This is a genomic window from Bradyrhizobium sp. Pha-3 (assembly GCF_042258325.1).
Taxonomy (GTDB): Bacteria; Pseudomonadota; Alphaproteobacteria; order Rhizobiales; family Xanthobacteraceae; genus Bradyrhizobium; species Bradyrhizobium elkanii.
Map to the genome: position 1 here is coordinate 7,917,600 of NZ_CP170151.1, position 55,818 is coordinate 7,973,417.

The window sequence follows — 55,818 nt, forward strand, 5'->3', positions numbered from 1 at the left end:
ATCGTGCCGCCGGCGGTGGCGACGCAGGACTTCCTGATCCAGGGGCCGGCCGATCACGGCGTCGCGGGCCTGATCAACCTGTTCGGGATCGAATCGCCCGGACTGACGTCATCGCTCGCGGTCGCCGACCATGTCGGCGAGTTGGCGGAACTCTGAGCAAATACAGTATGGCCGTCCGGGGGATGCGCGCGCACTTGTGCGTTCATCCCTCGGTGAAAGGCCAGGCTATTTGCTAATTTGCAGGGGGGCGGTCTAGTGGACCGTGTCGTCGGCGGACAGTCTCAACCGCTCGATTTGATCCTTGACCATCAACTTGCGGCGCTTCAGCTCGCAAATATGCAGGTCGTCTACGGAGGGGTGAACGAGCGCTTCGTGCAGTTCGTTCTCGAGTATTTTGTGTTTACGCTCCAGCTCAATGAGATGGGCCTGTATTGCCATTGCGAACTCTCCTCGGTGCGTTAAACCTCAGGTTCGATCCGGACCGCAGAGTGTACACAAGTGGACGGCGCTGTCGATGGGGAACGCGAAATGCCGCACGCACTCATTTCGGTTTATCTGTAACCAATCGTGACTATGGAACCGGTCCGGCTTGCGCGGCGCGCGCGCAAGGAGGATATTCCGGCGAGCGGCGACTTCCGCCGCAACAATCTCATCGTGCTTATCAGTTAATATACAACCATGAACGATCAGGATGAGCGCGAACTAATCGCCGAGCTCGCGCGTCTGCAACAAGAGCACCGCGACCTCGATGCCGCGATCGACGCGCTGCACCAGTCGCCGGCGCCGGATCTGTTGATGCTGCAACGCTTGAAGAAGCGGAAGCTGCAACTGCGCGATCGCATCGCCTTCATCGAAGACCAGATCACGCCCGACATCATCGCCTGACGCGCGTCGCGGCGCAGGCCTTCTCGGTTCGGCGCTTCCGGTTCAGGCCGGGCGGCGGTTTTCCCCGTCATCCACAGCGCCGCACCGGCTTCACGTTCGCGGCAACGGACGCAAGGCGGTTTCCAGGCGCTTGACTCGATAGGAACAAAAAGAGAACATGTCGATCCAGCCGCCAGCCATCAGAGGGAGTTTCGCCATGTCCGCACCGCCTTCCCTGCCCGACAACAGCCGCTACGAGAAGGCCTGCGATCAGGCGATCGCGATGTGCGACGGCAACCTGCGCAGCACCATCAAGGCGCTGATCATGGCCAACGAATATCTGGAAGCCGAGCTTGAGGAATTGCAGGCCGCGATCACCGCCGGTTGCGTGCCGGCGCAGACCCGGGCGGCGAGCGATGCCGCCTGATCCTTGGCCTGATCCTTGGCCTAATCTTCAGGGTGCACAGCGATGGCCGATGTAACCTATTACGTGGCACTGCCCTTCATGCAGGATGATGACGGCACGCCGGTCGCGGGCAATGCCGAGGAATGCCAGAGCTCGGCGGTCGCGCTACGCCGCGCGGAGACCATGTCGCGGATGCCCGGCAGCATCGGCGCCGTCGCGTTCAGCCGCACCGGCGATCCCGCGATCGGCGAATTCGGCGATGCCAAGCTGTTGCGGGCCTACGGCAATGTGCCGGAGGATCTGAGCGCGCTCTGACCCGCCCGGATCCTCTAGGATTCGTGGCGCCGCTGCGCCTTGCGCACATACATCGCACGGTCGGCCTCATCGAGAACGCGATCGATGTCCGAATGCGCGGTGAGGATCGCAACGCCCGCGGAGGCACCTGCGGTGACCTGGCTGTCACGGAACATGAAGGTCAACCGATCGATCGCCTCTTCCAGCGCAGCCGCCTTGGCGCGGGCATCGATCTCGCTGAGATTCCACAGCAGCACGGCGAACTCGTCACCGCCGAGACGGCCGATCACATCGGAAGCGCGCACCTGATCCGATATCGCGGCAACGATCGCCTTCAGCACCTCGTCGCCCGCCGCGTGGCCGAAGGCATCGTTGATCGGCTTGAGGCGATCGACGTCGAGCACGATCAGCGCGCCGGAGGCCTGATAGCGCTTGATGAAGGAGAGCGAACGGGCGAGCTCGCGCTCGAATCCGCGCCGGTTCAGGATGTCGAGCAGGAAGTCGGTCTCGGCGGAGGCCTGTAGCTCCTCGATCCGGGCTTGCGCCCGCGCCAGCTGCGCCCGCAAGCTGCGGATCGTCGATTTGTCGCCGGATGCGAGCGCGCCTCGCGTGGAAGCTTCGGTTCCAGCCCGCTTGGTTCCAGTCCGCTTGGCTCCAGTCTTGCCCGGCCCGGATTTGCGCGCGGCGGGCGCGCCTTTGCGTCGTTTCGCGGCCCCGGAGGCGGCCGCCGTCGTCTTCTTCTTCATGCGCATCCTTGTTGGGGCCTGCTTATGAAGGCTTGCCGGGATTCACCAAGACAGGATAGTCCATTCTAACTCCCTTGCCACGCCTTGGATGACGCCCGGGCCGTCCCTATAATCGGCCTATGCTTTTGGATTCCTGCACAGAATTGAAGAGATGACCGCTCCGATCGCCATCATCATGGGAAGTCAGTCCGACTGGGAAACCATGCGCCATGCCGCCGAGACGCTGGCTGCGCTCGGTGTGGCCTGCGAAACGCGCATCGTTTCGGCCCACCGCACCCCGGATCGGCTCTACGCCTTTGCCAAGGGCGCCAAGGCGGCCGGCCACAAGGTGATCATTGCCGGCGCCGGCGGCGCCGCGCATTTGCCGGGCATGACGGCCGCGCTGACCGAGCTCCCGGTGTTCGGGGTTCCCGTCGAGTCGAAGGCGCTGTCGGGCGTCGATTCGCTCTATTCGATCGTGCAGATGCCGGCCGGCGTCCCGGTCGGGACGCTGGCAATCGGCAAGGCCGGCGCAATCAATGCCGCGTTGCTCGCGGCGAGCGTGCTCGCACTCAACGATCCGGCTCTGTCGGCCCGCCTTGCGGCCTGGCGCAAGCAGCAGACCGACGCGGTCAACGAGCATCCGGAGGGCGCGGCGTGACGGCTTCGAACGCAGTGAAGCTGAAGCCGGGCGACACCATTGGAATCCTCGGCGGCGGGCAATTGGGCCGGATGCTGGCGATGGCCGCGGCGCGCCTCGGGCTCCGCTGCCAGGTGTTTTCGCCGGATCCGGACTCCCCGGCGTTCGACGTGGTGCAGAACGCGACCTGCGCGGAATATGCCGACGTCGAGGCGCTCGAACTGTTCGCCAACGACGTCGACGTCGTCACCTATGAATTCGAGAATGTCCCGGCCGCGACCGCGATGGTGCTCGCCGCGCGCCGCCCGGTGCTGCCGGCCTACAAGATCCTCGAGACCACGCAGGACCGGCTGATCGAAAAGGATTTCATCAGCAAGCTCGGCATCGGCACCGCCGACTACGCCGACGTCTCCTCGGTCGGCACGCTGCGCACGGCGATCGAACGCATCGGCCTGCCCGCGGTGATCAAGACCCGCCGCTTCGGCTATGACGGCAAGGGCCAGGCCATCATCCGCGCCGGCGACGACCTCGAACAGGTCTGGCAGGACCTCGGCACCAAGTCGGCCATCCTCGAAGCCTTCGTGCCGTTCGAGCGCGAGATCTCGGTCATCGCCGCCCGCTCCGCTTCAGGCGAAGTCGAATGCTTCGACGTTACCGAGAACGAGCATCGCGACCACATTCTGAAAATTTCCCGCGCGCCGGCCGCAATCCCCGATGAGCTTGCCGCGCAGGCGCGTGAGATCGCCGAAAAGATCGCCTCGGCGCTCGATTATGTCGGCGTGCTCGCGGTGGAGATGTTTGCGGTGCCCGGCAACGGCAGCAAGGCGACGGTGCTGGTCAACGAGATCGCGCCGCGTGTGCACAATTCCGGCCACTGGACGCTCGACGGCGCCTCGATCTCACAGTTCGAGCAGCACATCCGCGCGATCGCCGGCTGGCCGCTGGGCAAGCCGGTGCGCCACGGCGATGTCGTCATGACCAACCTGATCGGCGACGATATCCTGAGCTACGAGCAGTGGCTCACCGTTCCCGGCGCCACGGTGCATCTGTACGGCAAGGGCACGCCGCGCCCCGGCCGCAAGATGGGGCACGTCACCGAAGTGACGCCCGCCCGTAAGCCTTAATTCCACTAAAGCGCGATGAGATATTCATCGCGCTTTAGCTCGTCGTTTGAGCATGATCTCTTCGGAAAACCGCTTCCCACTTTTCCGGATCATGCTCCGGCGGTCGCGGCCGCCTTCGACACATCGATGGAAATGGGATCGTGGCAGCCACGATCCATTAGAGCATCGGTTCTGATTCAATCAGAACCGATGCTCTGGATTTTTGTTTACGCGTTTTCTTCACGCGAACCGGCGTCCACTTCGCTCGAAAACGCTCTCGCCGATCACGCCGTCTTCGCGCCGGCGACGATGCCGGACGGCTCGTCGCTGAGCCAGCGATAGATCACGCCGCCGAGCGCACCGCCGATCAGGGGCGCGACCCAGAACAGCCAGAGCTGCCCCAACGCCCAGCCGCCGACGAACAGCGCCGGCCCGGTGCTGCGCGCCGGATTCACCGACGTATTGGTGACGGGAATGCTGACGAGATGGATCATCACCAGCGCGAGGCCGATGGCGAGCGGCGCGAAGCCGGCAGGCGCCTTGCCATGGGTCGATCCCATGATGATGAACAGGAACATCATGGTCATCACCACCTCGGTGATGAAGCACACCACCATGTTGTACTGGCCGGGCGAGTGCGCGTCATAGCCGTTGGAGGCAAAGCCCTTGCTGACATCGAAGCCGGGCGCGCCGCTCGCGATCACATAGAGCAGCCAGGCCGCGATGATGGCGCCCACGACCTGCGCGATGATGTAGGGCAGCACCTGGCCGCCCGGGAAGCGCCCGCCCGCGGCGAGCCCGACCGTCACCGCCGGGTTGAGGTGGCAACCCGAGATATGGCCGATCGCATAGGCCATGGTCACCACGCTCAGCCCGAAGGCCAGTGACACCCCGACCAGGCCGATCCCGACCTGCGGAAAGCCGGCCGCGATCACCGCGCTGCCGCAGCCAGCGAATGTGAGCCAGAACGTACCGATGGCCTCGGCAGCGTATTTCTTCATCTCCATCTCGCATCTCCCCTATTTCCAATGTCCGGGTTATCCAAAACGCCGGGAACGGCCCTCATCTGGGCGCCAAACCACCCAAATCAGGGCCGCACAATGGCATTTTCGCCCTATTTCGTGGCTTTACTAGGCCCGAAAGTCACTCGACCGGTGGACATCTGCGCGTTTGTCTGATACACGCGCGCGCCTAGGGTTAAGAGGCTGGCCTTTTGCCGCCCCTTCACCTCGCCAGAATTCCGAACCGATCAATTCAAAAGAGGATGCCGCGTGCAGGTTCTCGTCCGCGATAACAATGTCGACCAAGCCCTGAAGGCGCTGAAGAAGAAGATGCAGCGCGAGGGCATTTTCCGCGAGATGAAGCTCCGCGGTCACTACGAAAAGCCCTCCGAGAAGAAGGCCCGCGAAAAGGCCGAAGCCGTGCGCCGCGCACGCAAGCTGGCGCGCAAGAAGCTGCAGCGCGAAGGCCTGCTGCCGATGAAGCCGAAGCCGGTGTTCGGCGCTGGCCCCGGTGGCGACCGCGGCGGCCGTCCGGGCGGTGCAGGCGCAGGTCGCGGCCCTCGCTGAACCGTTTTGCCGATATGGAAGTCTAACAGCGCGGGCCACGGGCCCGCGTTGTCGTTTTGAAGCGCGCCGCGTTCCGGGGTACCCATGCAAAACGACCGGCAAGAGCATTTTGCATGACGGCTGATCCGGTAGCCCGCCCGCCCTTTCCAGGACCCGCGCACCGCCGTTGCGCGCCGCATCTCGTCATCATTGCAGTGCTTCTCGGCCTGCCCCTCGGGGGCTGCTCCTTCGACCTCGGTTCATGGGGCTCCTCGGACGACAAGCCGAAGCCGGCGGCCAGCACCGACAAGCCCGCCGCCGACACCATCACTCCGCAAGACGTCAACAGCGCCAAGGATCACACCACGCGTGCTCAGGTGCTGGCGCGCTCCGGCAAGCTCGACGAGGCGATGGCGGAGTTCGAACAGGCACTGGCGGCCGACCCTTACAACATCCAGGCGCTCTACGGCCGCGCCCTGATTTATCAGGGCCGCGGACAGCATGAGCAGGCGATCGACGATTTCACCGCGGCCAGCGGGCTGTCGCCGCAGAAGGCCGAGCCCCTGGTCGGCCGTGCGACCAGCTACCTCGCGCTCGACAAGGCCAAGCAGGCCGCCAGCGATCTCGACGAGGCCGTGCAGGCCGATCCAAGCAATGTTGCGGCGTGGAGCGCTCGCGGCCAGGCCTATGAGCGGCTCGGCGACAAGGCCAAGGCGGCGGCGTCCTACAATCGCGCGCTCGCGCTGCGGCCAAGCGACGGCAATGCGCGCAGCGGGCTGGCGCGCACCGGCGGCTAGCGCTTGGCGTGAAGCCAACCCGTCAGGAACGACAGAGCGGCGCTACGGCTACTTCGGCAAGACGGCGTGGAACATCGACTTCATGCCGGAGAACATGTCGTCGGTCACCGACGTGCGCTCGTTCTTCTGCGCCGGCATGATCGCCTCGGCGCGCAGGTCGAGCGGGGCCTGCACCACCGGGACCGGAATGTCGGCCGGCGGCGTCAGCCGGTTGGAGTCCTGGCCGCCGGCGGTGTAGGGCGGACGCGGCTGCGAGGATTGATCGACATTGTCGGTGGACGGACTCGACACCATGATCGGCGGCGGCAACGGCCGGATCGCCGAGGCGCCTGCTGGACGCTGCGCCTCCGGCAGGCGGGCAAGATCGGTGCGCGCAGCGTCCTGGGGACGCGTGGCGTCCTGGGAACGCGCCGCCTCCTGCGGACGCTCCTTGCGCAGCCGCTCGATGGCGGCGCGCGCGAGGTCGTTGGCGTCGCGGCTTTCCTCAGGCGTCACAGCAGTCTCAACTGGCGCTGCTGATGTTGCGGGCGCGGCCGGCTGCGGCGCGGCGGGCGTGACCTTCGCGACGGCCTTCGGTGCCGCCGGGTGATGGCGGGTGTCGGCGGGGATGCCGGCGGTATCGGCCGGCGCCTCAGGCTTCACATCGGCAGATTTGGGGTCGGCTGATTTCTCGGCGGGCTTCTCGGTGACGGTGGCCTTCTCGGACGCCGACCGCTCGATCAGCGTGCGCTCGGACATGCCCTTGGCCTTCACACCGGCTTCAGGGAGGCTGCCGACGACGGTGGCGGGCTTGGCGGCGGCTTTCGGATCAGCCTTGGGATCGACTGCGGCGGTCACGGCTGCGGCCGCCGGCGCCTCCGGCTTGGCCACGATATAGTGATTAACGATGTACGCCCCGATGATGGTCGCTGCCACCGAGGGTAAGATGTCCATCACGAATTTCTTCAGGTAACTCAGCATGACCTGCCACTCCCCACCCCGGTATTACATGCTGGAACTTTGAGGCACATTCAGGGATCAACTGCGTCGGATCGGTGGCAAACCCCCGTTCCGACGTCACCTTTGGTGTCGCTTTGGTTTCAGCCGGAGGCGCCCCCTGCGCAGGCCGCATCCGCCTGCTAGATCATCGCGCAGCCGTTAACGGGTTATGAATTTCCACAGCCGCGCCGGCTCGGACCTGCCATTCGGCGAGTGCAGGGTTCCTTGCGATTCTTGCACCGCGTCAGGGCTTGAGTTCGACCTCGAGGAACACGATCTCGCTGGCCGTCTCGTTGAGCACGTCGTGCTGGACCCCGGCCTTGCGGAAATAGGATTTGCCGGCTCCGAGCTGCGCCTTCGAGCGCTCGCCGTTCGGCGCCACGATCGTCATCTCGCCCGCCGTGATCGGAACGATGACATAGTCCATCTCATGGGTGTGGTGGCCGGTGGCGCTGCCCGGCGCAAGGCGCCATTCGGTCACGCGGACCTCCGCGGTATCCACCTGCACATCCGATTTGGCGCTGAGCATCGTCATTCTCTCCAATTTTTTTGAGCGGATCATGCTCTACGGCACGAAAACCATGAACACGAACACGGCGAACACCACCATGTGAACGAGCCCGAACAGGATGTTGGTGCGGCCGGTTCCGAAGGTGAGCATGCTGACCATGAAGGTGAGCAGCAGGATCAGCATATGCTGGTTGCTGAGCCCGAGCACCAATTGCTTGTCGAGCGCATAGGCGGCTACGGCCACCGCGGGAACCGTGAGCCCGATGGTGGCGATCGACGAGCCGAGCGCGAGGTTGATGCTCTTCTGCAGATCGTTCTTGCGCGCCGCCGACACTGCGGCAACGCTCTCCGGCAACAGGATCAGGGCCGCCACCACCAGGCCGGCAAAGGCCGGCGGCGCGCCGATCTTGACGGTGACCACATCGACCACCAGCGAGAATTTCTTGGCCAGCAGCACCACCGCCAGCAGCGAGATCAGCAGCAGCGCAACGCTGATCGCCGTCATGCGGTCCGACATCACCTCGCCATGCGCCGCCGCCTCATTGGCGCCGCTGACGAAATAATCGCGGTGACGGATGGTCTGGGTGTAGAGGAACACCGCATAGAGCAGCACGGTCACGACGCTGACCACGGCGAGCTGGGCCGTGGAAAACACTGGGCCCGGAGAGGTCAGCGTGAAATTGGGCATATCGAGCGTGATGGTCGCAAGCACGAACAGCACGCTGAGGTAAAGGTTGGCGCCGGTGATCTGGAAATCCTGCTCCTTGTAGCGCAAGCCGCCGATGAAGATGCAGAGCCCGACCAGGCCGTTGCAGACGATCATCACCACCGCAAACACCGTGTCGCGCGCCAGCGTCGGCGCCGGCGTTTCGCCCAGCATGATGGTCGAGATCAGCGCCACCTCGATGATCGTCACCGCGAGCGTCAGCAGCAATGTGCCGAACGGCTCGCCGATCCGCTCGGCGATCATTTCGGCATGGTGGACCGCCGCGAACACGGTGCCGAACAGAATGACCAGCAGCACCGCCGCAAACACCCAGCCCCCGGCCGACGGCGCGAAGCTGTAGCCGGTGGCCGTGACCGCGGCAAACAACAGCACCGCCAGAACGGGATACAGCCAGGCCGACCGCGGCATCGGTCCGTGTGCGCTCATCGTGGGGGTCCCTCACTTCGATGGCGCGATTATGCGACAGACAATCGCCACCGTCAGCCTCTTGCGGCGTCGATAAACCGCCGCGCCGTCGCCATCGCACCGAAATCGTCGAGATTGTCGTGCCCGCCACCGGGCAGTCGCACGAATTGCTTGGGCTCATGGGCGAGGCCGAACAGGCGCTCGCCGAAGCGAATCGGGATCACCGGATCGTCGGTGCCATGCATGATCAGGAGCGGCGCCTTGACCTGCGCGATGAGCCGGTCGGAGTGGAATTGATCGCGCATCAAGAGGCTGACCGGCACATACCAGAAGTGCGCGCCGGCGACGTCGGCCGTCGACGTATACGGCGCCTCAAGGATCAGCTTGCCGAGCGGATGTTCGGCAGCGAGCGCAACCGCAACGCCCGTGCCGAGGGAGAATCCCCAGGCCACGATCTGCTCGGCGCGGTAGCGCGCGGTGGCGAAGGCGTAAGCCGCCGCAGCGTCCTGCAGCAGTCCCTGCTCGCTCGGAGACCCGCTCGACCCCGCGTAACCCCGAAAGGACAGCGCCACCAGCCCGGTGCCGTCGGCCGTGATGGCCTTGAAGCGCGCCACGCGCCCGGCAAGGAAATCGCCGTTGCCATGGAAGAACAGCACGACGGGCCGGCCCGGCTTCGCCGGCACGTGCCAGACGATGACCTTCTCGCCGTCGTCAGTGGTCAGGACATGCTCTTCCGCTTCGGGAAGCCCCGCGGCGGCCGGCGCGGTTCGCCCGACCGGCGGGATCGGAAACAGCAGTTCGCGCTGCCTGACATACAGCGCCACGAGCCCGCCGAGATAGATGACGAACGCGGCGATCAGGAGCCATTTCAGGATTGCGAGTGCCAGTGCCATCAGCGGTGGGCCGCGGCTATGTTTTGCCGCGGAGCTTGCGCAGCTTCTCGACGTCCGCCTTGATGCTGTCGGGGACCGGCCGGCACGCGCACGCCGCCGCATGCGCGACGTGCCACTTGATGCGTTGCTCGCGCGTCGCCCGGGGCGGCATGCGATGCGCTCGATGCCACTCCCGGTTCAGCGTCATCGCTACCGCCTTACATCGCCTTGACGATGTTCTCGGTGACCTTCTTGGCGTCGCCAAGCAACATCATGGTGTTGTCGCGGTAGAACAGCGGGTTGTCGATGCCGGCATAGCCCGAGGCGAGCGAGCGCTTGATGAACATCACGGTGCCGGCCTTCCAGACCTGCAGCACCGGCATGCCGTAGATCGGCGAGGTCTTGTCCTCTTCCGCCGCCGGGTTGGTGACGTCGTTGGCGCCGATCACGAAGGCGATGTCGGCCTGGGCGAACTCCGAGTTGATGTCCTCGAGTTCGAACACCTCGTCATAGGGCACGTTGGCCTCGGCCAGCAACACGTTCATGTGCCCGGGCATTCGGCCCGCGACCGGGTGAATGGCGTATTTCACCTCGACGCCTTCCTTCTTCAGGATGTCGGCCATCTCGCGCAGCGCGTGCTGGGCCTGCGCCACCGCCATGCCGTAGCCGGGCACGATGATGACCTTGGAGGCGTTCTTCATGATGAAGGCGGCGTCATCCGCCGAGCCGAGCTTGGCGGGCTTCTGCTCGCCGCTGCCGCCGCCGGCCGCCGCGGTCTCGCCGCCGAAGCCGCCGAGGATCACCGAGATGAACGAGCGGTTCATCGCGTGGCACATGATGTAGGACAGGATCGCGCCGGAGGAGCCGACCAGCGCGCCGGTGATGATCAGTGCCGAATTGCCGAGCGTGAAGCCGATGCCGGCCGCGGCCCAGCCGGAGTACGAGTTCAGCATCGAAATCACGACCGGCATGTCGGCGCCGCCGATCGGGATGATCATCAGCACGCCGAGCGCCAGCGCGATGATGGTGATCAGCCAGAAGTCGAGCGCGCTGCCGCTCATCACGAGGCCGACGATGAAGAATATCAGCGCCAGCGCCAGCACGATGTTGATGACGTGACGGAACGGCAGGATGATCGGCGCGCCGCTCATCCGTGCCGACAGCTTCAGGAACGCGATCACCGAGCCGGTGAAGGTCAGCGCGCCGATCGCGACGCCGAGCGACATCTCGACCAGGCTCTGCGGATGGATGTTGCCGGGCGTGCCGATGTCGAACGCCTCGGGCGCATAGAACGCACCGGCGGCGACCAGCACCGCGGCCATGCCGACCAGCGAGTGGAATGCGGCGACGAGCTCGGGCATCGAGGTCATCGGCACCCGGCGCGCGATGACGGCGCCGATGCCGCCGCCGATCGCGACCGCGAGGATGACCAGCACCCAGGCCACGCCGTCGGCCGGCGGATGGCTCGCCAGCGTGGTGCCGACGGCGATCGCCATGCCGATCATGCCGAACATGTTGCCCTGGCGCGACGACGCCGGGCTCGACAGGCCGCGCAGCGACAGGATGAACAGCACCCCCGCCACGAGATACAACAGTGCAGAGAGATTGGCGCTCATCTCAGGTCCCCCTATATCCTCATCACCCCGAGGTGATTGCCGCTCACTTGGCTTTCTTCTTGTACATCGCGAGCATGCGCTGGGTGACCAGGAAGCCGCCGAAGATGTTGACGCAGGCGAAGATCAGCGCGACGAAGCCGAAGCCGCGGGCCCAGCCCGAACCGCTCGAGACCATGCCGACGCCGACCGCGAGCAGCGCGCCGACCACGATCACCGAGGAGATCGCGTTGGTCACGCTCATCAGCGGCGTATGCAGCGCCGGGGTCACCGACCACACCACGAAATAGCCGACAAACACGGCGAGGACGAAAATCGACAGCCGGAACACGAACGGATCGACGGCCTGCGCGAGATGCTCCATGGCTTCTCTCCTTACTTCGGCTGGAAGTTGGGATGGATGACGGCGCCGTCCTTGGTCAGCGCGGTGGCCTTCACCAGCTCGTCGTCCCAATTGACCGCGAGCGCCTTGTTGGCTTTGTCGATCATCGTCTCGATGAACGAGAACAAATTGCGCGCGTAGAGCCCCGAGGCCGACGCCGCGACGCGGCCGGCGACGTTGGTGTAGCCGACGATCTTGATGCCGTCGGTCTCGACCACTTCGCCGGGCCTGGCGCCCTCGACATTGCCGCCGCGCTCGACCGCGAGATCGACCAGCACCGAGCCGGGCTTCATCGATTTCACCATCTCGCCGGTGACGAGCTTCGGCGCCGGACGGCCGGGGATCAGCGCGGTCGTGATCACGATGTCCTGCTTCTTGATGTGCTCGGCGGTCAGCGCGGCCTGCTTGGCCTGATACTCCTTGGACATTTCCTTGGCGTAGCCGCCGGCGGTCTGCGCGTTCTTGAACTCCTCGTCCTCGACGGCGAGGAATTTCGCGCCGAGCGATTCGACCTGTTCCTTGGTGGCCGGGCGCACGTCGGTCGCGGTGACGACGGCCCCGAGCCGCCGCGCGGTCGCGATCGCCTGCAGGCCGGCGACGCCGACGCCCATCACGAACACCTTCGCGGCCGGAACGGTGCCGGCGGCGGTCATCATCATCGGGAAGGCGCGGCCAAAGGCCTCGGCGCCCTCGATCACGGCGCGGTAGCCGGCCAGATTGGCCTGCGAGGACAAGACGTCCATCACCTGCGCGCGGGTGATGCGCGGCATCAATTCCATCGCGAAGGCGGACACGCCGGCATCGGCTATCGCCTTCAGCGCGGCCTCGTTGCCATAGGGATCCATGATCGCGATGACCAGCGCGCCGCGCTTGTATTTGGAGAGTTCGGAGGCTTCCGGCCGCTTCACCTTGATGATGATGTCGGCGTCCTTGAGCGCGTCCGCGCTGACGGTGGCGCCAACGGCGGTGAACTCCGAATCGGGAAGGCCCGACTTGATGCCCGCGCCCGGCTCGACCGCGACCTCAGCGCCGAGTGCCTTGAACTTCTTCACGGTATCGGGCGAGGCCGCAACCCGCGGCTCGGACGGATCAATTTCCTTGGCAACGGCAATCTTCATGGGCCCTCCGGCGGCGCGAGCGGCGCACGCGTCTTCAAACTAGCGTTATTTTCGCCAGATTTGGATACCCGGTTTTTACACATCCGGGTTCGATAGGAATTCCGGCACCGCCGCGGGACGGCGGCGCCGCTAGCCGATCTAAGGATCAGACCAGGAAATAGGCCATCAGGGCGAGAATAATGGCGACGCTGATGGTGCCCCATTTGACCAGCATGATAAACCCTTCATAGGTCTGCTCATGCGCCACGTAATCGTTGCCGTCGGCGGTCGTGTAGGCCACTTCGCTATGGTCTGCCATCGCTGTCCCCAGTCAGAAATTCGCGTTCCTCCGCGAGCCATTACCGCAAACGGGTAGGCAGGGCAACGGCGCGGTCCCGATCGGGCGATTTGAAGCGCAAATCGTCCCCGATCCGGGCGGCGCGGCAACGGCCGCGTCCGGGCCGGATTAATCTCCCCAGCGCGGACGCCAAGGAAAGATCATGCCGTCCGGCGCAAAAACGCCGGCTTCAGCCCAGGGACAGCATGGCGGATGGGCCTCAGCCCATCGTTTCCAGCTCGTCGATCATGCCGGCGATGACGGACAGGCCGCCGTCCCAGAATTTGGGGTCCTTGGCATCGAGCCCGAACGGCCGCAGCAGTTCGGAGTAGTGCTTGGTGCCGCCGGCGGCGAGCATGTCGAGATAGCGCTCGGCAAACCCTTCGGACGCGTGCTCGTAGACCGCATAGAGCGAGTTCACGAGGCAATCGCCGAACGCATAGGCATAGACGTAGAACGGCGAGTGGATGAAGTGCGGAATGTACATCCAGAACGTCTCGTAGCCCGGCTTGATCTCGATCGCCGGCCCCAGGCTCTCGCCCTGCACGCTGAGCCAGATCTGGCCGATCCGCTCGGCGGTGAGTTCGCCGTTCTTGCGCTCGGTATGGACCGCGCGCTCGAACGAATAGAACGCGATCTGCCGCACCACGGTATTGATCATGTCCTCGACCTTGCCCGCGAGCAGCGCCTGGCGCTGCTTGGCGTTCCTGGTCTGGGACAATAGCCGCTTGAAGGTCAGCATCTCGCCGAACACGCTTGCGGTTTCCGCCAGCGTCAGCGGCGTCGGCGCCATCAGCGCGCCGTTCTTCGCCGCCAGCACCTGATGGACGCCATGACCGAGCTCATGCGCCAGCGTCATCACGTCGCGCGGCTTGCCCTGATAGTTCATCAGCACATAGGGATGCGCCGACGGCGTGGTCGGATGCGAGAACGCGCCGGGCGCCTTGCCGGGTCGGACCGGCGCATCGATCCAGCGATCGTCGAAGAAGCGCTCCGCGATCGCGGCCATCTTGGGCGAGAAGCCGCTATAGGCCGACAGCACCATGTTGCGCGCCTCGGGCCAGGCGATCGTGCCGGTCGCCGCGAACGGCAGCGGGGCGTTACGGTTCCAGTGCGGCAGCTTTTTCTTTTTGAACCAGCCGGCCTTCAGCGCGTAATAGCGGTGCGACAGCTTCGGATAGGCCGCGCGCACCGAGGCGACCAGCGCATCGACCACCTCGCGCTCGACGCGGTTGTTGAGATGGCGGGAGTCCGCAACATCCTGGAAGCCGCGCCAGCGGTCGGAGATTTCCTTGTCCTTGGCGAGCGTGTTGGTGATCAGCGCGAAGCTGCGCTCATTGTCCTTGAAGGTCTTGGCGAGCGCCTGCGCGGCGGCCTTGCGCTTGTCCCCCGCCTTGTCCTGCAGCAGGTTCAGCGTCGGCTCGATCGCAAGCTCCTTGCCGCCGACCTTGAAACGCAAGCCGGAGATGGTCTGGTCGAACAGCCGGTTCCAGGCCGCGTAGCCGCTTTGCGCCTTTTCGTGGAACAGCTGCTCGACGCGATCCTCGAGCTGGTACGGTTTGTCCTTGCGCAGATCCTCGATCCACGGCCGGTAATGGCCGAGTTCGGGTTCGGCCATCGCTCGCTCGATCACATCATCGTCGACGCGATTGAGCTCGAGCGAGAAGAACAACAGATGCACCGACGCGGCGGTCAGCCGCTCGGAGACGTCGCCGTAGAATTTCGAGATCGCGGGATCGACGCTGTCGCCGGCATGGACGAGGCCGGCGTAAGAGCCGAGGCGGCCAGCCAGATCGTCGATCGCCTCATAGCGCCTGATCGCCTCGGCCAGCCACTTTCCGCCGCCCTCTTTGGCGGTATTTTCGGCAAGCTTGCCCTTGTAGTCGGTCTCAAACGCGACGCAATCTGCGTCCATTTTCTGCAAGTCGCGTGCGACCTCAGGCGCATCGATACCGGAGTAGAGATCTGCCAGATTCCATTCCGGAAGCTTGCCGGTCTTGCTGGCTGCCTTTTTCGCCGCCGGGCCGCCTGCGGACGATTTGCGTTGCGCGGCCGTCTTGCGCAACGCGGCTTCCTTGCGGAGAGCGGCCTTGCTGAGAGCAGACTTGCTGAGGGCAGATTTGTTGGATGCAGTTTTGGAGCGCGAGGTCATCTTGTTCGTAACCTTAGTTCAGTCGGAAAGATGTCGGCGGCGGCGGAATGAATGCGGGTTTGCAACATTTAAGAGTGCGTTAATCGGCATCGGCGACATTGCCCCGATTCGAGACAAATAAACGTAGCGTGCGGGGAAAACCATGGCTGCCACCATTTTGATCGCCGATGACGACGCAGTACAGCGCCGTTTGGTTGAAAACATGGTGCAGAAGTGCGGCTATGAGCCCCTCGTCGTGGATAGTGGCGACGCGGCGATCGCGGCCCTGACCGCATCCGAGACGCAGGCGATTGACGCCGTCGTGCTCGATCTCGTGATGCCGGGCCTCGACGGTCTCGGAGTCCTCGCAAAAATTCGTGAAGTTGGTTTGACCGTCCCGGTCATCGTGCAGACCGCGCATGGCGGCATCGACAATGTCGTGTCGGCGATGCGCGCCGGCGCCCAGGATTTCGTCGTCAAGCCGGTCGGCTTCGAACGGCTGCAGGTTTCCCTGCGCAACGCCCTCAACGCCTCGGCGCTGAAGGGCGAATTGCAGCGGATCCGCCACAGCCGCGAGGGCCGGCTGACCTTCTCCGACATCGTCACCCGCAGCGAGGCGATGGCCGGGGTGCTGCGCACCGCGCAAAAGGCCGCGTCCTCAACGATCCCGGTGCTGATCGAGGGCGAATCCGGCGTCGGCAAGGAACTGTTCGCGCGCGCCATTCACGGCAGCGGCGAGCGCAAGGCCAGGCCGTTCGTTGCGGTGAATTGCGGCGCGATCCCGGACAATCTCGTCGAATCGATTCTGTTCGGCCACGAGAAGGGCGCCTTCACCGGCGCCACCGAGCGCCACCAGGGCAAATTCGTCGAAGCGCATGGCGGCACGCTGTTCCTCGACGAGGTCGGTGAATTGCCGCTGGCCACGCAGGTGAAACTGCTGCGCGCACTGCAGGAAGGCACCGTCGAGGCGGTCGGCGGCCGCAAGCCGGTCAAGGTCGATGTTCGCATCATCTCGGCCACCAACCGCAAGCTGCTCGATCTCGTGAAAGGCGGCCAGTTCCGCGAGGACCTGTTCTATCGCCTGCACGTGCTGCCGCTGACCATTCCGGCGCTGCGACAGCGGCGCGAAGACATCCCGCATCTGCTCCGGCATTTCCTGGCGCGGTTCTGCGCCGAGGAAAACCGCAACATCACCGGCATCAGCGGCGAGGCGATGGCGCACCTCTCGCAGCTCGACTGGCCGGGCAACATCCGCCAGCTCGAGAACACGGTGTATCGCGCCGTGGTGATGAGCGACGGCGACCAGCTCGGGCTCGCCGATTTCCCGCAAGTAACGGCGCATCCGGTGCCGGAGGGCAAATCGCTGCAGGGTGAGCCGCTGGTGGTGTCGCCCTCCACGGCCCCCGCCATGATTTCCGGTAATGAAATACCGGTCACTGCCTCCCTGCCCACCGCCGGCGGCCTCGCGATGCTCAATGCCGCGGGCGAGGTGCGCCCCCTGGAAGATCTCGAGAACGAGATCATCCGTTTTGCGATTTCGCATTACCGCGGACAGATGTCGGAGGTCGCGCGCCGCCTCAAGATCGGCCGCTCGACGCTCTACCGCAAGCTCGACGAAGCTGCGGCCGGCGCGCGCGCAAGCGACGCCACTTAGCCCTCAAGGCCGACAGGGCCACACCAGGGAACCTTTTGAACCGTGTCGTGGCGGTGACAGACAAAGGCTGTGCCGCGTGGCAAAAACGCACAGCCTGGAGCGAAATCAGCTGCTTCGAGGTCAGTTTGTCGTGAGTTGCCCCGCATGGCGCTGGCTGCATGAGAGGGGCAAATGTATCGTCTGCGTTCGTTGTGTGCAGGCGTGCGAGTCGATCGAGAGGCCGGCGCTTCGCGCAAGCTATGAAACCAAATTCTGAATTGAACTGTTCCGGTTTGACGAGGGGCAGTTTCACCCAGGGGGTGTGACGATGCGTGACTGTTCGAACAACCGTCGAGGATTTGACCGCGTATTGATGGCCGTCGCGGCAACCTTCCTCACGGTGTCCGCGACCTCGGCCCTCGCGCAGGACACGCCTCATTCCAGCGCTTCGGAACTCGCGATCGACGCGGCGATCCCGCGCCCCGAACCGGCCAACGTGCCGCCCCCCACCGCAAGCGATTTCAAGGCCGACACCACTGCGGCGCTGCCCGATGCAGCCAAGCCGGCCGACGCGAAGCCCGCCGATGTGCAAGCCACCGAGGCCAAGCCTGCTGAGACAAAGCCGGTCGACGCCAAGCCGGCACAGCCGAGCACCACGGCAACGGCCGTCGAACCGAAGCCTGCCGATGTCGTAACCGCGCCGGCGACGCAGCCCGCCGACGCGCCGAAGACCGATACCGCCATCGCGCCGTCGGCCCCCGCCCCTGCAACTGCCACCGCGCCTGCCGCAAGCCCCGCGCCTGCAACGGCCGCGGCGCCGGCCACAGCTCCTGCTCCCGCGACCGCCGCAGCTCCGGCGAGCGAACCGGCGAAGGCAGCGAGCAACGTTGCCGCCGAGGATCAGCCGGTTGCCGACAAGCTGCGCGAACTGCTCGCCAGCAAGTCGCTGCGTACCTTCGACCGCAAGAACGAGCGCGCGGCGGCCGAGAAATTCTATTCGGCTCGCGAATACGCGCCGGTGTTCACCAAGGCCGGCAAGCTGACCGACGCCGGCAAGGGTGTCATCGCACGCCTGAAAGACGCGGCCGCCGACGGCCTCGATGCGTCAGACTATCCGGCGCCGGATTTCGCCGCGGCGACCTCGCCGGACGCGCTGGCCGACGCCGAGCTGAAGCTCGCGGCCGGCATGCTGGACTATGCCCGCCAGGCCCAGAGCGGCCGCATGCACTGGTCGCAGGTGTCGGGGGACATTCTCTATCCTGAGCACCCGATCGATCCGGCGGAAGTGTTCGCCAATGTGACCTCCGCCAAGGACGCGTCCGCCGCGCTCGACGGCTATAACCCGCAGCAGAAGCTCTACAAGGAGCTGAAGAAGAAGCTCGCCGAGCTGCGTGGCCAGGGCGACGGTCCGGTCATCACGATCGCGGACGGCCCCGCACTGAAATATTTGCCGGCGCGCAAGAAGCAGGCCGCGGTCGAGATGGACGATCCGCGCGTCCCGGACCTGCGCAACAAGCTCGGCATCACCGAGGATGCCGACAGCACCAAGTATGACGCGACGGTCGCGCGGGCGGTGGAGAAATTCCAGAGCAGCGTCGACCTCAAGCCGACGGGCGTTCTCGACGAGCGCACGGTCAAGGCGCTGAACAATCCGAAGCGCGATCGGCAGATCGACACCGTGATCGTCAACATGGAGCGCTGGCGCTGGCTGCCGCGCCAGCTCGGCGCCGCCAGTGTCGGCAATGCCTATGTGATCCTCAACATCCCGGACTACACGCTGAGGGTGATGCAGAACGGCGCGCCGGTCTGGACCACCCGGGTCGTCACCGGCAAGCCCGGCCAGCATGCCACGCCGCTTTTGACCGAGACGATGAAGTACATCACGGTCAATCCGACCTGGAACGTGCCGCCGTCGATCATCTACAACGAGTATCTGCCGGCCCTGCAGCAGGATCCGACGGTGCTGCAGCGTATGGGCCTCAGGCTCGAGCGCAACCGCGACGGCTCGATCCACATCTCGCAGCCGCCGGGTGAAGCCAACGCACTCGGCCGCATCCGCTTCAACTTCCCGAACAAGTTCCTGGTCTATCAGCACGACACGCCGGACAAGTACCTGTTCGCGAAGGACGAGCGTGCTTTCAGCCACGGCTGCATGCGCGTGCAGAATCCCGATCAGTACGCCGCCGTCCTGCTCAACATCACCGAGCCGAACCAGCACTACACGCCGGAGCGAATCCGCAGCATGTACGGCTCGAGCGAGGTCGACCTGAAATTCCCGACGCCGATCCCGGTGAACATCACCTACCAGACCGCGTTCGTGGACGATGCCGGCAAGCTGCAATTCCGCAGGGACGTTTACGGCCGCGACGCCACCATGCTGTCGCTGCTCAGGAACAGCCGCGGCAAGGATCTCGAGACGGTGGTGGCGCACTCCCAGCCGAGCTACTCGCGTCCGCCGAGCAGCAGCCTGCCCGCCGGCGTCAATGTCGCCGGCGACAACGGCTTTGGCTCCTCCGGACCAAACTTCTTCGAGCGCCTGTTCGGGGGATTCGGACAGCCGGAGCCGCAGCCGATCCGTCGTGGACAGGCCCAGCAGCAGCGCCGGGTGATCACCCGCTAATCTGCATTTCAGCCCGATTGGGATAAATTTTTAAGCAAAATCAACGATCTCGCTCAAAAGGCGAGATCGTTTACGTTAACCATTTCGGGTCTCGGCCGGGGAGCAGGGCTATCTTTTGCCACAGTCGCCCAGTTAGTTAAGCCTAACTTGGGGGCGGGTCGGTAAACCTCGGTTAACCCTCCCGCTTTAAGAAAGCGTTCACCGTCTTCCGCAGGGGGTCTGCGAAAGATGCCGACCGAACGCTCGTCGACTGGGTGGGCTCATAGTGCTGGCTGTCTTCGCACGCCGCTGCAATCCGCTGTCGTTGCCTAAGGCCGGATACCAAGTCGGCCTGACTGCGCTATTGCTGTTCGCGGGCGCGGGATCGGTGCACGATGCCACCGCGCTGAACCAGACCCGCACCCTCTCCTTCCACCACACCCATTCCGGCGAAGACCTCACCGTCACCTTCAAGCGCGAGGGCCGCTACGACGAAGGCGCGCTGAAGCAGCTCAACCACTTCCTGCGCGACTGGCGCTCCCAGGATGAAACGGTGATGGACCGTCACCTCTTCGACATCCTGTGGGACGTCTATAACGACGTCGGCGGCAAGCAGCCGATCCAGATCATCTCCGCCTATCGCGCCCCCGCGACCAACGCCATGCTCCGCCGCCGCTCCTCGGGCGTCGCGCGCCACAGCCAGCACATGCTGGGGCATGCGATGGACTTCTTCATCCCGGGCGTGCCGCTGGAGCAGATCCGCTACGCGGGTCTCCGCCTGCAGCGCGGCGGCGTCGGTTTCTATCCGACCTCGGGCTCGCCGTTCGTCCATCTCGACACCGGCAGCATCCGCCACTGGCCGCGCATGACCCGCGAGCAGCTGGTCAGGGTGTTCCCCGACGGCCGCACCGTCCATGTCCCGACCGACGGCACGCCGCTCAAGGGCTATGAGCTCGCCAAGGCCGATATCGAGCGCCGCGGCAATGGTGACGATGCCGCGACCATCGGCAAGCCGAGCCTGTTCGCGAAGCTGTTCGGTGGCGGCAAGTCGAGTGACGATGAAGACGAAGGCGCGGCCAGCGTGAACGACAAGCCCGCCGCCAACACCGTGGTGGCCGCCGCCGCGCCCGCCAAATCCGCCGATCCGATTCCGCTGCCGCGCGCCAAGCCGCAGTTCGCCGCCGCCATCCAGCTCGCCGCCGCCGACGCCCAGCTCGTTCCGATGCCGAAGGCGAAGCCCGCGGTGCAAATGGTGCAGGTGGCCGAGAACACCGCGCCGCAATCGCCTGCCGACATCATCAATGCCCGCGGCTTCTGGGGTGACGAGGGTGAGGCGCCGAAGCAGGCGTCGGCGGCGCAGATTGCCGCGCTGAGGGCCCGTGAGGCGGTCGGCGGCAGCGATCCGCAGACCACTGCCAGCACGACGACCGAAAACTTCAACAAGGCGCTGGCCTATGCGCCTGCGGCGTCACCGGTCGATCGCGCCAACATCGTCGCAGCGACCGCGCCGATCCCGCGCAACGTGCGCCCGACGCGCAATGCTGCGGTCCCTAGCACCGAAATCAACACCGTCGTTGCCAAGGGCGCACCGAGCCAGGGCGTGATCACCACCTCCGCGCGGATCTCGGCTGCCAAGGGTAACGATATCTGGATGCGCGTGGTGATGCTGGCGCCGAGCGCCAGCAATGCCATGCTGACCACGGTGCTTGGTGACACCGACATGACCATGATGCGGGCTCATTTCGTGAAGCCGCAGGCCGCCGTCGTCATGACCTTCTCGGAAGATCCGATGATGGGCATGACCTGCGACCGCTTCTCGGGCTCGGCGACCGCCCTCCTGACGACCCAGTCCTTCGTGCTCCGCACCGCCTCGCTGCGCTGAGCCGCGCTTCCACCGACAATATAGCTTTCCGCCGGTTCAGGCCGGCAGCCCTGCCTTGAGCAGGCCCGCCTCGTAACGCGACCGATCGGGCTCGCACTTGTAGCGCTGGGTTGTCAGGTGCGCGGCAACCGAGAAGGTCGGCTCGCGCTTCAGCACCTCGGCGGCGTGGGCGGAGGCCGCCACCGTGTTGCCCATCTGCGCGAAGGTCGCCGCGAGGAAGGCGTGATGGGTATGGTCGGGGCGCGTGATCCGCGAGAACGCCTCGGCAGCGTCCGCGTATTTCTCGGCGCAATAGCAGGCCCGGCCGAGATGGCTCCAGAAGCGTTCCGGATGGAACGGATTGAGGCGCATCGCCCGCTTGATCCAGTCGATGCCTTCCTCGGGCCGCCCGAGCCAGGTCAGGAGTTCGCCCTGCTGCACGACGACGAGGTCGTAATTCGGGTTCAGCGCGAGCGCACGCTCCTGGTGGAAGGCCGCCTTGTCGTGGTCGTCGCGGTTGAGGTTCAGCGCGGCGAGGATCCGGTGCACGTCGCTGTCATTGTCGTCGAGCTTGAGCGCGATCTCGAGCTCGGCGGCGACCTGCGCCATGGTCGCGTCGCGGTCGGTGCACCAGTTGTAGACCCAGGTCTGGCCGAGCACGCAGGCCCGCCAGGCGTGGGCATGGGCATAGTTCGGGTCAAGCACGATGGCCCGCTCGAGCAGGCGCTGCGCCTCCGCGTTGTCGTCCCGTGCCGAGCGATGATGCAGCACCTTGGCGGCGAGCACGCACTCATAGGCCGCCATGTTGTCGGTCGGCTTGCGCTTGACGCGGTCATGCGCGGCAGCCTCGAGGCGCCCCGGCAGGGTCGCCACGATCGCGCGCGTCATCTCGTCCTGGATGGCGAAGATGTCGGCAAGCTCGCGGTCGTAGCGTTCGGCCCAGACGTGCCGGTCGGCCACGGCGTCGATCAGCTGCACCGTGACGCGGATCCGGCCTCCCGCCTTCCGCACGCTGCCTTCCAGCACATAGTCGACGGCGAATTCCTTCCCGACGTCCTGCACCTTCACGGCCTTGCCCTTGTACACGAAGGTCGAGTTGCGCGAGATCACCAGCAGGTCGTGGAAGCGCGACAGCTCGGTGATGATGTCCTCGGTGAGCCCGTCGGCGAAGAATTCCTGCTCGGGATCGCCGCTCATGTTGACTAGCGGCAGCACGGCGATCGAGGGCTTCTTGGCGACGACAGGGGCGGCCACCCCACTCGGGTGCTCCGGAACGGGCCTGGCACGGGCTTCGAGATGGACGCGGAAAACCCGGATCGGGCGCGCGATGTTCTTGACGGTCTGATCGCCGAGATCCTCGAAGCTCAGATCTTCCAGGCGATCGCCTACCTGATCGCGGACCGCGCCGGAAATGCAGATGCCGCCGGGCTCGGCCAGCGTCTCCAGGCGGGACGCGACGTTGACGCCGTCGCCGAAGATGTCGGCGCCGTCAACGATCACATCGCCAAGATTGATGCCGATGCGAAACTGCATCCAGCGCGCCGGCGTGACGTCGGCGTTGCGCTTCGCCATCCGGCTCTGGACCTCGGCCGCGCACAGCACCGCATCGACGACGCTGTGGAATTCGACCAGCAGGCCGTCGCCGGTGGTCTTGATGATGCGGCCGCGGTTCTTGGCGATGGCAGGATCGATCAGCTCGATGCGATGGGTTTTGAGGCGCGCAAGGGTGCCCGTCTCGTCAGCCTCCATCAGGCGGCTATAGCCGACCATGTCGGCGGCGAGGACCGCAGCGAGCCGGCGCTCTGGTCCTGGCACGTCCATCTGAACGATCTGCCCGGTTACCTCGCCGGCAAGTGTAGCAAATCTCGGGATTTCACCCAAGCCTCGACAGGAGGCCTTCCAGGGCTTTGACCGAGCCTCGGGGCACGCCTTGGCGAACGCCCGGCAGGAGTGGCCGCTGGGCCGCCTCAGAGCATCCCCAGCGCCTGCATGTAGGTCTCCAGGATGGTCTCCTGCTCCTGGCGCTCGTTCGGATCCTGCTTGCGCAGACGGATGATGGCGCGCAGCGCCTTGACGTCGAATCCGTTGCCCTTGCTTTCGGCATAGACGTCGCGAATGTCGTCCGAGATCGTCTTCTTCTCTTCTTCCAGCCGCTCGATGCGCTCGATGATGGACTTGAGCTGGTCCTTGGCAAATCGCGTTGCGGGCTCTTCCTTGACGGCGGCAGACGTGGTGGCCATCGCGCACTCCTGAACAGGTATTGAAATGTTACGCGAATACGCGCCTTGCGCACCGCTTGCTGCGGGCGACCCTCGATTTTGGCGCGCGTTCCGTCAAGGAAACATCGCGCTCATCCACAGCGCGCCCACAGGAGATGCGGACGGCCGCGGAACTGACGTCACACAGGCTGAGGTTCAATGCCCGCTTTGGGCCTTCTTCATCGCCGCGAGCTGCTCCGGCGTCGCGCTGCCCTGATGCTTCGCCTTCCATTCCTCATACGGCATGCCGTAGACCGCCTCACGGCTCTCGTCCTTGCTCACCGCAAGGCCCTTGGCGTCGGCCTCTTCCTTCATCCAGTTGGACAGGCAGTTGCGGCAGAAGCCGGCGAGGTTCATCAGGTCGATGTTTTGCACATCGGTGCGGTTGCGCAGGTGACTGACGAGACGCCGGAAGACCGCGGCCTCGAGTTCCGTTCTGGTTTTGTCGTCAATGCTCATGATCGTGATCCCGTGTGTCGCGCTCACCATATTGATATCAGGTGGGAATTGTCACAGATTTTGCCATATCGGCGCGCAAAACGGACCCGTCCGGCCACCCTTGGCCACGGTCCGACAGCGTGGCAGACGGGCGCCCGCCCGTTGACAGTGCCTGCCGGGCACGCGAAATCGTCCATGATTTGATATAGCTTCGCTGCATGAGCCCAACAGATTCCCTCGCCTCAGCTCCCCGCAATATCCGCCTGATCCTGGTCGGCCTCCTGCCGGTGCTGGCGCTTGTCGCGGCCTGCCTGTGGACGAGTCCGGCGGCCGCCGATTTCCGGCTCTGCAACAACACCTCGAGCCGCGTCGGCATCGCGCTCGGCTACAAGGACGCCGAGGGCTGGACCACCGAGGGCTGGTGGAACGTGTCGTCGCGCACCTGCGAGACCTTGCTGCGCGGCAACCTTGTGGCGCGCTACTACTACATCTACGCTCTCGACTATGATCGCGGCGGCGAATGGTCCGGCCAGGCCTTCATGTGCTCGCGCGACAAGGAATTCACCATCAAGGGCACCGAAAATTGCCTGGCGCGCGGGTTTGACCGCACCGGCTTCTTCGAGGTCGACACCGGCGAGCAGCGTGCATGGACCGTCCAGCTGACCGAAGCCAACGAACAACAGCCGCAGAAAGTACCGGGAATGCCGGGCGGCGTGGGTCCAGGAAGTCCCGGGGCGATGCCGGGCCTGCCCAACCCGCCGCCGGGCGCAGCGCCTCCGGGCGCGTCTGGTCTGCCGCCAGCCGCACCACCCGGAAACAAACAATGAGACGACTGCGTCGAATCAAGATCCTCGCAACGCTCGGCCCGGCCTCCTCAGACAGCGCGATGATCCGCAAGCTGTTCGAGGCGGGCGCCGACGTCTTCCGCATCAACATGAGCCATACCCCGCATGACAAGATGCGGGAGTTGGTCAAGACCATCCGCAATGTCGAATCGAGCTACGGCCGGCCGATCGGCATCCTGGTCGACCTGCAAGGGCCGAAGCTGCGGCTCGGCTCGTTCGCGGAAGGTTCGACCCAGCTCAAGAACGGCCAGAGCTTCATCCTGGATTCCGACAAGACGCCGGGCGACAACAGCCGCGTCCAGCTTCCGCATCCGGAGATCCTCGCCGCGCTCCGCCCGGGACATGCGCTGTTGCTCGACGACGGCAAGGTGCGGCTGATCGCCGAGGAAACCTCGTCCGAGCGCGCGGTCACGCGCGTCGTGATCGGCGGCAAGATGTCGGACCGCAAGGGCGTCAGCCTGCCCGATACCGATCTGCCGGTGTCGGCGATGACCGCAAAGGACCGCGCCGACCTGGAAGCCGCGCTGCCGGAGGGGATCGACTGGGTCGCGCTGTCCTTCGTGCAGCGGGCCGAGGACGTGATCGAGGCCAAGAAGATGATCCGCGGCCGCGCCGCCGTGATGGCCAAGATCGAGAAGCCGCAGGCGATCGACCGCCTTGCCGACATCATCGAAGCGTCGGACGCGCTGATGGTGGCGCGTGGCGATCTCGGCGTCGAACTGCCGCTGGAACGGGTGCCGAGCCTGCAGAAGCAGATGATCCGGATGGCGCGCCGCGCCGGCCGGCCGGTGGTGGTCGCAACCCAGATGCTGGAATCGATGATCCAGGCGCCGGTGCCGACGCGCGCCGAAGTCTCCGACGTCGCCACCGCCGTCTACGAAGGCGCCGACGCCATCATGCTGTCGGCGGAATCCGCCGCCGGCAAATTCCCGGTGGAGGCGGTCTCGACCATGAACCGCATCGGCGAGGAAGTGGAGCGCGACCCGACCTATCGCAACGTGATCAACGCGCAGCGCGTTGATCCCGAAGCGACGGTGGGTGACGCCATTGCCGACGCCGCGCGGCAGATCGCCGAGACGCTCGACCTGTCGGCGATCATCTGCTGGACGTCGTCAGGCTCGACCGCGATCCGCGTGGCGCGCGAGCGGCCCAAGGTGCCGGTGGTCGCGATCACGCCGAACCTCGTCACCGGCCGCAAACTGTCGGTGGTGTGGGGGGTGCATTGCGTGGTCGCCGAGGACGCGCACGATCTCGACGACATGGTCGACCGCGCCGGCTCGATTGCGTTCCGCGACGGTTTTGCCAAGGCCGGCCAGCGCGTCATCATCGTCGCCGGCGTTCCGCTGCGCGCGCCCGGCACCACCAACATGCTGCGCATCGCCTCGGTCGGCCCGAGGCGCGACGCGCAGCTCTAGATGCTTGTTTGACGCGTTGTCTTCACGCGAACCGGTGCCCGCTTCGCTCGAAAACGCGCTAACCCGCCGCGCGGCAATCAACCCTGCAACGACGCGTCGAGCGTGATCTTGGTGTTGAGCAGCTTCGACACCGGACATCCGGCCTTCGCCTTGCCGGCTAGTTCCTGGAACGTTGCGTTATCGGCGCCCGGGATCTTCGCCGACAGCGTCAAATGCACCGCGGTGATGGCGAAGCCGTCGGCGACCTTCTCCAGGGTCACATCCGCCTTGGTTTCCATATGCTCCGCCGTAAGCTTGGCTTCGCCCAGAATCAGCGACAGCGCCATCGTGAAGCAGGCGGCATGCGCCGCGCCGATCAGTTCCTCCGGGTTCGAACCCGGTTTGCCCTCGAAGCGGCTGGCGAAGCCGTAGGGGTAATCCGAGAGCGCGCCGCTCTTGGTCGAGATCGCGCCCTTGCCGTCCTTGATGCCGCCCTGCCATTTGGCCGAGCCATGGGTCGTCGTCATGCGTTGCTCCGTGAGGTTGGTTGAACCCAGCCCGCAAAACTACAACGCCATTGCGACAGAAGTGTTCTTCGCGCGCGTTGGCCTCACCCTGGCCTCAGGCGCCGACCAGCGCCTTCGCCGGGGTCGTTGCCTGCACCACGAGGCCACGCGCGCGTGCGTCCATCACGCCGACCGCGCGCAGCGCAAGCAGCGTCACGGTCTGCACCGCGTCACGCAGCTTGATCGGATCGTCGAGATTGGCCGGCGCCAGCGGGCCGACCAGCGCTTCGTGCAGCGCACCGAGCAAGGCGGTGGCGGCCAGCGCCGTGTCCTGCGCCGGCAGGTGGCCGGCGCGCACCGCGGCATCGATGCGCATGGCAAGCTCGCCGGAAATATCGCGACGGCTGGCGAGGCGCGAGGCGGTGACGTCGACGTCGACCGGCTCGGCCAAAATGCCCCAGGCAAGCTTGCGTTGCGACAGCACGTGGACGGCGATCGTCGTCACCGCGGCGGCGAGCGCCGATGACGGCCCTGGCGCGGCATCGGCGGCGCGCCGGATCGCGGTGAGCTCGTCGCGCGAAACTTCCGTGATCAGTTCCGAGATCAGCTCGGCTTTCGACGGGAAATAGCGGTAGACCGTTCCGGCCGCGACATTGGCCCGCACCGCGACGGGTGCGATCTGGACCGCCGCCATGCCGCCCGCCGCCGCCGCGTCCCGCGCAGCCGACAGGATGGCGCTGCGCCGCGCGGCCAGCCGTTTCACGACCTGATGAGTTCGCCGGTAAACCATGGCGTTCCGTCCCCCCGCCGTGCGCCCCGGCCGGCGCCCACCGGCAGAACACACGAGTCTTCAACGTTTTGAACGATTGATCCCGCAATCGTCTGAAGAAGTGAACAACTATTCAGACTGAATGACAAGCTGGAATTGTAAGGATTTTTTGCAACCTCTGGTACCACCTCTGATTGAGCCGGCGGCGCTCCGGCGCCTCCCGAACCGGATCAGGGCCGCGATGGTAAATCGCCGGCTAAGGCGATCGCTCGAAATCGAGACATCTGATCTTGCGCATGCGCGCGATACCGCTGCGGCATTTACCCGAATTTATCGGAAGCCGTGGTCGAGTGCGCGCTGGCGTCACGTGTGGCGTTGGCTCTGGATGCCCCGGCCGAAACAAGCAAGAAAGCGCATGTCACTCTCCATCACCAGCAGCGTGAGCAGCCGTAGCGCGGCGCGAGGACTGGTGCCGCTGTGCGCCGCCGTGGGCGCCTATCTGTTTTATCTCTCGGCCGGCGAAATCCTGCTGCGCGATTCCGACACGATGTGGCAGATCAGGGTCGGACAGTGGATTCTCGAACACGGCGCGATTCCGACATCGGACGTGTTCTCGTTCACCCGTTTCGGCGAGCCCTGGATCTCGAGCTCGTGGCTGTCGCAGGTGGCGTACGCGCTCGTCTACGGCGGCGATTGGGCCGGACCGGTGATCTTGTCGTCGATGGCGATCGGCGCGACGGTCGCGATCTTCCTGCATCTGTTGAGCCCGTATTTCGATCCGGCGCGCGCGCTCCTGATCGCGGCGCTGGCGCTGCTGTTGTCGACGATCCACTTTCTGGCGCGGCCGCATGTGCTGGCGCTGCCGGTGCTGCTGGCGTTCATCGGCGGCCTGCTCGCGGCCGCGGATCGCCGCACCTCACCGTCATGGTGGCTGCTGCCGCTGATGACGCTGTGGGCCAATCTGCATGGCGGCTTCGTTCTCGGCCTCGCGCTGATCGGACCGATCGGACTGGAGGCCGTGTGGAACGCGGAGCCCGGCCGCCGCCGTCAGCTTGTCGTGCGATGGGGCCTGTTCGGCCTCGCCGCGCTGGCCGCAAGCTGCGTGACGCCCTATGGCTGGAACAGCCTGCTCGGCGCGACCAAGATCCTCAGCCTCGGCAAATTGCTGACGCTGATCGGGGAATGGAAGCCGGCGGATTTCAGCAAGCCCAGCTTCTTCGAAGCCACGCTGCTCGGCCTGATCGGCCTGATCTGTTATCGCAGGCTGACGCTGTCGGTGCCGCGGATCCTGCTGCTGCTCGGGCTGATCTGGATGGCGCTGAGCCACGTCCGCAACATCGAGGTGTTCGCGTTCATCGCTCCGCTGGTGCTCGCCAAGCCGATCGCCGAGCAATGGGGAACGACAGGCGCCACCGCCGCTCGCTTCGATGAAACGCGCTCATTCCCGCTCGTCACGATCCTGGCTGTGATCGCGATGGTGATCGGCGCGTGGGTGACGACGGCGATGTTCGTCGCGCAGCATCAGTTCAAGTTCCTGCCGATGTTCTCGCCCGTTGCCGCGGTCGACGTGCTGCAGCAGCACAAGGCGCAGCGCGTGTTCAGCACCGCGCCGTTCGGCGGCTACATGGTGAGCCGCAACATGAAGGTGTTCATCGACGGCCGCGCCGAGCTCTATGGCGAGCAATTCGTGCTCGACTATTACGATGCGCTCGATGCCCGCGACGTCGGCCAGCTGCTGGATCTGCTCGACAAATACCGGATCGATGCCACGCTGCTGAGCTCGGACTCTCCCGCCGGCAACGCGCTGGATCATCTGAAGGGCTGGAAGCGGCTGTACAAGGACGACATCGCCGTGATCCATGTGCGCTCGGACAATGCCAAGGCCGGCGTGCCGCCGGCGGCCGAGGGGGCGAAGTAGCGTACGCTATTGCTTCCTCAAGCGTCGCGCGCTGCTTGTCCCGTCATCCTGAGGTGCGAGCGGAGCGAGCCTCGAAGGATGCACGGCCGCATTGTGGCCGATTCATCCTTCGAGACGCCGCTTCGCGGCTCCTCAGGATGACGGGCTTAGAATGGCGATAATACCCGTCCTCAATTCCCCGTCTGGAGCTCGCCGAAGCGATCCCAGGTCTTGCCGTTGAAGCGCATCAGTTGCATCTGATCGACCGGTACGTGGTCGGCCGGCGAGGTGTTGACCTTGATGCCCGGCAGCAGCATCGGCAATTCCAGGCCCTTGATCGCGAATGCCTGACGCAAGATGTTCTCGGTCGAGAGATCGTCGCCGCAGGCCTTCAGCACCGCTTCCAGCGCCATCGCGCTGTTGTAGGCGTTGACGTAGTTGGTGTCGTGCTGGTCGCCTTCCGGCACGTATCTGGTCATGAACTCGCGCCAGCCCTTCATGCCGGGATCGTCGCTCCAGGCCGGGTCGTCCGGATCCTTCACATAGGCCGTGGAGATGATGCCGGTGCCGGCCTCGACGCCGGCAGGCTGCATCACGGTCGAGATCCACACCGCGGTGTTGGACAGGAAGGTCATCGGCCGCCAGCCGATCTCAAAGGCCTTGCGGATCGACTGCGCCGCGAATTTCGGCGTCGCCGCGATCACGAAAACGTCGGCGTTGGTGGCCTTCAGCTTGACGATCTGGGAGTCGATCGTCGGGTCCGTGATCTCATAGGTCGCAACGGTGACCAGAGACTCATACTTCTCGCCGAGCACGTCCTTGAGACCCGCGAGATAATCGCGGCCGTAGTCGTCGTTCTGCGAGATGACGGCGAACCTTGCATTCGGATTCTTCGCCAGCGCATAGCGCGCATACAGCCGTGCCTCGTAGCGGAACGGCGCCTGCACGCCCATCGTCGCCTGCGGGAATTGCGCGATGTCGCCGAATTTCGAAGCGCCGGAGGCCAGGAACAGCTGCGGGATGTTCTTGCCCTGCAGGTACTTTGCGATCGCGGTGTTGTGCGCGGTGCCGATCGAGGAGAAGATCAGCGCGACCTCGTCGCTCTCGACGAGGCGGCGCGTCTGCTCCACCGTCTTCGGCGGCGCGTAGGAATCGTCCAGCGAGATGAAGTTGATCTTGCGGCCATTGATGCCGCCGCGCTCGTTCAGCATCCTGAAATAGCCGGCCTCGCCCTTGCCGAGTGCGCCGAACGCCGACACCGGCCCGCTATAGGGCATGGTCTGGCCGATCCTGATTTCGGTCGAGGTGACGCCGCGCATCTCGGCGGCGATCGAAGACGTGGGCAGCAGCAGGAACGAAATGGCGCCAACAGCGCCGAATGCCTTGCGCATCGGCCTCCCCTCCCCTTTCTTGCCGCGCCTCGGACAACGCGGCCGTGCCGTTTGACGGCTTGTCGCGAGGATGCCACGGCGCCGCAGCGGGGGCCACGGATATTCGCAAGGCGCGATCTCAGCGCTTACCGCGGTCCTTGGCGGGGATCACGAATTTCAGTCCTGACCAGACGTCATCGACCGCACAGACCTTGACGTCGACCAGGTCGTTCGCGAGCCCGGTTTCGCGGACCTGTCTCTCCGTAAGGTCGGTCACGACGCCCGAACTTGTCTTCGGCCACGACACCCAGATCATGCCGTCGGGCGCGATCGCCTGACGGTAACGCCGCAGCTTGGCCGCAAGCCCTTGGGCCTTGGCGGCGAACAGGTGCACGGCATCGAGCGGTGCGCGTGCGGTCTTCGCCACCAGCACATCGGTGGGCAGTTCGCCGACAACGTCGCCGTAGGGAACGGACAGCCCGTCGACAAAAATACAAAAGCCCGGCTTGAGGCCGAGCTTTTGCACAACTGGTTTGCCGGACGTGCCGGCCATGGCGGGCGAGGCTTACGCCTGCGGCTGCGGCTCCATGCCGGTGTCCGGATCGGGACGCGGGCGCGGCTTGCCGGCCGGCGGCACGGCGGAGGCGCGCGGCGTCGACGGCTCCAGCACCGACTCGCGGTTGGGCTTCTTGCCCTTCAACAGGTCGATGATCTCGTCGCCGGTCAGCGTCTCGAACTCGAGCAGGCCCTTGGCGAGCGCCTCGAGGTCCTCGCGCTTCTCGGTGAGGATCTTGGTCGCCTCGTTGTAGCCTTCCTCGACCAGACGCCTGATCTCGGAGTCGATCTTCTGGACGGTCGCCTCGGACGCGTTCTGCGTGCGCGAGACCGACATGCCGAGGAACACCTCGTCCTGGTTCTCGCCATAGGAGACGGTGCCGAGCTCTTCCGAGAGGCCCCAGCGCGTCACCATCATGCGGGCAAGGCGGGTCGCCTGCTCGATGTCGGAGGCGGCGCCCGAGGTCACCTTCTCGCGGCCGAAAATCAGCTCTTCTGCGACGCGGCCACCCATCATGATGGCGAGGCGCGAGGTCATCTGCTCGAGCGACATCGAGAGCTTGTCGCGCTCGGGCAGCTGCATCACCATGCCCAGCGCACGGCCGCGCGGAATGATGGTCGCCTTGTGGATCGGATCGGTCGCGACGACGTTGAGGCCGACGATGGCGTGGCCGCCCTCGTGATAGGCCGTCAGCAACTTCTCTTCCTCGGTCATCACGAGCGACTTGCGCTCGGCGCCCATCATCACCTTGTCCTTGGCCTCTTCGAACTCGGCCTGCGTCACCATCCGCTTGTTGCGGCGGGCGGCGGTCAGCGCAGCCTCGTTGACGAGGTTCATCAGGTCGGCGCCCGAGAAGCCCGGGGTGCCGCGCGCGATGGTCTTGAGGTTGATATCCGGCGCCAGCGGCACCTTGCGGACGTGAACCTTGAGGATCTGCTCGCGGCCGACGACGTCCGGGTTCGGCACCACGACCTGGCGGTCGAAGCGGCCGGGACGCAGCAGCGCGGGATCGAGCACGTCGGGACGGTTGGTCGCCGCGATCAGGATCACGCCCTCATTGGCCTCGAAGCCGTCCATCTCGACCAGCAACTGGTTCAGCGTCTGCTCGCGCTCGTCATTGCCGCCGCCGAGGCCGGCGCCGCGATGACGGCCGACCGCGTCGATTTCGTCGATGAAGATGATGCAGGGCGCGTTCTTCTTGGCCTGCTCGAACATGTCGCGGACGCGGCTCGCGCCGACGCCGACGAACATTTCGACGAAGTCAGAACCGGAGATGGTGAAGAACGGCACGTTGGCTTCGCCCGCGACCGCGCGCGCGATCAGCGTCTTGCCGGTGCCGGGAGGTCCGACCAGCAGCACGCCGCGCGGAATCCGTCCGCCGAGCCGCTGGAATTTGCCGGGGTCGCGGAGGAATTCGACGATCTCCTGCAGGTCCTGCTTGGCCTCGTCGACACCCGCGACGTCCTCGAAGGTGACGCGGCCATGCGCCTCGGTCAGCATCTTGGCGCGCGACTTGCCGAAGCCCATCGCCTTGCCGGCGCCGCCCTGCATCTGCCGCGACAGGAATATCCAGACGCCGATCAGCGCGATGAACGGCAACCAGGAGACGAGCAGCGAGACGAACCACGGCACGTTGTCGCCGGGCGCCTTCGCGGTGATCTGCACCTTGGCGTCGTAGAGGCGCTTCACCAGCGACGGATCGCTCGGCGCGTAGGTCTGGAAGCTCGTGCCGTTGTTGAACGTGCCGTGAATCTCAGGCCCCTGGATCACGACGTCGCGGACATGGCCCTGATCGACTTCAGTCAGAAGTTGCGAGAACGAGATATCCGAGGACGACGAGCGCTGGCCAGGATTCTGGAAAAGCGTGAACAACGCCAGCAACAGCAGGACAATGATGACCCAGAGGGCGAAATTCCGCAGATTGGCGTTCATGGTCTTCCTTCGTGGTCGCGCGGATCGCGGCCTCTCTCTAATCCTTGGGCAGGCTCTGTGGGAATCCCCAGGGAATCCATCCCGTCGATGCCTTACAATCTAGGTGCCGCTGGGGTCGATGCCAAGGGAACCACGCACGACTATTTACCGCATCCTAGCGCGATTCCCGGTCAAAAAATGGCGCTGAATCCGGTGTTTTTCCGGGGTGGTTAAGCCTCCTTGCCGGATTATGACAGCGATTGAAACAATCGAACCCGGCTCAGCGGGAGCGCGCCCGGCGGGGTGGCGCCGGCCCGATCCTGATACGGCCGGCGGCGACGCTGATGACCGCTCCGGCAAGGGTCTGTTTCAGCTTGGATTCGCGTTGTCCCAAAGTCCCATCCAAGGCGTCGTCCATCGCGGCGAGCAGGGTTTCGACCTTGCCGAGCTCGGCCGGCCCCTCATGTCCGACGCGGTCGATGGCGCGCTTGAGCAGACGGACGCGGATCTCCTCGGGCATCACCGCGAACAGCGCAGCGTCGAAGCCGGTATGAGAGTTATCCTCGCTTTTCAACGCAAGATAGTGCTCGGCGCCGTCGACCAGCAGTTCCAGGGCGGCGTTGGCGCGCGCGATCCTCGCGGCAAGCCGCGCCAGGTTCCGCGCATCGCCACCCTCCTCCGCGAGCATCGGCATCAGCGCGCGCAGCCGTGGACGCGTGTAGGATCGATCGCGGTTGGTCGGATCGTCGGCAAAACCGATGCGCGCCTTCTTCAGCGTCGCGATCAGCTGCGCCTTGGAGATGTCGAGCAGGGGCCGTGTCAGCAAGACGCCGTCGCGCTTGGTCTCGCGCGCCATTGCCGAGAGGCCCGCAACGCCGCTGCCGCGCAGCATCCGCATCAACAGCGTCTCGGCCTGATCGTCACGGGTGTGCGCGGTCAAAATATGCGTGGCGCCATGCTTGCGTGCGGCCTGCGCGAGCAGGCGATAGCGGGCCGCGCGCGCGGCCGCCGGCACACCGGTTCCAGGCTTTGGTCCAGTCCAGCGCAACGTGTGATGCGGCAGCTCGAGACTTCGCGCCAGCCGCTTGACGTCGCGCGCCTCGCGAGCCGCTTCAGGCCGCAAGCCGTGATCGACCGTGACCGCCACCAGCCGCGGTCCCTGCGCGAGCGCACGGCGCCAGCGCACGGCCAGCCACATCAGCGCGACTGAATCAGGACCGCCGGACACCGCAAGCAGGATCGCCGGCGCGCCCGCAAGGCCCGCGAACAGGCGCTTGGCGTCCCTTGCCGGGATTGCGGATCGATCGTCGGGCATCGCAAAACCAGTTGCTGGGGGAGAGGCCGGAAGCGGCCTTCCCGCATCTGGTTTAGCACTTCACGCGCTTCTGCTCGCGGTCAACCGCAGCCTTCACCCCACCGGACGCGCGCGGATACTTCCGCGAGATCTCGCCGAACGCGGCGCAGGCGGCTTCCTTTTCCTTCAGCGCCGCCAGCGACTGGCCGAGCCGCAGCAGGGCGTCGGGCGCCTTCGCGGACTTGTCGAACTTGGTGGTCACGCCGAGGAAGGTCTCTGCAGCGTCGCGATATTGCTGGCGCTGGAAATAGCTTTCGCCGAGCCAGTATTGCGAGTCCGCCACCAGGGGATCGCTCGGATATTTCACCGCAAAGTTCTTCATCGTCTCTTCGGCGAGCGCATAGTCCTTGCGCTGCATGTAGCCGATGCCGAGGTCGAACTCGTCCTTCGGCGTAGCCGACGGCGGCAATGTGGTCAGGGCCGCGCTCGCGCCGGGGGCACGCTGCGGGCTTGCGTTGCCGAGATCGAGCGGCTCGCCCGCCCCGCGGCCGCCGGGGGCACCGACCGCCGCATTGCTCTGCACCGGCATCTGGCCGCCGCCACCGAGCACGCGCGGGGCGCCAGGGGCGTTCGGGTTCTGGGTCGGATCGAAGGCATCGCCGCGACCGCGGCGGCCGGGAGCGGTCGCCGGCGCCGGCTCCTGCGCGATCGGCGCGATCTGCTGCTGCTGGTCATAGCCGCCCTGCGGCTGCCTGCCATATCCTTGCTGCGGCTGGCCGTAGCCTTGCTGGGGCTGGGCGTAGCCCGGCTGCGCTTGCGGGTAGGCCTGCGGTTGCTGCGCCGGCGGCACCGCCGCGACGCCGGGCTGAGCCGCCGGGGCCTGTCCACCAGCGCCGGGCGGCTGGGCGCCGAGCTGGCGCAAACGCTCCTCGAGCTGACGGTTGCGGTATTGCAGCTCCTCGTTCTGGCCGGTCAGCTGCCGCAGCTGGTTTTCGAGCCGCTCGATCCGCATTTCAGCATCGGAATCGTCGGATTGGGCAAACACTGGCGCGGAAACGGCGAAGAGCGCCGCGATCGCCGCGGCGGAAGAAAGAAAATGAATCCTGGACGACATTTTGCCCTGACGACGAGATCGACGTGAAAAGCGAGCGACATTGAAAGACGGAGTACGCCGGAATTGTGACTGGCACTTCAAATCCGGGACAGCGTCGCGGGATACCGGTTTAGTACGGACGCTGGAACAAGCAAGCGTCCAATTGCGCGCAGCTTCGTTCATCTTGATGACGACGGGCCGGGCTTTCACGCGGCCAATCGGGATAGGGGGGGCCTCGCGGCTCCGCCCACCGGGTCACCGGAGGCGGTCGCCCGCCCCCGGTTCCCACAGAACGTGGCGTGCGGATTTCCCGCACCGACGCTCTTCGACAGTTGGTTCACAGCACCGCAAGCGCCTGCAGCTCCCGATAAGGGAGGCGCAGCTTAGGCTTCAGCAACGGTGTCCGTTCTTTGATTTGGTTGAAGGCGTCCCAAGTGAGGCGTCGGCCTGCCCAGCTGCGGCTGCGCAGCATTCCGCGCCAGTAACGCTCCACTGCCCGATAAACTTTTACGAGGCTCCGGAGATTTCCGGCGACGCCGTAATAGCCATAGTGGCCGCGCAGGACGACGTTGATTTCATCGGCCTGGTCACTGATCTTGTAATGCCGTATTCGCCGCATCAGCTCCTGCAGAGACATGAGGCTGCGCTTTAGCCGAGATTTCTCGGTACGCATCCCAACCTTGAAGTTGCCTCTTTGGTTTCGCGTGCAATAGAGCGTCAGCCCCAGAAAGTAGATTGTTTCCGGGCGGTTTCTGCCGCGTTTGCCCGCGTGTCTTTGCGCGAACCGACCAAACTCGACCAACTTGGTCTTGGTCGGCTCTAGAGTGAGGCCGAACTTCCCCAACCGAAGACGCAGGGCCTCCTGTACGCGGATGGCGTCCGATCGATATTGGAAGCAGATCACAAAGTCGTCGATATAGCGCAAAAGTCGGGCTTCGCCCCGCAACCGACCCTTCACCACGCGTTCGAACCAGAGGTCGAGAACGTAATGAAGGTAGAGGTTGCTCAAAAGCACACTGATCGATCCGCCTTGTGGCGTTCCTTGTTCGCTCGGATGCACTGCTCCGTCTTCCAAGACACCCGCTTTCAACCAGCGCCGGATCAAGCTGATCAGGCGCGGATCACCGACTCGATGTTCGACAAACCGGAGGACCCAATCATGATCGAGACTCCCGAAGAAGTTCTTCAAGTCCGCCTCCAACACCCAGCTGATCATGCCGCCGGCGATGACCTCATTGAGGGTCGCCAAGGCGTGATGGGCGCTGAGCTTCGGCCTGCCGCCGAACGAGCTGGGCAAGAAGTCCTGCTCGTAGATGGCGGACAACACCTCAGCCGTGCTGCGCTGGAGGGCCCGGTCGGCGACAGTTGGAACCCCGAGGGGGCGCTTCTCCGTCTTACCGGGCTTGGGGATATAGACACGCCGAATGTTCGGCGCCCGATATCCCTGTCGGTGGATGGATTGGAGCATCGGCTCGATCCATCCGTCGAAGCTCTCCCTCGCCGCCTCCACCGTCTGTCCGTCCACCCCGGCGGCGGAGCGCTTCGGAATCTGTAATAGATTCTTTTGCACTCGGTCGCGCGTGATGTGATGGGCCAACGAGGTGAAGCGAAGATTTGGCTCGCGCCGAGCTTTCACTGCTATTTGTTCAAGTTTCGTTTCCATGGTCAGCTGATCTTCTCTTAGGATAGAAGGCCGTGACTCCCGTTGAATGGAGCCCATGTCGCCCAAGAACAATTCAACTACCGCTGACCGCTTCCCCATGTAGTCGGCTCTCCCGACCTCCGAGTACTATCAGTCAGTCTGACTTCCACCCGGTCATCAGACCCTTCTCACCTCATCGGCTTGGCAGGTCCTACAAGCTTGCGCTTGAACCGGACGGATCTCCCTTGTTCACGTCAATCCCCTTGGTTGCATGCTGGCGGTACGAACCCCGGGAGCACCTCAGCCCGCTCGCGATGACGCGGGTTGCGATTCCGCCTTCCCCTTTGAGAGACAGGGTCGGCTACTCCGATCACGTTCGATTTCGGGGCTATCTTCCCGTTCACTTCATTCCGGCCTGCAACCTCCCTGTCTACGCTTCGTAGCGACCGTTACCGGACGCCACGCAAGACTTGGTACACGGCCGCTCGCTAGGCTTTGCCGTGGCCGTCATCTCAGACGGCAGATTTCAACGCGCTTGCAAGGCGCAACTCCCACACCACCGGACATACGGGTCCGTATCCGGCGGTTCAGTGGATTATGCGGTCTGCAGCGCCGCGACGGAAGCCAAGCCGAGTGAACTGAAGAACGCGATTGGCATGGCGATGGTGAGTGCGGGACTGTTCGCGAGCCGCCAGGGGCCATGTGGGCTTCCGGCGGTTTGCGCCGCCCGATCCCGGCCGACGCCGCGGCGTCGCAGCTCGGCAAAACGAGTGATTCCGCGCTTCCACTGCTTCCAGGCGATGGCGCGCAACCGCCGCCTGAGCCATTGATCAAGGTCGCGCAATATCGACGGGGTTTGGCAGAAGCCGAAGTAGCCGCGCCATCCGATCAGATAGACGGACAACTCCTTGACAATCTGCGCAAGGCTTCGGCCGCGCGTGCGCCGTGTCAGCTCCCGAACTTTCGCCTTGAAGCGGGCGAGCGCCTGCGGCGCAATGCGCCGCCGCGGTGCTGTCCCGCCGGTGAAGCTGAAGCCCAGGAACTTGCGAACGCTCGGTTTGGCGACCGCACTCTTGGCCTTGTTGACCTTGAGCTTGAGGCGCTTTTCGAGGAACTTCTCGATGCCGGCCAGCACCCGTTCGCCCGCTCGCTGACTGCGCACATAGATGTTGCAGTCATCGGCATAACGCACAAAGCGGTGGCCGCGCTTCTCCAGTTCCTTGTCCAGCACATCCAGCATCAGATTCGACAACAGCGGCGAGAGCGGACCGCCTTGCGGCGTGCCCTCTTCCGTCGGGCTGACCACCCCTCCCTCCATCACCCCCGCATTCAGGAATCCGCGGATGAGCTTCAGAAGGCGCTTGTCAGTCACCCGTTTGGCGACCAGCCCCATCAGGACGTCGTGGTTGACCCGGTCGAAGAACTTTTCCAAGTCGATGTCCACGACGACGGCGTGCCCGGACGCGATATACGCCTGCGCCCGTTCCACCGCCTGATGCGCCGAGCGGGTCGGCCGGAAGCCGAAGCTCGTCTCGGAGAACGTCCCATCCCAATCCGCCTGCAGCACCTGCATCACCGCCTGCTGGATGACGCGGTCGAGCACCGTCGGGATGCCGAGCGGCCGCAGGCCGCCCGACGCCTTCGGTATCTCGACCCGCCGCACCGGCTGCGGCTTGTAGGTGCCGTCAAGCAGTTGAGCTCGGATCGTGAGCCAGTGCTCTTTCAGGTGGGCCGGCAGTTCGTTGACGGTCATCCCATCGACGCCTGCCGCGCCCTTGTTGCGCTTCACTTGCGCCAACGCTTTCTTCAGATTCTCACGCTCGACCACTGCTTCCATCGACAGCCCTGCGACCGCCGGGCGTTCAAGATTGGCCGTCGCCGCGCTTGCTTCGGTCTCTCGGACGGCGGCGCTTTGGGCTTCACCCTTCGCTCCGGTGTCCGAGTTCAGCTCAACCTGATTCTTCTGCCGCATGGCTCGCGCGAGATCGACCGCTCTACTAACCACTTCCACCGTTCGGGCCTTCGGCGGCGCGCTGCCGCCTACTATGCCCTCGGCTGACTTCTGCGCTGCGGTCAGGCCGCCTTGCGACGACCTCAGTCCCGTTGCCGGGACACAGCGCAGACCTCCCGAGGTAAGACCGACCGCCTTCGCCGCACGCCCGCCGGATTTACCACCCCGACCCTTGATGACCTTGGACTTCGCGACCGTTTGCTCGCTCGTCCGGCCGGGTAGGCCTCGTTATCCGGTTCTTGTCCATCGGGCCGCGGCTTTGCTCCACGCTTTCTTCAGACCCCACCTCGCGATGATGCCCTTGCGCTTCGCTAACCCTTCGCCGCCATCAGGCTGGGTAGAGGACTTCCACCTCCAAGCTGTCGTTCATACTCGGCACACAAACAAAACCGGCGCCCGAAGGCGCCGGCTTGAAAACACCATTCAGGATCGCGTCAGGAGCTGGCGTTCAGCACGGTGACGGCGCGACGATTCTGCGACCAACAGGAGATGTCGTTACAGACCGCGACCGGGCGCTCCTTGCCGTAGGAAATGGTGCGCATGCGGCTCGGATCAATGCCGCGCGAGGCGAGATAGGCGCGGACCGACTGGGCACGGCGGGCACCGAGGGCGATGTTGTATTCGCGGGTACCGCGCTCGTCGGCATGACCTTCGATGGTGAAGGAGTAGCGGTTATAGGTCTGCAGCCACTGCGCCTGCTTGTCGAGGGTCGCCGTCGCCTGCGGGCTCAGATCGGTCTGATCGCTCTCAAAGAACACGCGGTCGCCGACATTGACCACGAAATCCTGCTGGCTGCCCGGGGTCGCGGCGCCCCCAATTGCGCCATTGGCGTCCAACGGGTTCTTGTTGGCGCAGGCACCCATCGACAGCGCCACCGCCAGAACCGCAACCAGCTTCATACCCTGGAGATAATTCATTCCCGGAGCCTCCACGCTCGCGCTCTTCGTACTACCCAATCGGTCTACAGGGCGATGGTTAAGCGAACGTTCCGTCAACCTTGACGAGACCTTGCTGAACCCCATCAAATGCCAGGCAATGGCGAAAAGCGCCCCCGATGGTTAATGGGTGGCAAATGTGGCGCGATGGTGAAGGGAAGGCAAGGTTCGCGGGAACCGGCCGCTTTTGCAGGACAATTTGGCCCGCGCGCAACAGTCGATCGACACTGAATCGATGAGAATGCCGATTCCCTCAGGGATTCGGCACGATCGACGCGCGCTCGAACGGCTGCACGACGCCGTCGGGCTGCAACTGGCCTTCACGGTCGAACAGCATTCGCCGCTCGAAGGCGCTCGAGCGCAGGAACGGATAGCGGGCCAGCACGCGTTCCCGCACCGTCGGCAGATGCGACGCCATCAAGCCGACCGGCTTCACCAGCCCGGGATAGAGCCGCGGCTCCGACCAGGTCTCGTGCAGGAACACGCGCCGGTAGAACGCCATGTGCTCGGGCCGAACCGGTGCAAGGCCGTAATCGGCATTGAAATGCACGCCCGCGGTCGAGCCGAGGCGCACTGTGACATAAGGCAGCTCCGGATTGTTCCGGGCCTTTTCGGGATCCGCGACGAAGCGCGTCGAGTCGATGAAGACCAGACCCTGATCAAGCTTCGGCAGCAACACGTCGCCGAACACCTCGAGCGTCGGCGAGGTACGCCATTCCGGCGTCACTACGGTGATGCGGATCGAGCTGCAGAGTTCGCCTTGCAGATAGACACCGAACACCCAGGCATTCGGCGCATCATCGAACCGGTCGACGATCCGCTCGTCCGCCGAGGGCCGGATCGCGCCTTCGCGCAGATAGGCGCGATAGCGAAGCCGGTAGATCTCGTCTTTCTGTTCCGGGGTCTGAGCGAGGCGGTAGTCGACTTGATCCAGAGGGTCCGCAAGCCTTCCTGTCGCGGGCTTGATGGCTTCGGCCGCGGACCTCATTTGGTACTCCCTGAACAACTCAACAACTTCAACGCGCGAGCCAAAAGATTAACAGCTTCTTAATTTCCGTCAAAGCAATCGAGGCAATACAGTTAACCTCTCGCCGCAAGGGTACACTACGAATGGTGCATCCGAAGGCTCTCACAACTATTGATTGAGGGTATTGCGCCGGGTTCAAGCGATCGAGCGCGAGGGAACCACGTGCAGTTGCTCGTCGGTCCGCCGGCCGTGCGAGGCATTGAGCAGCTGGCGGATGCGGACCGAGGGAACCGGCCGGCTGAACAGGTATCCCTGTGCTTCGGTCACTGCGCCATCGGCGCTGATCAGTTCGAGCTGCTCATTGGTCTCGATGCCCTCGACCACGACCGACATGCCGAGATCCGCTGACAGCCGCGCCACCCCGCGCAGCAGCGTCAGCGGACGGTCGCTGTCGATGCCCTCGAGGAAGGAGCGGTCGATCTTGACCTTCTGCAGCGGGAAATTGTGCAGGTAGCTGAGCGACGAGTAGCCGGTGCCGAAATCATCCAGCGAGATCCGCACGCCGAGCGAGCGCAGCTGGGACAGCACGTCGTGGGTCAGCTCGGTGTTGTGCAGCAGCGAGGATTCGGTGATCTCGATCTCGAGACGGTGCGCCGGCAGGCCGGAGACCTCGAGCGCGTAGCGAACCTCGCTCAGCACGTCGCGCTGGTGGAACTGCTGCGGCGAGAAGTTGACCGCGACGCTGACCGCCTCGGGCCACTTCATGCATTCCATGCAGGCCTTGCGCAAGATCCAGCGGCCGAGATCGACGATCAGGCCCATGTCCTCCGCGACCGGGATGATGTCGACCGGAGAGACCGTGCCGCGCGCCGGATGGTTCCAGCGCAGCAGCGCCTCGCAGGTGCTCACCTTGCCGGACTTCAGGTTGATCAGCGGCTGGTAGAACAGCTCGAATTCCTCGTTGGCGAGCGCCTTGCGCAGGTCGAGCTCGAGGATGCGACGGGCTTCGACGGTTTGCGCCATCTCGTCGCGGAAGAAACAGAAGGTGCCGCGGCCGTCGGCCTTGGCGCGGTAGAGCGCCATGTCGGCGTTCTTCAGCAACGTGTCGGCGCCGACGCCGGGCGCCGTCATCGCGATGCCGACGCTGGCACCGATCTCGACCAAATGGTTGTCGATCTTGTAGCGCTCGCTGAGGCGGTCGACGATGCGGCGCGCCAGCGCCGCGGCGTCCTCGTGCGAGTGGATGTTCTGCTGGAACACCACGAACTCGTCGCCGCCGAACCGCGCCACGAAATCCTCCGGCCGCAGCATCTCGCGCAGCCGTTCGGCGACCGCGCAGAGCAGCTGGTCGCCGCAGGGATGACCGAGCGTATCGTTGACCTGCTTGAACTGGTCGAGGTCGACGAACAGCAATGCGGAGCGATGATCGCCGTGCTGCATGGCGAGCAGCCGGCCGATTTCGTCGCGGAAATTGACGCGGTTGGGCAGCGCGGTCAGTTCGTCGTAGCGCGCGAGATGGCTGATCCGGGCCTCGGCGTCCTTGCGCTCGGTGATGTCCTCGACCAGCACCACCGTGCCGCCGCCGGCCATCGGCTGGAAGGTCCAGTCCAGCGAGCGGTTCTTGGTGGGATCAGGGTCGCTGGTGACGATATCGCCGCGCTGCGAGCTCTCGATCTCGTAGAGAATCTGCTGCGCGGCCGCGGCCGAGATCGAGCCGGACAGGACGCAGGCGTTGCAGATGTCGGTGGCGCTGGCGCCGCGCTGCACGAAATCGTCCGACAGCTGCATCATCTCGATGAAGCGGTGGTTCATCACCGCAACGCGGCCGTCGGCGCTGAACATGCACAGGCCGTGCGGCATGTTGTTCAGCGCGGTATCGAACTGGCCCGCCAGCGCGGCCTCGCGCTCCTTGGCGATCCAGGCGTTGACATAGATGCGCTGCAGACTGGAGGTCAGGTGCCGGATGGCGCTGAAGAACACCAGGCTGAGCAGCGCAAGGGCGATGTGATAGGGGCCGCCGACATACATCAGCGCCAGGATCAAGGGACCGATCGACATCAACAGATGCAGGTGGAAGATCTGCGGCCGGCCGAAGGTCCGCCCTACCCCTGCCGAGGTGTAGGCGACCACCGTGGTCACGCACAGCATGTGCGCGGCGGCATCATTGGTCGTGAGCAGCACGGTGACGCCCCAGATGCCGAGCGAAATGCCGTAGGCGATGGTGCCGATCCGGTAGCGCTTCTCCCAGGTCACGGACTCTTCGACGGTGAGCCGGGAATTGCGCTGCTGGTAGCGGTACATCTGCAGCGCGCGCGCCAGCCCCACCACGATGAACAGCGGCACGCACAGCCAGCACAGGAGATTGCTCGTGACAGCCGCAATCACGGCGCCCGCAATGGCGGGGCCGAAGGCGCCGAAGATCATGGGCGCGGGGTTCATGAACAGGGAATCGACCAGCGCCGCCGAAATCGTCGGCGACATCGACCGGTCCGGTTCACCCGTCTGACTTGCAAACTGCATTGTGAGAGCGCGCGTCCTTTTCAGCTCGCACTCTTACTGATCGCAGGTGAAGTCTTTCTGAGCGAACATCGTTAGCAAGTCCTTGCCGCGCCACGGCGACGGCCGGAATTCCCCATGAAATTCAGTGCGCTAGGTGAGAAGCCGCGACTGCCGCCGGGGTTCCCGGAGCAGGTCTGCGCCCAGCTCACGACAACAGCGGCGACCAGGCGGGGTCGGAGGCAAAGCCCGGGGTCGGCACCCGCAGCTCATTGCGCCCGGACACGTCGATGGTGAACAGCGACGGGCCGCTGTTACCGCCGGGATCGCGGAAGAACATCACGACGCGTCCGTTCGGCGCAAAGGTCGGGCCTTCATTGTGGAAGCCCGAGGTCAGGATGCGCTCACCCGAGCCGTCGGGTTTCATGATGCCGATCGCGAACTGCCCGCCGCCCTGCTTGGTAAAGGCGATGTAGTCGCCGCGCGGCGACCACACCGGCGTCGAATAGGTGCCGTCGCCGAACGAGATGCGCTGTGCGCCGCCGCCGGTTGCCGGCATCACGTAGATTTGCGGCTTGCCGCCGCGATCGGATTCGAAACAGAGCCGCGTGCCGTCGGGCGCGTAGGACGGCGAGGTGTCGATCGCCGGCGTGTCGGTCAGCCGCGTCATCGACTTCGAGCGCAGATCCATCACGAACAGATTGGAGTTGCCGCCCTGCTGCAGGCTCATGATGACGCGCTGGCCGTCGGGCGAGAAGCGCGGCGAGAACGACATGCCCGGGAAGTTGCCGACGATCTCGCGCTGGCCGGTCTCGATGTTGAGCAGATAGACGCGCGGGTCGCCCTGCCCGAACTCCATGTAGGTGATTTCCTGGGTCGACGGCGAGAAGCGCGGCGTCAGCACGAGGTCCGAGCCGCGGGTCAGGTAGCGCACATTGGCGCCGTCCTGGTCCATCAGCGCAAGGCGCTTGACGCGGCGGTCCGCCGAGCCGCTCTCGTCGACGAACACGACGCGGGTATCGAAATAGCCCTTCTCGCCGGTCAGCCGCTCGTAGATCTGGTCGGAGATGATGTGGGCGATGCGCCGCCAGTATTCGGCCGAGGTGTCGTACTGCTGACCGGCGAGCTGCTGGCCGGTGTTGACGTCCCAGAGCCGGAATTCCGCCTTCACGCGCCCGTTGCCCTGGCGCGTCATGCGGCCGGTGACCAACGCCTGCGCGTTGATGCTCTTCCAGTTGTTGAAGTTCGGCGCCGCGTCGATGTTGATCTGCTTCTCGAGATAGGCCGCCTGATCGATCGGCGCAAACAGACCGCTGCGCTTCAGATTGTTGGTGATCACCTGCGTCACGCCGACACCGACCTCGGTGTCCCCAGGCGTGCCGGCGGCAAAGTTCGGGATCGCGATCGGCAGCGGCGCGAAGTCGCCTTCCGGAATGACGACGCGCTTCTGTGCAAAGGCGCTGCGGCTTCCGGCCAGCACGCCAAGGGCAGCCATTCCGGAGATCATCTGTCGGCGGTCGAGGCGAAACGTCATTGCACGCAAATCATTCTGGTCGGTCATTGTCCGTAGACTTTGTTTGCTATTGGCCAAGCGACGCCGTCGCCCTCAGGTCTTTCGCTCTGTGAACACCGGCGCAAAATACTTCCATTCGTCGAAGAAGGCCGCCGGCAGATTGTACGGCTGGCATTCGATGATCGCCCGCAGCGCGCTCTCCTGATAGACGCGCAGATAGGGCGTCGCCGGCGTCCCTTCCGGCACCGGCATGCCCTCGAGCGAGCCGTCACGCTTCAGCTTGATCGAGAACACCGCCTCTGTCTGCTGCGCCTCGATGCCGCCATAGGGCTTCTTCCAGCAGCGCTCGACCTGCTGCTTGAACATCGCGCCCCAGGTCGCGGAGTTGTCGGCGGCCTTGCCCTTTGCCGTGCCGAGCGCGGCGTTGGCGTTCAGCGTGTCGCCGGTCGCCGATGCGCGCGTCGGGTCACGCTTGTCGAGCAGCGCTGCGATCTTGCTCTGGTCGAACACGCGATCCTTCGGCTTCTGCTCCGGCGGCGGCTTCGCGGCCTGCTGCACCGGCTTCGGCGGCGGCTTCTTCTCTTCCTTCTTGATCGCTTCGGCGATCGGGTCGGGCTTCACCGGATCGGGCTTCTTCTCGACCGGCTTCGGCTCTTCCTTCGGCTTGTTTTCGACCTTCTTCGGCGGATCCGGCTTCTTGTCTTCCGGCTTCTCCACCTTCGGCGTCGGCGCTGGCGCCGTATCGGTCACGACCGGCGGCTTCTTGTCTTCGATCTTGCCGACGGCATCATCCATTGGCTTGGCCTCGGCGACCTTCTCGACCAGCGGCTTGGGATTTTCCTTCTTGCCGTCCTTCTGGCCGGCCATGACGTGCGAGAGCTGGTCCGACGAGATCACGTCGACGGCAACCGATTCCTCTTCCGGCATTACATACGCCTTGGTCGAGAACGAAATCAGGCCCCACCCGATCACGAGGACGTGCAGGACAATCGATGCCGCCAGAGTCTTGTCGACCTTGACCTTCAAATCAGGCTTCCCCGTGCCTTGGCATGGTGGTTATCCGCCTTCCGGGATGATGACGATATTCGCCTTGAATCCCGCGGCCCGGACCTCCCCGAGCAGTTTCATCATATCCGTGTAACAGACGTCCTTGTCGCCGCGCAGATAGACCACCTTTTCGGCATCCGACCGGGCGTCCCCGATCGCCTTGATCTTGGCCGGAAAATCGGTGGCCGTGACCGGCGCGTCGCCCAGATAGAGCTCGACATTCGAATTGCAGCCGCCGCCGGTGCGCTTGACCGACAATGTCAGCGGCGGCTGGTTCGACGAGATCGACTTGCCGCCGCTCGCCACCGGCAGGTCGATGTCGATGTTCGACGTCATCAGCGGCGCCGCCACCATGAAGATGATCAGCAGCACCAGCATCACGTCGACCATCGGCGTGACGTTGATCTCGGCCATGACCGGCTTGCGCCCGCCGCGGCGGCGTCTGCCACCGCCGGACCCTGCCATGCTCATCGCCATGATCGCACACCCGCAAAAGTGACCATCATCTAACTCAACCCCGCTCGTCGATCTGACGCGACAGGATGGCGGAGAACTCGTCGGCGAACCCCTCCAGGCGCGCGGCCTGCCGGTTCACCTCCGAAGTGAACTTATTGTAGAAAATAGTCGCCGGAATTGCGGCAATCAGGCCGATTGCGGTGGCAAACAGCGCTTCCGCGATACCGGGCGCCACCACCGCCAATGAGGTGTTTTTGGAGGCCGCGATCGACTGGAAGCTCGACATGATGCCCCAGACGGTGCCGAACAGGCCGACAAAGGGGCCGGCCGAGCCCACCGTGGCGAGCACCAGCAGCCGGCGTTCCAGCCGCTCAACCTCCCGGGCGATCGAGACGTTCATGACCTTCTCGATCCGCGCCTGCAGGCCGGCAAAGGACCGCGACTGGCTCTCGAAGGAGCGCTTCCACTCCCGCATCGCCGCGACGAAACAGGCCGCCATCGACTGGGTCGGCTTGGCCGAGAGGGCCCGGTAGAGTTCCTCGATCGACTGGCCGGACCAGAACGCCTGCTCGAACTTGTCCATGGCCCGCTTGGTGCGGGCGTAGAGCAGGATCTTGTCGATTGCGATCGCCCAGACCCACACCGAGCAGGACAGAAGTCCCAACATCACGCATTTGACGACCCAATGGGCCTGCCAGAACAGCGCGATCAGCGACACGTCGCTCGATGCCAGTGGCAGAGTTGACTGAGCCACGTCGGCGGGATTCATCGGCAATATCCTCTCAACGCAAGTGTCCCAATTCGGCAGGCCGCCAATCGGCACCCCTTCCACGGCCGCGCGCCCGGCGCGGCAAAACTGCGCGAGAGCCTCTTACATCTGTCGCATGGGGGGCCCGTCCAAAGCCGGGCCCTGCTTCCCCTGCCAACATGTCAAAACGAGGGCTTTTCACGCGTCATTCCGACCCTAACCAAACGCTAATCATGGTTAAGGCGAGGTTACCAAAGGGAAATTTGGAGGCGGGAAATGCCGCCGGCGAAGGAGGTTGGCGGGTTCCAAAGATGAATGGATTTCCGCCGGATCGAGGGTGACGAGACCCTTCCCCCACGTCGTCCCGGCGAAGGTCGGGACCCATACGCCGCAGCGGATGTTGTTGAAGCGACTCGTCGTTCCAACATCGCGCAACAATCAGCGTCGGTGGTTATGGGTCCCTGCTCCCGTGCGCAATTGCGCACTAGGCAGGAACGACACCGAATGTGGGTCGTCGTTTGTGGGTCATACCTTCGCATTCTCGCCGCGAAGCGTCCCTCGATCGGGTGAGACGGGGAATCCATACACACCGAGCTCCACTTCTGATAAAGCGAAATACTTTTGCTGGGGCTTGCGCCGTCGGGCAACTCAGTGGCACGCGCGCGTGAGCGCGCCCGCGGGGCACGACGACCGAGCGCATCTCACGTCAAATGCCGCACGATCGCGAGGCCGGCGAACAGGCCGGCGATCGAGAGTGCCACCGAGCCCGCGACATAAAGCACCGCAAGGCCGAGCTCGCCGCGCTCATAGAGCAGCGCGGTGTCGAGCGAGAAGGCGGAGAAGGTGGTGTAGCCGCCGAGGATGCCGGTCATCAAAAATAGCCGCCAGGGCTGCGAGGCGTCACCCTTGAAGGCGAGATAGCCGGCGATCAGGCCCATCACGGTCGAGCCCGTGATGTTGATGATGAAGGTGCCGTAGGGAAACGCCGTGCCGATGCAGCGCGCGCAGGTGACGTTGATCAGCTGACGCAGCGTCGCGCCGAGACCGCCGCCGAAGAAGACGAGGAGATAGCTTGCCGCGTTACCCACCAATGCCCCCGCTGGTGTGTGTCGAGTGAGGGCCCATCTTGCCGCACACTCAAATCGCCCACCCCTGAAAGGGGAGGGTCGACGCGAATGAAATGAGCGGCGGGGCGGGGTCACAGTCTCTCCATTGAGAGACTGCTCGTGTTGAGAGATGACCCCTCCCCGTTTCGCATTTCGCTTCGCTGCATGCGAAACGACCCTCCCCTTTCAGGGGAGGGTGAAGAAACATGCGACGGTCGAAGCCGCGCTTAGCCGGCCTTCCCGAACAGCTCGTCGACATAGTCCCAGTTGACGAGGTTTTCGACGAACGCCTTCAGATAGTCCGGACGGCGGTTGCGGTAGTCGATGTAGTAGGAGTGCTCCCAGACGTCGACGCCGAGGATCGGCACCGCGCCATGAACCAGCGGGTTCTCGCCGTTCGGGGTCTTGGCGACCTCGAGCTTGCCGCCCTTGACCTGCAGCCAGGCCCAGCCGGATCCGAACTGGCCGGCACCGGCGGCGGCGAAGTCGGCCTTGAACTTGTCGAAGCCGCCGAGGTCCTCGTTGATCTTCTTCTCCAGCCGGCCGGGCAGCTTGCTACCGCCGCCATTCGGCTTCATCCACTTCCAGAAATGGATGTGGTTGTAGTGCTGACCGGCATTGTTGAAGACGGCCGCGTTCTTGCCGAACGAACCCTTCACGATCTCCTCGAGGGACTTGCCTTCGAATTCGGTCCCCTTGATCGCGTTGTTGCCGTTGGTGACGTAGGCCTGGTGATGCTTGTCGTGGTGAAACTCCAGCGTTTCCTTGGACATGTAGGGAGCAAGGGCGTCGTGGGCGTAGGGCAGATCGGGTAGCGTGAAGGTCATGGGGTAATGTCCAACAGAGGGTGGGAGACTACACTTAACGGGTCCCCCTTATAGAAGGTTCCATCGCAGAGAAACACCGCATTTTCGGATCGCCTATGACAGATCGGCACAGCCCGAACCAAGACCAAGGACCCAGACGATGAGCATCGAAATCGACATTCTCAACGGAGATGCATCGTGGAAGCGCGCCGAGCCGCTGCTCCGGGCGGTCTGGAGCCCGGATGCCGCCGAGAAACCAGCCTGGGCGGACATCAAATGGGCCCACGCGGATTTGCGCGTGCTGCTCGATGCGCCCGACGACAGCGGGCTCGCCTGCCATGTCGGTATCTATTTCCGGACCATCACCTGGAATGGCCACAAGGTGCATGTCGGCGGCATCGGCGGAGTCTCGACCCGCGCGGACTGCCGGCGGCGCGGCTATGCGTCACTCGCGTTAGATGCCGCCGTGCACACCATTCGCGCCAATGACGCGGTGAAATTTGCAATCCTATTCTGCGAACCGCACAATTTCGCGTTCTACCAGGCGCGCGGCTGGCATCCCTTCAGTGGCGAAGTTTATTGCGAACAGCCTTCCGGGCAGATCCGCTTCGAGGCGATGGCGCCGTTCGTCAACGACGTCGTCCGCGCGCCGCGCCAGGGCAAGATCGACCTATGCGGCCTGCCGTGGTGACCCCTGCATCGGCGGCGGTGGCCTGAGGGGCCTGCGCGTCGTAGCATGTCGGTCATCATTTATTGGCGACAGGCTTTCACAAAGTGACCTCGAACCGCGGCTGCGAGCAAACTGCGCCCCCTCTCCCGCTTGCGGGGTCCGAGGCGAGCGAAGCTCGCTCTCGAAGTTGGGGTGGGGATTTCACCGCTGGTCACATCGCAGAGAGAGCCCCCACCCGGATTGTATCTCCGATGCAATCCGACCTCCCCCGCGAGCGGGAGAGGTGAAGGGCAACCGACCCATGACCATTGAAGCCTCGATCGACGACACCGGCCCCACCGCGGCTGCGCCTGCCGTGCCGGTCGACGACCTCTTGACCGCGCCGATCCTGCCGACGCTGCTTCGCCTGGCGATCCCGAACACCATCGCCATGTTCGGCTCGACGCTGGTCGCGGTGGCCGAGACCTCTTACATCGGCCGGCTCGGCACCGAGCCGCTGGCCGGCATCGCGCTGGTGTTTCCGTTCGCGATGCTGACGCAGATGATGTCGGCCGGCGCGATGGGCGGCGGCGTCTCGTCGGCGATCAGCCGCGCGCTCGGCGCCGGCGACCGCGACCGCGCCGCCGATCTGGCGCTGCATGCGGCGATCATCGGCGGGTGCGCCGGACTGTTCTTCACCGTGATGATGCTGGGCTTCGGCCGCGACTTCTATGCGCTGCTCGGCGGACATGGCGGCGTGCTCGAGCAGTCGATGCATTACTCGCAGGTGCTGTTTTCCGGCGCGATCTCGATCTGGCTGGTCAACACGCTCGCCTCCGTCGTGCGCGGCACCGGCGACATGCGGATTCCCTCGATGACGCTGATCACGGTCTCGATGATCCAGATCGCGGTCGGCGGCGTGCTGGGTCTCGGATTGTTCGGCATGCCCGGTCTCGGCATGCGCGGCGTCGCCGCCGGACAGCTCACGGCCTTCACGTGTGGTGCGATCTTCCTCGCCTGGTATCTCGCCTCTGGCCGCAGCCGGTTGAAGCTCGACTTCGCCGCCTTCAGCTTCCAGCGCGCGATGTTCCTCGACATCCTGAAAGTAGGCGCGATCTCCTGCCTGTCGCCGCTGCAGAGCGTGCTGACCATCCTGATCTTCACCAAGATCCTTGCCAGCTTCGGCACCGAAACGCTGGCCGGTTACGGCATGGGCTCGCGGCTGGAATTCTTGCTGATCCCGATCGCGTTTGCGGTCGGCGTCGCCTCGGTGCCGATGGTCGGCATGGCGATCGGCGCGGGACTCGTGACGCGCGCCCGCAGGGTGGCGTGGACCGCCGGCACCGTCGCCGGACTTGTCGTCGGCCTCGTCGGACTTGTGGTCGCATTGAAGCCGACGCTGTGGATTGCGCTGTTCACCACCGATCCCGGCGTGACCGCCGCGGCTTCGTCCTATTTCGCGCTGGCCGGCCCGGGCTTCGGCTTCTTCGGCGTCGGCGTCTGCCTTTATTTCTCCTCGCAGGGTGCGGCCAAGGTTGGCGGGCCGGTGCTGGCCGGCACCATCCGCCTGCTGCTGGTCGGCATCGGCGGCTGGTGGCTCGCTACCGTGAGTGCCCCGGCATGGACGCTGTTTGCACTGGTCGGCGGTGCGATGGTGGCGTTCGGCCTCGCCACCATCATTTCGATCCGGCTGACCCGCTGGGGATAAAATACGACGCAGCGCCCTCGCACCGGAGCGTTGCCTGAGCATGACTGCTCCGAAAACAGGCACCAATTTTTTGGGAGCGCGCTCACCTGATCGCGCGACTATGACATTGCAGAAATTCATCGACTTGTTATGCAGGCCGACCTCTAAAGCGCGATGAGATTGAGTCGAATCGTCATCGCGCTTTAGTTCTTTGTTTGACCATGATCTTTTCGGAAAACCGCTTCGCACTTTTCCGGATCATGCTCTTGGGGAATAAGCCATGGCCTGCCGATTCGGATTCATGATCGCAATCATTGCGACGGCGCTTGCCGTGCCCACCGCGCATGCGCAAGGCGCGCCTGAGCCTGTCGGCGTCTGGCAGACCCAGGCCGGCGATGCCCGCGTCAAGATCAGCAAATGCGGCGGCGGTATCTGCGGCGTGGTGGTGAGCCTGCGCGACCCGGTCGACCCGATGACCGGCAAGCCGCAGGTCGACAACAAGAATCCGAATCCGTCGCTGTCCAGCCGGCCGATCATCGGGCTGCCGCTGTTTTCCGGCATGCATCCGGTCGCCGCGGGCAAATGGTCGGGCCAGATCTACAACGCCGACGACGGCGGCACCTATGCGAGCAGCATCTCGGTGACCGGCGAGAGCACGCTGCGCGTCGAAGGCTGCGTCGGCGCGCTGTGCGGCGGCGAGACCTGGACGCGCGTGGGGCGGTAATTCTTAGCCGAGCGGCAACCGCGACGGGACTGCGCCCCTCTCCCGCAAGCTTGCGGGGGAGGGCTGGGGTGGGGGCTCTCTCCACGAGTCACATTGTGGAGAGAGCCCCCACCCGGATCGCATCATTCGATGCGATCCGACCTCCCCCGCAAGCGCAGGGGAATCGCATGTGTGCGCGTGCAAGTAGTTGCCGAATCGAAGGAAAGGGATTCTGAAGGCAGTTCCTGATCTGAAGGGAGCGGCCGATGCAACGATTTGCCGAGTGCTTTGAGGATTTGCCGGACCCGCGGGCCGACAACGCGCTGCATGACCTGACCGAGATCTTGTTCATCGCGCTGATGGCGACGCTGTGCGGGGCGACGAGTTGCACCGATATGGCGCTGTTTGCCCGGATGAAGGCCTACCTTTGGCAGGATGTGCTGGTGCTCAGGAACGGCCTGCCGAGCCACGACACGTTCAGTCGGGTGTTCCGGATGCTCGACCCGAAGGCGTTTGAGGTCGCGTTCCGGCGTTTTATGAAGGATTTTGCGCAAGGCGCGAAGATCAAGCGGCCGCGCGGTGTGATCGCGCTCGACGGCAAAGCGTTGCGACGCGGCTACGAACGCGGCAGGAGCCACATGCCGCCGGTGATGGTGACCGCCTGGGCGGCGCAGACGCGCATGGCGCTTGCCAATGTGCTGGCGCCGAACAACAACGAAGTCGACGGTGCCCTGCAGTTGCTTGAGCTCTTGCAGCTCAAGGGCTGCGTAGTCACGGCCGATGCCCTGCATTGCCACCGCGCGATGGCCAAAGCGATCGTGGCACGGGGCGGTGACTACGTGCTGGCGGTGAAGGCGAACCAGCCCGCTCTGTTGGAGGATGCCAAAGCCGCAATCTGCGCCGTCAAACGCAAGGGCAAGACTTCGCTCGCCACCACCGATGCGGACCATGGACGCACCGACAAGCGTGTTGCTCTCGTTGCGCCGGCTCCCGGCATGGCCAAGAAGCACGACTTCCCAGGCCTCAAAGCTGTCGCCCGCATCACCAGCAAGCGTGGACAGGACGACACGGTCGAGCGCTACTTCCTGATGAGCCGCCCCTACAGCCGCAAAGACGTCCTGCGTATCGTCCGCGCTCATTGGGGCATCGAAAATAACCTGCACTGGCCGCTCGATGTCACCCTCGACGAGGACCTCGCCCGCAACCGCAAGGACAACGGGCCGGCCAACCTGGCCGTGCTCAGGCGCCTGGCCCTCAACGTCGCCCAAGCCCACCCGGACACGACAGGCTCCTTGCGCGGCAAGCTCAAACGCGCCGGATGGAACGATGCGTTCCTCTTCGAACTCCTCGGTCACATGCGATAGCCCTGCCCGCAAGCGGGAGAGGTGCACCGAACTTGCCGCTTGGTCAGCGCTACACCGCACGCGCCTTCAGCACCGTCGCCGCCGAGGCGTAGCCGCCGCGGGCGCCGTCGATGAAGTGGACGTGGTCGGCGCGCATCACCGAGGGAGTGAAGCAGGTCATCATCGCGGCGTCCTGCTCGTGCAGGCCATAGCGCACGATGCCCTGCGCGGCGGCGGCGGCGAGGCGCTGCTCGATGTCGGCGGCGAGCTCCGGCGTGCAATCCAGGATCATGCGCAGGCCGTCGTCGAATTTGCGGAAGTCTGAATTCTCGACCACCTGCTGCAGATAACGTTTCGGCGCGAACTTGCCGACCGGAATGTTGAACCGCATCAGCGTATAGGCCCACAGCGCGAACGCGAGCACCGTGGCGCGCCGCAGCGCGAGCGGGCCGCCGCGCCGTGCGCGCGCCTCGTACTCCATTCCCTGCGGCGGCCAGTGCAGCGGCGGGCCGCTTGCGGGCACTGGCCGTCCGGCATCGGGGCTCTTCTCGATGCGGACGACGATATCCTCGATCACCTTGCGGAAGGACGCGGGCTCGGCGTTCTTCGCCGGCAGCACCAGCACCGACAGGATGACGCCGCGCGCGGACGGCATCACCTCGAAGCGGCAGGACAGGCCGGACAAATCCGGCTGCGTGCCCTGAGGCGCCGGATCGACCGCGAACGCGCCGCGCTTCATCGCGGCATCGGCGTAAGCAAGACCGCCGCCGGAGAACATCGCATAGGACAGATTGGCCGACGGCCCAAAACGCGCGACGCGGACATCGGCGCCGGCGGCGCGGATCGCCGCCATCGGCACCAGCGCCACCCGCAGCACCAGATCGAGGTCGTCGCGCACCCAGCGCGCGGTCGCGGCAAGGGCCTCGCGCGCCTTGTCGAGATCGGCGGGCGCAACCGCAAAACTCGCACCGTCGCCGCCGAACACGAAGGGGAATTCGCGCCCCTCCAGCGCATTGGTGACGGCGGCGACCACCGCGGCGCCGGCCATGTTGACCGCCTTGTAGCGCTGCGCCGCGATCGCCTTGGTCGATTCCACGATGTCGGCGACGCCGACCGTCCAGTCATCGGGCAACGGCGCGTACAGCGCGGGGTCCATCAGCTTCGCGAAGCCGCGAAACACCGGAATGCCGCCGTAAAAGATCTCGCTGCCGCCAGCCATCGCCGTTTCTGCCCTGATGCGGGATTCTCTAGCAGATACGGCGCGGGTTGGGGCCGGTTTTAGAAGCGTAGCCGGGATGGAGCGCAGCGCAATCCGGGGACCTCTCAAGCGGCGGGAGACCCCGGATTGCGCTGCGCTCCATCCGGGCTACGGTGACTGCCTCACGCCGCCTCGCCTGCCCTGCTCCACGGCGGAAACGGATCGCGCAGCCCAGCCCAGGCCTGCGGGTCCATGCCCGGTCTGCCGGTGACGAGGCAGGCATCGAGCCGACGGCGGATGTCGTCCTCGTTCATGCCGGAGCCGATGAAGACCAGCTCCTGCCGGCGATCGCCGTAGAGATCGTTCCAGCTCCGCTGCATCATCAGCCGCCAGTCCGGATGATCCGGCCAGCGCTCGCGCGGGATCGCCGCCCACCACGAACCGAGCCCTTCGGTCCGCGCGATCGCGCCGGCCTGGCTCAACTCACCGCACCAATCCGGACGCGTCGCGATCCAGAAATGGCCCTTGGCGCGGATTACGCCTTGCCAGCTCTCGCGCAGGAAGGCGTGGAAGCGCAGCGGATCGAACGGGCGCCGCGCGCGGTAGACGAAGCTCGTGATGCCGTATTCCTCGGTCTCCGGCACGTGCCCGGCGAAGCC

General features: G+C 64.9%; 54 protein-coding genes (2 of these 54 running past the window's edge). 18 read left to right on the forward strand and 36 right to left on the reverse strand.

The window, feature by feature from the left end; genetic code table 11:
• A protein-coding gene (locus tag ACE10X_RS37795; RefSeq protein ID WP_028340617.1) for an NAD(P)/FAD-dependent oxidoreductase crosses the window boundary here: on the forward strand, window positions 1-156 show its 3' portion. The gene continues 948 nt to the left of window position 1, outside the view; 156 of the gene's 1,104 nt are visible here — the last part of the coding sequence; its start codon lies beyond the left edge, outside the window; its stop codon occupies window positions 154-156.
• A gap of 96 nt (window positions 157-252) precedes the next feature.
• Here ACE10X_RS37795 and ACE10X_RS37800 read toward each other — a convergent pair whose 3' ends face one another.
• The gene (locus ACE10X_RS37800; protein WP_016847370.1) at window positions 253-438 is read right to left on the reverse strand and encodes a YdcH family protein; all 186 of its coding nucleotides are present in this window, start codon (window positions 436-438) and stop codon (window positions 253-255) included.
• Window positions 439-678: 240 nt separating this feature from the next.
• On the opposite strand from ACE10X_RS37800, the gene ACE10X_RS37805 reads away from it, so the two are divergent.
• From ACE10X_RS37805 to ACE10X_RS37815, 3 genes are all read left to right on the forward strand, one after another.
• Complete coding sequence (locus ACE10X_RS37805) at window positions 679-885, forward strand: YdcH family protein (protein WP_016847372.1); 207 nt, start codon at window positions 679-681, stop codon at window positions 883-885.
• A 196-nt stretch (window positions 886-1,081) separates the two neighbouring features.
• Window positions 1,082-1,291 (forward strand): hypothetical protein, encoded by a 210-nt coding sequence (locus ACE10X_RS37810; protein WP_028336001.1) that lies wholly within the window; start codon window positions 1,082-1,084, stop codon window positions 1,289-1,291.
• 42 nt (window positions 1,292-1,333) lie between these two features.
• Entirely contained in the window at window positions 1,334-1,585 is a 252-nt protein-coding gene (locus ACE10X_RS37815; protein WP_018268738.1) for a hypothetical protein, read from the forward strand.
• Window positions 1,586-1,599: 14 nt separating this feature from the next.
• On the opposite strand, the gene ACE10X_RS37820 is transcribed toward ACE10X_RS37815, so the two are convergent.
• Window positions 1,600-2,316, reverse strand: a complete 717-nt coding sequence (locus tag ACE10X_RS37820; protein WP_038387339.1) for a GGDEF domain-containing protein — start codon at window positions 2,314-2,316, stop codon at window positions 1,600-1,602.
• Window positions 2,317-2,461: 145 nt separating this feature from the next.
• Here ACE10X_RS37820 and purE point away from each other — a divergent pair, with 145 nt between their 5' ends.
• Window positions 2,462-2,950: a 5-(carboxyamino)imidazole ribonucleotide mutase gene (gene purE, locus ACE10X_RS37825; RefSeq protein WP_028335999.1), complete on the forward strand. Its 489-nt coding sequence runs from the start codon at window positions 2,462-2,464 to the stop codon at window positions 2,948-2,950.
• Window positions 2,947-4,053 carry a 5-(carboxyamino)imidazole ribonucleotide synthase gene (locus ACE10X_RS37830; protein WP_038387338.1) on the forward strand — a complete coding sequence of 369 codons (1,107 nt, stop codon included), beginning with the start codon at window positions 2,947-2,949 and terminating at the stop codon, window positions 4,051-4,053. Before purE ends, ACE10X_RS37830 begins: the two co-directional genes overlap by 4 nt.
• A gap of 263 nt (window positions 4,054-4,316) precedes the next feature.
• Here ACE10X_RS37830 and aqpZ read toward each other — a convergent pair whose 3' ends face one another.
• A complete protein-coding gene (gene aqpZ / locus ACE10X_RS37835) occupies window positions 4,317-5,039 on the reverse strand; it encodes an aquaporin Z (RefSeq protein WP_038387337.1) in 723 nt (240 codons plus the stop codon).
• 264 nt (window positions 5,040-5,303) lie between these two features.
• Between aqpZ and rpsU the strand changes: the two genes are divergently transcribed.
• On the forward strand, window positions 5,304-5,600 hold the full coding sequence (gene rpsU, locus ACE10X_RS37840) for a 30S ribosomal protein S21 (protein ID WP_021078544.1): 297 nt from the start codon (window positions 5,304-5,306) through the stop codon (window positions 5,598-5,600).
• A 113-nt stretch (window positions 5,601-5,713) separates the two neighbouring features.
• Window positions 5,714-6,376, forward strand: coding sequence for a tetratricopeptide repeat protein (locus ACE10X_RS37845; protein WP_038387336.1), 663 nt, complete (start codon window positions 5,714-5,716; stop codon window positions 6,374-6,376).
• 48 nt (window positions 6,377-6,424) lie between these two features.
• Here ACE10X_RS37845 and ACE10X_RS37850 read toward each other — a convergent pair whose 3' ends face one another.
• From ACE10X_RS37850 to ACE10X_RS37895, 10 genes are all read right to left on the reverse strand, one after another.
• On the reverse strand, window positions 6,425-7,336 hold the full coding sequence (locus ACE10X_RS37850; RefSeq protein WP_038387335.1) for a hypothetical protein: 912 nt from the start codon (window positions 7,334-7,336) through the stop codon (window positions 6,425-6,427).
• A gap of 262 nt (window positions 7,337-7,598) precedes the next feature.
• Window positions 7,599-7,883 carry a cupin domain-containing protein gene (locus tag ACE10X_RS37855; protein ID WP_028340624.1) on the reverse strand — a complete coding sequence of 95 codons (285 nt, stop codon included), beginning with the start codon at window positions 7,881-7,883 and terminating at the stop codon, window positions 7,599-7,601.
• A gap of 36 nt (window positions 7,884-7,919) precedes the next feature.
• Entirely contained in the window at window positions 7,920-9,017 is a 1,098-nt protein-coding gene (locus ACE10X_RS37860; RefSeq protein WP_038387334.1) for a calcium:proton antiporter, read from the reverse strand.
• A gap of 53 nt (window positions 9,018-9,070) precedes the next feature.
• Window positions 9,071-9,889, reverse strand: coding sequence for an alpha/beta hydrolase (locus ACE10X_RS37865; protein WP_038387333.1), 819 nt, complete (start codon window positions 9,887-9,889; stop codon window positions 9,071-9,073).
• A gap of 16 nt (window positions 9,890-9,905) precedes the next feature.
• On the reverse strand, window positions 9,906-10,076 hold the full coding sequence (locus ACE10X_RS37870; protein ID WP_162832440.1) for a hypothetical protein: 171 nt from the start codon (window positions 10,074-10,076) through the stop codon (window positions 9,906-9,908).
• 10 nt (window positions 10,077-10,086) lie between these two features.
• Window positions 10,087-11,484, reverse strand: a complete 1,398-nt coding sequence (locus ACE10X_RS37875) for an NAD(P)(+) transhydrogenase (Re/Si-specific) subunit beta (protein ID WP_304557120.1) — start codon at window positions 11,482-11,484, stop codon at window positions 10,087-10,089.
• A gap of 43 nt (window positions 11,485-11,527) precedes the next feature.
• Window positions 11,528-11,845, reverse strand: a complete 318-nt coding sequence (locus tag ACE10X_RS37880) for a proton-translocating transhydrogenase family protein (RefSeq protein WP_016841609.1) — start codon at window positions 11,843-11,845, stop codon at window positions 11,528-11,530.
• An 11-nt stretch (window positions 11,846-11,856) separates the two neighbouring features.
• Complete coding sequence (locus ACE10X_RS37885) at window positions 11,857-12,981, reverse strand: Re/Si-specific NAD(P)(+) transhydrogenase subunit alpha (RefSeq protein ID WP_038388957.1); 1,125 nt, start codon at window positions 12,979-12,981, stop codon at window positions 11,857-11,859.
• Window positions 12,982-13,126: 145 nt separating this feature from the next.
• Window positions 13,127-13,279: an aa3-type cytochrome c oxidase subunit IV gene (locus tag ACE10X_RS37890; protein ID WP_016841611.1), complete on the reverse strand. Its 153-nt coding sequence runs from the start codon at window positions 13,277-13,279 to the stop codon at window positions 13,127-13,129.
• A 238-nt stretch (window positions 13,280-13,517) separates the two neighbouring features.
• Entirely contained in the window at window positions 13,518-15,449 is a 1,932-nt protein-coding gene (locus ACE10X_RS37895; protein WP_038385199.1) for a M3 family oligoendopeptidase, read from the reverse strand.
• A 142-nt stretch (window positions 15,450-15,591) separates the two neighbouring features.
• Here ACE10X_RS37895 and ACE10X_RS37900 point away from each other — a divergent pair, with 142 nt between their 5' ends.
• From ACE10X_RS37900 to ACE10X_RS37910, 3 genes are all read left to right on the forward strand, one after another.
• Window positions 15,592-17,082, forward strand: a complete 1,491-nt coding sequence (locus ACE10X_RS37900) for a sigma-54 dependent transcriptional regulator (protein WP_038385200.1) — start codon at window positions 15,592-15,594, stop codon at window positions 17,080-17,082.
• A 307-nt stretch (window positions 17,083-17,389) separates the two neighbouring features.
• Complete coding sequence (locus ACE10X_RS37905) at window positions 17,390-19,681, forward strand: murein L,D-transpeptidase (protein ID WP_304557124.1); 2,292 nt, start codon at window positions 17,390-17,392, stop codon at window positions 19,679-19,681.
• Between the two features lie 265 nt (window positions 19,682-19,946).
• A complete protein-coding gene (locus ACE10X_RS37910; protein ID WP_304557126.1) occupies window positions 19,947-21,542 on the forward strand; it encodes a DUF882 domain-containing protein in 1,596 nt (531 codons plus the stop codon).
• Between the two features lie 36 nt (window positions 21,543-21,578).
• Here ACE10X_RS37910 and ACE10X_RS37915 read toward each other — a convergent pair whose 3' ends face one another.
• The 3 genes from ACE10X_RS37915 to ACE10X_RS37925 all read right to left on the reverse strand — a co-directional run bounded on the left by ACE10X_RS37915 (window position 21,579) and on the right by ACE10X_RS37925 (window position 24,238).
• Window positions 21,579-23,342 (reverse strand): adenylate/guanylate cyclase domain-containing protein, encoded by a 1,764-nt coding sequence (locus ACE10X_RS37915; protein ID WP_038385205.1) that lies wholly within the window; start codon window positions 23,340-23,342, stop codon window positions 21,579-21,581.
• A gap of 146 nt (window positions 23,343-23,488) precedes the next feature.
• Window positions 23,489-23,761 carry a DUF2312 domain-containing protein gene (locus ACE10X_RS37920; RefSeq protein WP_016841616.1) on the reverse strand — a complete coding sequence of 91 codons (273 nt, stop codon included), beginning with the start codon at window positions 23,759-23,761 and terminating at the stop codon, window positions 23,489-23,491.
• A 174-nt stretch (window positions 23,762-23,935) separates the two neighbouring features.
• Window positions 23,936-24,238, reverse strand: coding sequence for a DUF1244 domain-containing protein (locus tag ACE10X_RS37925; protein ID WP_026191804.1), 303 nt, complete (start codon window positions 24,236-24,238; stop codon window positions 23,936-23,938).
• A gap of 197 nt (window positions 24,239-24,435) precedes the next feature.
• Between ACE10X_RS37925 and ACE10X_RS37930 the strand changes: the two genes are divergently transcribed.
• Complete coding sequence (locus ACE10X_RS37930; protein WP_035631531.1) at window positions 24,436-25,044, forward strand: DUF1036 domain-containing protein; 609 nt, start codon at window positions 24,436-24,438, stop codon at window positions 25,042-25,044.
• Complete coding sequence (gene pyk / locus ACE10X_RS37935; protein ID WP_038385207.1) at window positions 25,041-26,477, forward strand: pyruvate kinase; 1,437 nt, start codon at window positions 25,041-25,043, stop codon at window positions 26,475-26,477. Before ACE10X_RS37930 ends, pyk begins: the two co-directional genes overlap by 4 nt.
• A 77-nt stretch (window positions 26,478-26,554) precedes the next feature.
• Here the strand turns inward: pyk and ACE10X_RS37940 are convergent, their stop codons facing one another.
• Together ACE10X_RS37940 and ACE10X_RS37945 are read right to left on the reverse strand one after the other, a co-directional pair.
• Window positions 26,555-26,983 carry an OsmC family protein gene (locus ACE10X_RS37940; RefSeq protein ID WP_016841620.1) on the reverse strand — a complete coding sequence of 143 codons (429 nt, stop codon included), beginning with the start codon at window positions 26,981-26,983 and terminating at the stop codon, window positions 26,555-26,557.
• Between the two features lie 94 nt (window positions 26,984-27,077).
• Window positions 27,078-27,752: a TetR/AcrR family transcriptional regulator gene (locus ACE10X_RS37945; RefSeq protein ID WP_026191806.1), complete on the reverse strand. Its 675-nt coding sequence runs from the start codon at window positions 27,750-27,752 to the stop codon at window positions 27,078-27,080.
• A 394-nt stretch (window positions 27,753-28,146) separates the two neighbouring features.
• Between ACE10X_RS37945 and ACE10X_RS37950 the strand changes: the two genes are divergently transcribed.
• Window positions 28,147-29,649: a hypothetical protein gene (locus tag ACE10X_RS37950; RefSeq protein ID WP_304557128.1), complete on the forward strand. Its 1,503-nt coding sequence runs from the start codon at window positions 28,147-28,149 to the stop codon at window positions 29,647-29,649.
• 170 nt (window positions 29,650-29,819) lie between these two features.
• Here the strand turns inward: ACE10X_RS37950 and ACE10X_RS37955 are convergent, their stop codons facing one another.
• The 16 genes from ACE10X_RS37955 to ACE10X_RS38030 form a co-directional block, all read right to left on the reverse strand.
• Window positions 29,820-31,019: an ABC transporter substrate-binding protein gene (locus ACE10X_RS37955; protein WP_038385210.1), complete on the reverse strand. Its 1,200-nt coding sequence runs from the start codon at window positions 31,017-31,019 to the stop codon at window positions 29,820-29,822.
• Between the two features lie 118 nt (window positions 31,020-31,137).
• Window positions 31,138-31,551 (reverse strand): DUF3052 family protein, encoded by a 414-nt coding sequence (locus ACE10X_RS37960; RefSeq protein WP_038385211.1) that lies wholly within the window; start codon window positions 31,549-31,551, stop codon window positions 31,138-31,140.
• 12 nt (window positions 31,552-31,563) lie between these two features.
• On the reverse strand, window positions 31,564-33,486 hold the full coding sequence (gene ftsH, locus ACE10X_RS37965) for an ATP-dependent zinc metalloprotease FtsH (RefSeq protein ID WP_018268750.1): 1,923 nt from the start codon (window positions 33,484-33,486) through the stop codon (window positions 31,564-31,566).
• Between the two features lie 259 nt (window positions 33,487-33,745).
• Window positions 33,746-34,780 (reverse strand): tRNA lysidine(34) synthetase TilS, encoded by a 1,035-nt coding sequence (gene tilS / locus ACE10X_RS37970; protein ID WP_375763656.1) that lies wholly within the window; start codon window positions 34,778-34,780, stop codon window positions 33,746-33,748.
• Between the two features lie 52 nt (window positions 34,781-34,832).
• On the reverse strand, window positions 34,833-35,873 hold the full coding sequence (gene ybgF, locus ACE10X_RS37975) for a tol-pal system protein YbgF (RefSeq protein WP_375763657.1): 1,041 nt from the start codon (window positions 35,871-35,873) through the stop codon (window positions 34,833-34,835).
• A gap of 316 nt (window positions 35,874-36,189) precedes the next feature.
• Window positions 36,190-37,515, reverse strand: coding sequence for a group II intron reverse transcriptase/maturase (gene ltrA / locus ACE10X_RS37980; RefSeq protein ID WP_375763020.1), 1,326 nt, complete (start codon window positions 37,513-37,515; stop codon window positions 36,190-36,192).
• 574 nt (window positions 37,516-38,089) lie between these two features.
• On the reverse strand, window positions 38,090-39,466 hold the full coding sequence (gene ltrA / locus ACE10X_RS37985; protein ID WP_375762961.1) for a group II intron reverse transcriptase/maturase: 1,377 nt from the start codon (window positions 39,464-39,466) through the stop codon (window positions 38,090-38,092).
• Window positions 39,467-39,939: 473 nt separating this feature from the next.
• Complete coding sequence (gene pal, locus ACE10X_RS37990; RefSeq protein WP_016846948.1) at window positions 39,940-40,422, reverse strand: peptidoglycan-associated lipoprotein Pal; 483 nt, start codon at window positions 40,420-40,422, stop codon at window positions 39,940-39,942.
• Between the two features lie 271 nt (window positions 40,423-40,693).
• Window positions 40,694-41,428 carry a hypothetical protein gene (locus ACE10X_RS37995; RefSeq protein WP_375763658.1) on the reverse strand — a complete coding sequence of 245 codons (735 nt, stop codon included), beginning with the start codon at window positions 41,426-41,428 and terminating at the stop codon, window positions 40,694-40,696.
• A 174-nt stretch (window positions 41,429-41,602) separates the two neighbouring features.
• Complete coding sequence (locus tag ACE10X_RS38000) at window positions 41,603-43,927, reverse strand: bifunctional diguanylate cyclase/phosphodiesterase (RefSeq protein ID WP_304497227.1); 2,325 nt, start codon at window positions 43,925-43,927, stop codon at window positions 41,603-41,605.
• Between the two features lie 184 nt (window positions 43,928-44,111).
• Window positions 44,112-45,437 carry a Tol-Pal system beta propeller repeat protein TolB gene (gene tolB / locus ACE10X_RS38005; RefSeq protein ID WP_028340643.1) on the reverse strand — a complete coding sequence of 442 codons (1,326 nt, stop codon included), beginning with the start codon at window positions 45,435-45,437 and terminating at the stop codon, window positions 44,112-44,114.
• 72 nt (window positions 45,438-45,509) lie between these two features.
• A complete protein-coding gene (locus ACE10X_RS38010) occupies window positions 45,510-46,442 on the reverse strand; it encodes a cell envelope integrity protein TolA (RefSeq protein ID WP_375763659.1) in 933 nt (310 codons plus the stop codon).
• 30 nt (window positions 46,443-46,472) lie between these two features.
• The gene (locus ACE10X_RS38015; RefSeq protein ID WP_375763660.1) at window positions 46,473-46,940 is read right to left on the reverse strand and encodes a biopolymer transporter ExbD; all 468 of its coding nucleotides are present in this window, start codon (window positions 46,938-46,940) and stop codon (window positions 46,473-46,475) included.
• Window positions 46,941-46,974: 34 nt separating this feature from the next.
• On the reverse strand, window positions 46,975-47,688 hold the full coding sequence (gene tolQ, locus ACE10X_RS38020; RefSeq protein ID WP_016846954.1) for a protein TolQ: 714 nt from the start codon (window positions 47,686-47,688) through the stop codon (window positions 46,975-46,977).
• Window positions 47,689-48,368: 680 nt separating this feature from the next.
• Complete coding sequence (gene crcB / locus ACE10X_RS38025) at window positions 48,369-48,755, reverse strand: fluoride efflux transporter CrcB (protein WP_028338252.1); 387 nt, start codon at window positions 48,753-48,755, stop codon at window positions 48,369-48,371.
• 245 nt (window positions 48,756-49,000) lie between these two features.
• Complete coding sequence (locus ACE10X_RS38030) at window positions 49,001-49,600, reverse strand: superoxide dismutase (RefSeq protein ID WP_016846956.1); 600 nt, start codon at window positions 49,598-49,600, stop codon at window positions 49,001-49,003.
• 139 nt (window positions 49,601-49,739) lie between these two features.
• Here ACE10X_RS38030 and ACE10X_RS38035 point away from each other — a divergent pair, with 139 nt between their 5' ends.
• From ACE10X_RS38035 to ACE10X_RS38050, 4 genes are all read left to right on the forward strand, one after another.
• Window positions 49,740-50,270, forward strand: a complete 531-nt coding sequence (locus ACE10X_RS38035) for a GNAT family N-acetyltransferase (protein WP_375763661.1) — start codon at window positions 49,740-49,742, stop codon at window positions 50,268-50,270.
• 280 nt (window positions 50,271-50,550) lie between these two features.
• Complete coding sequence (locus tag ACE10X_RS38040) at window positions 50,551-51,936, forward strand: MATE family efflux transporter (protein ID WP_375763662.1); 1,386 nt, start codon at window positions 50,551-50,553, stop codon at window positions 51,934-51,936.
• Between the two features lie 259 nt (window positions 51,937-52,195).
• Complete coding sequence (locus ACE10X_RS38045; protein WP_038385218.1) at window positions 52,196-52,639, forward strand: DUF2147 domain-containing protein; 444 nt, start codon at window positions 52,196-52,198, stop codon at window positions 52,637-52,639.
• 245 nt (window positions 52,640-52,884) lie between these two features.
• Window positions 52,885-53,982 (forward strand): ISAs1 family transposase, encoded by a 1,098-nt coding sequence (locus ACE10X_RS38050; protein ID WP_038389016.1) that lies wholly within the window; start codon window positions 52,885-52,887, stop codon window positions 53,980-53,982.
• Between the two features lie 49 nt (window positions 53,983-54,031).
• Here the strand turns inward: ACE10X_RS38050 and ACE10X_RS38055 are convergent, their stop codons facing one another.
• Together ACE10X_RS38055 and zigA are read right to left on the reverse strand one after the other, a co-directional pair.
• Window positions 54,032-55,180 carry a DUF3095 domain-containing protein gene (locus ACE10X_RS38055; protein WP_375763663.1) on the reverse strand — a complete coding sequence of 383 codons (1,149 nt, stop codon included), beginning with the start codon at window positions 55,178-55,180 and terminating at the stop codon, window positions 54,032-54,034.
• A gap of 161 nt (window positions 55,181-55,341) precedes the next feature.
• A protein-coding gene (zigA, locus tag ACE10X_RS38060; RefSeq protein WP_375763664.1) for a zinc metallochaperone GTPase ZigA crosses the window boundary here: on the reverse strand, window positions 55,342-55,818 show its 3' end. 729 nt of this gene lie beyond the right edge of the window; the window shows 477 of its 1,206 coding nt (coding positions 730-1,206); its start codon lies beyond the right edge, outside the window; it ends in the stop codon at window positions 55,342-55,344.

Excerpts from the sequence above, each read along its gene's own strand:
- ACE10X_RS37800 (WP_016847370.1), bottom strand. The coding sequence starts at position 438 with ATGGCAATACAGGCCCATCTCATTGAGCTGGAGCGTAAACACAAAATA.
- ACE10X_RS37805 (WP_016847372.1), top strand. The coding sequence starts at position 679 with ATGAACGATCAGGATGAGCGCGAACTAATCGCCGAGCTCGCGCGTCTG.
- ACE10X_RS37810 (WP_028336001.1), top strand. The coding sequence starts at position 1,082 with ATGTCCGCACCGCCTTCCCTGCCCGACAACAGCCGCTACGAGAAGGCC.
- ACE10X_RS37815 (WP_018268738.1), top strand. The coding sequence starts at position 1,334 with ATGGCCGATGTAACCTATTACGTGGCACTGCCCTTCATGCAGGATGAT.
- ACE10X_RS37820 (WP_038387339.1), bottom strand. The coding sequence starts at position 2,316 with ATGCGCATGAAGAAGAAGACGACGGCGGCCGCCTCCGGGGCCGCGAAA.
- purE (WP_028335999.1), top strand. The coding sequence starts at position 2,462 with ATGACCGCTCCGATCGCCATCATCATGGGAAGTCAGTCCGACTGGGAA.
- aqpZ (WP_038387337.1), bottom strand. The coding sequence starts at position 5,039 with ATGGAGATGAAGAAATACGCTGCCGAGGCCATCGGTACGTTCTGGCTC.
- ACE10X_RS37845 (WP_038387336.1), top strand. The coding sequence starts at position 5,714 with ATGACGGCTGATCCGGTAGCCCGCCCGCCCTTTCCAGGACCCGCGCAC.
- ACE10X_RS37850 (WP_038387335.1), bottom strand. The coding sequence starts at position 7,336 with ATGCTGAGTTACCTGAAGAAATTCGTGATGGACATCTTACCCTCGGTG.
- ACE10X_RS37855 (WP_028340624.1), bottom strand. The coding sequence starts at position 7,883 with ATGCTCAGCGCCAAATCGGATGTGCAGGTGGATACCGCGGAGGTCCGC.
- ACE10X_RS37860 (WP_038387334.1), bottom strand. The coding sequence starts at position 9,017 with ATGAGCGCACACGGACCGATGCCGCGGTCGGCCTGGCTGTATCCCGTT.
- ACE10X_RS37865 (WP_038387333.1), bottom strand. The coding sequence starts at position 9,889 with ATGGCACTGGCACTCGCAATCCTGAAATGGCTCCTGATCGCCGCGTTC.
- ACE10X_RS37870 (WP_162832440.1), bottom strand. The coding sequence starts at position 10,076 with ATGACGCTGAACCGGGAGTGGCATCGAGCGCATCGCATGCCGCCCCGG.
- ACE10X_RS37875 (WP_304557120.1), bottom strand. The coding sequence starts at position 11,484 with ATGAGCGCCAATCTCTCTGCACTGTTGTATCTCGTGGCGGGGGTGCTG.
- ACE10X_RS37880 (WP_016841609.1), bottom strand. The coding sequence starts at position 11,845 with ATGGAGCATCTCGCGCAGGCCGTCGATCCGTTCGTGTTCCGGCTGTCG.
- ACE10X_RS37885 (WP_038388957.1), bottom strand. The coding sequence starts at position 12,981 with ATGAAGATTGCCGTTGCCAAGGAAATTGATCCGTCCGAGCCGCGGGTT.
- ACE10X_RS37890 (WP_016841611.1), bottom strand. The coding sequence starts at position 13,279 with ATGGCAGACCATAGCGAAGTGGCCTACACGACCGCCGACGGCAACGAT.
- ACE10X_RS37895 (WP_038385199.1), bottom strand. The coding sequence starts at position 15,449 with ATGACCTCGCGCTCCAAAACTGCATCCAACAAATCTGCCCTCAGCAAG.
- ACE10X_RS37900 (WP_038385200.1), top strand. The coding sequence starts at position 15,592 with ATGGCTGCCACCATTTTGATCGCCGATGACGACGCAGTACAGCGCCGT.
- ACE10X_RS37905 (WP_304557124.1), top strand. The coding sequence starts at position 17,390 with ATGCGTGACTGTTCGAACAACCGTCGAGGATTTGACCGCGTATTGATG.
- ACE10X_RS37915 (WP_038385205.1), bottom strand. The coding sequence starts at position 23,342 with ATGGACGTGCCAGGACCAGAGCGCCGGCTCGCTGCGGTCCTCGCCGCC.
- ACE10X_RS37920 (WP_016841616.1), bottom strand. The coding sequence starts at position 23,761 with ATGGCCACCACGTCTGCCGCCGTCAAGGAAGAGCCCGCAACGCGATTT.
- ACE10X_RS37925 (WP_026191804.1), bottom strand. The coding sequence starts at position 24,238 with ATGAGCATTGACGACAAAACCAGAACGGAACTCGAGGCCGCGGTCTTC.
- ACE10X_RS37930 (WP_035631531.1), top strand. The coding sequence starts at position 24,436 with ATGAGCCCAACAGATTCCCTCGCCTCAGCTCCCCGCAATATCCGCCTG.
- pyk (WP_038385207.1), top strand. The coding sequence starts at position 25,041 with ATGAGACGACTGCGTCGAATCAAGATCCTCGCAACGCTCGGCCCGGCC.
- ACE10X_RS37940 (WP_016841620.1), bottom strand. The coding sequence starts at position 26,983 with ATGACGACGACCCATGGCTCGGCCAAATGGCAGGGCGGCATCAAGGAC.
- ACE10X_RS37945 (WP_026191806.1), bottom strand. The coding sequence starts at position 27,752 with ATGGTTTACCGGCGAACTCATCAGGTCGTGAAACGGCTGGCCGCGCGG.
- ACE10X_RS37950 (WP_304557128.1), top strand. The coding sequence starts at position 28,147 with ATGTCACTCTCCATCACCAGCAGCGTGAGCAGCCGTAGCGCGGCGCGA.
- ACE10X_RS37955 (WP_038385210.1), bottom strand. The coding sequence starts at position 31,019 with ATGCGCAAGGCATTCGGCGCTGTTGGCGCCATTTCGTTCCTGCTGCTG.
- ACE10X_RS37960 (WP_038385211.1), bottom strand. The coding sequence starts at position 31,551 with ATGGCCGGCACGTCCGGCAAACCAGTTGTGCAAAAGCTCGGCCTCAAG.
- ftsH (WP_018268750.1), bottom strand. The coding sequence starts at position 33,486 with ATGAACGCCAATCTGCGGAATTTCGCCCTCTGGGTCATCATTGTCCTG.
- tilS (WP_375763656.1), bottom strand. The coding sequence starts at position 34,780 with ATGCCCGACGATCGATCCGCAATCCCGGCAAGGGACGCCAAGCGCCTG.
- ybgF (WP_375763657.1), bottom strand. The coding sequence starts at position 35,873 with ATGTCGTCCAGGATTCATTTTCTTTCTTCCGCCGCGGCGATCGCGGCG.
- ltrA (WP_375763020.1), bottom strand. The coding sequence starts at position 37,515 with ATGGAAACGAAACTTGAACAAATAGCAGTGAAAGCTCGGCGCGAGCCA.
- ltrA (WP_375762961.1), bottom strand. The coding sequence starts at position 39,466 with ATGCGGCAGAAGAATCAGGTTGAGCTGAACTCGGACACCGGAGCGAAG.
- pal (WP_016846948.1), bottom strand. The coding sequence starts at position 40,422 with ATGAATTATCTCCAGGGTATGAAGCTGGTTGCGGTTCTGGCGGTGGCG.
- ACE10X_RS37995 (WP_375763658.1), bottom strand. The coding sequence starts at position 41,428 with ATGAGGTCCGCGGCCGAAGCCATCAAGCCCGCGACAGGAAGGCTTGCG.
- ACE10X_RS38000 (WP_304497227.1), bottom strand. The coding sequence starts at position 43,927 with ATGCAGTTTGCAAGTCAGACGGGTGAACCGGACCGGTCGATGTCGCCG.
- tolB (WP_028340643.1), bottom strand. The coding sequence starts at position 45,437 with ATGACGTTTCGCCTCGACCGCCGACAGATGATCTCCGGAATGGCTGCC.
- ACE10X_RS38015 (WP_375763660.1), bottom strand. The coding sequence starts at position 46,940 with ATGGCGATGAGCATGGCAGGGTCCGGCGGTGGCAGACGCCGCCGCGGC.
- tolQ (WP_016846954.1), bottom strand. The coding sequence starts at position 47,688 with ATGAATCCCGCCGACGTGGCTCAGTCAACTCTGCCACTGGCATCGAGC.
- ACE10X_RS38030 (WP_016846956.1), bottom strand. The coding sequence starts at position 49,600 with ATGACCTTCACGCTACCCGATCTGCCCTACGCCCACGACGCCCTTGCT.
- ACE10X_RS38035 (WP_375763661.1), top strand. The coding sequence starts at position 49,740 with ATGAGCATCGAAATCGACATTCTCAACGGAGATGCATCGTGGAAGCGC.
- ACE10X_RS38040 (WP_375763662.1), top strand. The coding sequence starts at position 50,551 with ATGACCATTGAAGCCTCGATCGACGACACCGGCCCCACCGCGGCTGCG.
- ACE10X_RS38045 (WP_038385218.1), top strand. The coding sequence starts at position 52,196 with ATGGCCTGCCGATTCGGATTCATGATCGCAATCATTGCGACGGCGCTT.
- ACE10X_RS38050 (WP_038389016.1), top strand. The coding sequence starts at position 52,885 with ATGCAACGATTTGCCGAGTGCTTTGAGGATTTGCCGGACCCGCGGGCC.
- ACE10X_RS38055 (WP_375763663.1), bottom strand. The coding sequence starts at position 55,180 with ATGGCTGGCGGCAGCGAGATCTTTTACGGCGGCATTCCGGTGTTTCGC.